Source organism: Cupriavidus sp. 8B, assembly GCF_054589115.1.
In genome coordinates, this window is record NZ_BAAILO010000259.1 from 1 (window position 1) to 46,916 (window position 46,916).

The 46,916-nt window shown below is 65.5% G+C and carries 44 protein-coding genes and 1 pseudogene; 32 read left to right on the forward strand and 13 right to left on the reverse strand.

The features are described from left to right. From dmpH to ACYP5B_RS25725, 5 genes are all read left to right on the forward strand, one after another. The coding region (gene dmpH / locus ACYP5B_RS25705) for a 2-oxo-3-hexenedioate decarboxylase (RefSeq protein ID WP_459571576.1) at positions 1-739 on the forward strand (739 nt) is incomplete at its 5' end. Positions 740-786: 47 nt separating this feature from the next. Beyond that, the gene (locus ACYP5B_RS25710; RefSeq protein WP_459571615.1) at positions 787-1,002 is read left to right on the forward strand and encodes a 2-hydroxymuconate tautomerase; all 216 of its coding nucleotides are present in this window, start codon (positions 787-789) and stop codon (positions 1,000-1,002) included. 28 nt (positions 1,003-1,030) lie between these two features. After that, positions 1,031-1,975: an acetaldehyde dehydrogenase (acetylating) gene (locus ACYP5B_RS25715; RefSeq protein WP_459571577.1), complete on the forward strand. Its 945-nt coding sequence runs from the start codon at positions 1,031-1,033 to the stop codon at positions 1,973-1,975. 20 nt (positions 1,976-1,995) lie between these two features. Continuing rightward, positions 1,996-3,033 (forward strand): 4-hydroxy-2-oxovalerate aldolase, encoded by a 1,038-nt coding sequence (dmpG, locus tag ACYP5B_RS25720; protein WP_459571578.1) that lies wholly within the window; start codon positions 1,996-1,998, stop codon positions 3,031-3,033. A 156-nt stretch (positions 3,034-3,189) separates the two neighbouring features. Next, a complete protein-coding gene (locus tag ACYP5B_RS25725; protein ID WP_459571616.1) occupies positions 3,190-4,281 on the forward strand; it encodes a porin in 1,092 nt (363 codons plus the stop codon). 174 nt (positions 4,282-4,455) lie between these two features. On the opposite strand, the gene ACYP5B_RS25730 is transcribed toward ACYP5B_RS25725, so the two are convergent. The 5 genes from ACYP5B_RS25730 to ACYP5B_RS25750 all read right to left on the reverse strand — a co-directional run bounded on the left by ACYP5B_RS25730 (position 4,456) and on the right by ACYP5B_RS25750 (position 9,275). Next, the gene (locus ACYP5B_RS25730; RefSeq protein WP_459571579.1) at positions 4,456-5,322 is read right to left on the reverse strand and encodes a fumarylacetoacetate hydrolase family protein; all 867 of its coding nucleotides are present in this window, start codon (positions 5,320-5,322) and stop codon (positions 4,456-4,458) included. A gap of 36 nt (positions 5,323-5,358) precedes the next feature. Next, complete coding sequence (locus ACYP5B_RS25735) at positions 5,359-5,910, reverse strand: VOC family protein (RefSeq protein WP_459571580.1); 552 nt, start codon at positions 5,908-5,910, stop codon at positions 5,359-5,361. Positions 5,911-5,954: 44 nt separating this feature from the next. Further along, positions 5,955-6,998 carry a CDP-6-deoxy-delta-3,4-glucoseen reductase gene (locus tag ACYP5B_RS25740; RefSeq protein ID WP_400094121.1) on the reverse strand — a complete coding sequence of 348 codons (1,044 nt, stop codon included), beginning with the start codon at positions 6,996-6,998 and terminating at the stop codon, positions 5,955-5,957. Between the two features lie 313 nt (positions 6,999-7,311). Then, on the reverse strand, positions 7,312-8,232 hold the full coding sequence (locus ACYP5B_RS25745) for a LysR family transcriptional regulator (RefSeq protein WP_459571581.1): 921 nt from the start codon (positions 8,230-8,232) through the stop codon (positions 7,312-7,314). Between the two features lie 164 nt (positions 8,233-8,396). Continuing rightward, complete coding sequence (locus ACYP5B_RS25750) at positions 8,397-9,275, reverse strand: LysR family transcriptional regulator (RefSeq protein ID WP_459571582.1); 879 nt, start codon at positions 9,273-9,275, stop codon at positions 8,397-8,399. Positions 9,276-9,381: 106 nt separating this feature from the next. Here ACYP5B_RS25750 and ACYP5B_RS25755 point away from each other — a divergent pair, with 106 nt between their 5' ends. The 4 genes from ACYP5B_RS25755 (at position 9,382) to ACYP5B_RS25770 (ending at position 13,424) form a co-directional block, all read left to right on the forward strand. Next, positions 9,382-10,452, forward strand: coding sequence for an alkene reductase (locus ACYP5B_RS25755; protein ID WP_400094116.1), 1,071 nt, complete (start codon positions 9,382-9,384; stop codon positions 10,450-10,452). A 106-nt stretch (positions 10,453-10,558) separates the two neighbouring features. Further along, complete coding sequence (locus ACYP5B_RS25760) at positions 10,559-11,143, forward strand: isochorismatase family protein (RefSeq protein ID WP_459571617.1); 585 nt, start codon at positions 10,559-10,561, stop codon at positions 11,141-11,143. 151 nt (positions 11,144-11,294) lie between these two features. Next, positions 11,295-12,890: an MFS transporter gene (locus ACYP5B_RS25765; RefSeq protein ID WP_459571584.1), complete on the forward strand. Its 1,596-nt coding sequence runs from the start codon at positions 11,295-11,297 to the stop codon at positions 12,888-12,890. 69 nt (positions 12,891-12,959) lie between these two features. Continuing rightward, entirely contained in the window at positions 12,960-13,424 is a 465-nt protein-coding gene (locus ACYP5B_RS25770; protein ID WP_400094114.1) for a MarR family winged helix-turn-helix transcriptional regulator, read from the forward strand. 47 nt (positions 13,425-13,471) lie between these two features. Here ACYP5B_RS25770 and ACYP5B_RS25775 read toward each other — a convergent pair whose 3' ends face one another. Beyond that, complete coding sequence (locus tag ACYP5B_RS25775) at positions 13,472-14,371, reverse strand: DMT family transporter (protein WP_318231636.1); 900 nt, start codon at positions 14,369-14,371, stop codon at positions 13,472-13,474. A 125-nt stretch (positions 14,372-14,496) separates the two neighbouring features. On the opposite strand from ACYP5B_RS25775, the gene ACYP5B_RS25780 reads away from it, so the two are divergent. Next, positions 14,497-15,291: an AraC family transcriptional regulator gene (locus tag ACYP5B_RS25780; protein ID WP_459571585.1), complete on the forward strand. Its 795-nt coding sequence runs from the start codon at positions 14,497-14,499 to the stop codon at positions 15,289-15,291. Between the two features lie 9 nt (positions 15,292-15,300). Here ACYP5B_RS25780 and ACYP5B_RS25785 read toward each other — a convergent pair whose 3' ends face one another. The 3 genes from ACYP5B_RS25785 to ACYP5B_RS25795 form a co-directional block, all read right to left on the reverse strand. Further along, positions 15,301-16,659 carry a cobyrinate a,c-diamide synthase gene (locus tag ACYP5B_RS25785; protein WP_400094109.1) on the reverse strand — a complete coding sequence of 453 codons (1,359 nt, stop codon included), beginning with the start codon at positions 16,657-16,659 and terminating at the stop codon, positions 15,301-15,303. A 64-nt stretch (positions 16,660-16,723) separates the two neighbouring features. Further along, on the reverse strand, positions 16,724-17,425 hold the full coding sequence (locus ACYP5B_RS25790; protein ID WP_318231639.1) for a response regulator: 702 nt from the start codon (positions 17,423-17,425) through the stop codon (positions 16,724-16,726). 405 nt (positions 17,426-17,830) lie between these two features. Continuing rightward, on the reverse strand, positions 17,831-18,784 hold the full coding sequence (locus ACYP5B_RS25795) for a LysR substrate-binding domain-containing protein (protein ID WP_459571586.1): 954 nt from the start codon (positions 18,782-18,784) through the stop codon (positions 17,831-17,833). 844 nt (positions 18,785-19,628) lie between these two features. Here ACYP5B_RS25795 and ACYP5B_RS25800 point away from each other — a divergent pair. Both ACYP5B_RS25800 and ACYP5B_RS25805 read left to right on the forward strand, forming a co-directional pair. Beyond that, a pseudogene (locus ACYP5B_RS25800) lies at positions 19,629-19,814 on the forward strand (hypothetical protein); the annotation flags it as partial. A gap of 146 nt (positions 19,815-19,960) precedes the next feature. Continuing rightward, positions 19,961-20,329, forward strand: coding sequence for a hypothetical protein (locus ACYP5B_RS25805; protein ID WP_318231642.1), 369 nt, complete (start codon positions 19,961-19,963; stop codon positions 20,327-20,329). 3 nt (positions 20,330-20,332) lie between these two features. Here the strand turns inward: ACYP5B_RS25805 and ACYP5B_RS25810 are convergent, their stop codons facing one another. After that, entirely contained in the window at positions 20,333-20,863 is a 531-nt protein-coding gene (locus tag ACYP5B_RS25810; protein ID WP_459571587.1) for a hypothetical protein, read from the reverse strand. 459 nt (positions 20,864-21,322) lie between these two features. On the opposite strand from ACYP5B_RS25810, the gene ACYP5B_RS25815 reads away from it, so the two are divergent. After that, on the forward strand, positions 21,323-22,495 hold the full coding sequence (locus ACYP5B_RS25815) for an extracellular catalytic domain type 1 short-chain-length polyhydroxyalkanoate depolymerase (protein ID WP_459571588.1): 1,173 nt from the start codon (positions 21,323-21,325) through the stop codon (positions 22,493-22,495). A gap of 107 nt (positions 22,496-22,602) precedes the next feature. On the opposite strand, the gene ACYP5B_RS25820 is transcribed toward ACYP5B_RS25815, so the two are convergent. Beyond that, complete coding sequence (locus ACYP5B_RS25820) at positions 22,603-23,913, reverse strand: MFS transporter (protein ID WP_318231645.1); 1,311 nt, start codon at positions 23,911-23,913, stop codon at positions 22,603-22,605. A gap of 410 nt (positions 23,914-24,323) precedes the next feature. On the opposite strand from ACYP5B_RS25820, the gene ACYP5B_RS25825 reads away from it, so the two are divergent. After that, the gene (locus tag ACYP5B_RS25825) at positions 24,324-28,310 is read left to right on the forward strand and encodes a DUF748 domain-containing protein (protein ID WP_459571589.1); all 3,987 of its coding nucleotides are present in this window, start codon (positions 24,324-24,326) and stop codon (positions 28,308-28,310) included. A 130-nt stretch (positions 28,311-28,440) separates the two neighbouring features. Then, positions 28,441-28,626, forward strand: a complete 186-nt coding sequence (locus ACYP5B_RS25830; RefSeq protein WP_400094099.1) for a rubredoxin — start codon at positions 28,441-28,443, stop codon at positions 28,624-28,626. Between the two features lie 73 nt (positions 28,627-28,699). On the opposite strand, the gene ACYP5B_RS25835 is transcribed toward ACYP5B_RS25830, so the two are convergent. Further along, positions 28,700-28,858, reverse strand: coding sequence for a hypothetical protein (locus tag ACYP5B_RS25835; RefSeq protein ID WP_318231648.1), 159 nt, complete (start codon positions 28,856-28,858; stop codon positions 28,700-28,702). A 43-nt stretch (positions 28,859-28,901) separates the two neighbouring features. Beyond that, the gene (locus ACYP5B_RS25840) at positions 28,902-29,084 is read right to left on the reverse strand and encodes a hypothetical protein (protein WP_043356764.1); all 183 of its coding nucleotides are present in this window, start codon (positions 29,082-29,084) and stop codon (positions 28,902-28,904) included. Between the two features lie 312 nt (positions 29,085-29,396). Here ACYP5B_RS25840 and ACYP5B_RS25845 point away from each other — a divergent pair, with 312 nt between their 5' ends. From ACYP5B_RS25845 to ACYP5B_RS25925, 17 genes are all read left to right on the forward strand, one after another. Beyond that, entirely contained in the window at positions 29,397-30,191 is a 795-nt protein-coding gene (locus tag ACYP5B_RS25845) for a FadR/GntR family transcriptional regulator (protein WP_459571591.1), read from the forward strand. Further along, the gene (locus tag ACYP5B_RS25850) at positions 30,191-31,219 is read left to right on the forward strand and encodes an L-idonate 5-dehydrogenase (RefSeq protein ID WP_459571618.1); all 1,029 of its coding nucleotides are present in this window, start codon (positions 30,191-30,193) and stop codon (positions 31,217-31,219) included. The genes ACYP5B_RS25845 and ACYP5B_RS25850 overlap by 1 nt, the downstream gene beginning before the upstream one ends. A 79-nt stretch (positions 31,220-31,298) precedes the next feature. After that, complete coding sequence (locus tag ACYP5B_RS25855) at positions 31,299-32,300, forward strand: sialic acid TRAP transporter substrate-binding protein SiaP (protein WP_400094094.1); 1,002 nt, start codon at positions 31,299-31,301, stop codon at positions 32,298-32,300. A gap of 82 nt (positions 32,301-32,382) precedes the next feature. Further along, positions 32,383-33,015 carry a TRAP transporter small permease gene (locus ACYP5B_RS25860; protein ID WP_459571592.1) on the forward strand — a complete coding sequence of 211 codons (633 nt, stop codon included), beginning with the start codon at positions 32,383-32,385 and terminating at the stop codon, positions 33,013-33,015. Positions 33,016-33,048: 33 nt separating this feature from the next. After that, positions 33,049-34,452, forward strand: a complete 1,404-nt coding sequence (locus ACYP5B_RS25865; RefSeq protein ID WP_459571593.1) for a TRAP transporter large permease — start codon at positions 33,049-33,051, stop codon at positions 34,450-34,452. Then, entirely contained in the window at positions 34,449-35,555 is a 1,107-nt protein-coding gene (locus ACYP5B_RS25870; RefSeq protein WP_459571594.1) for a mandelate racemase/muconate lactonizing enzyme family protein, read from the forward strand. Before ACYP5B_RS25865 ends, ACYP5B_RS25870 begins: the two co-directional genes overlap by 4 nt. Before the next feature lie 52 nt (positions 35,556-35,607). Then, positions 35,608-36,363 (forward strand): SDR family oxidoreductase, encoded by a 756-nt coding sequence (locus ACYP5B_RS25875; protein ID WP_459571596.1) that lies wholly within the window; start codon positions 35,608-35,610, stop codon positions 36,361-36,363. Positions 36,364-36,411: 48 nt separating this feature from the next. Next, positions 36,412-37,959, forward strand: coding sequence for a UxaA family hydrolase (locus ACYP5B_RS25880; protein ID WP_318231655.1), 1,548 nt, complete (start codon positions 36,412-36,414; stop codon positions 37,957-37,959). A 48-nt stretch (positions 37,960-38,007) separates the two neighbouring features. Further along, positions 38,008-39,219, forward strand: a complete 1,212-nt coding sequence (gene manD, locus ACYP5B_RS25885; RefSeq protein ID WP_400094086.1) for a D-mannonate dehydratase ManD — start codon at positions 38,008-38,010, stop codon at positions 39,217-39,219. A 19-nt stretch (positions 39,220-39,238) separates the two neighbouring features. Then, positions 39,239-40,771: a mannitol dehydrogenase family protein gene (locus ACYP5B_RS25890; protein ID WP_459571597.1), complete on the forward strand. Its 1,533-nt coding sequence runs from the start codon at positions 39,239-39,241 to the stop codon at positions 40,769-40,771. A gap of 244 nt (positions 40,772-41,015) precedes the next feature. Further along, positions 41,016-41,519: a hypothetical protein gene (locus ACYP5B_RS25895; RefSeq protein ID WP_318231658.1), complete on the forward strand. Its 504-nt coding sequence runs from the start codon at positions 41,016-41,018 to the stop codon at positions 41,517-41,519. 348 nt (positions 41,520-41,867) lie between these two features. Then, entirely contained in the window at positions 41,868-43,058 is a 1,191-nt protein-coding gene (locus ACYP5B_RS25900; protein WP_459571598.1) for a c-type cytochrome, read from the forward strand. A 51-nt stretch (positions 43,059-43,109) separates the two neighbouring features. Beyond that, a complete protein-coding gene (ctaD, locus tag ACYP5B_RS25905) occupies positions 43,110-44,867 on the forward strand; it encodes a cytochrome c oxidase subunit I (RefSeq protein ID WP_400094081.1) in 1,758 nt (585 codons plus the stop codon). Next, positions 44,864-45,502, forward strand: coding sequence for a cytochrome c oxidase subunit 3 family protein (locus ACYP5B_RS25910; protein ID WP_400094080.1), 639 nt, complete (start codon positions 44,864-44,866; stop codon positions 45,500-45,502). The genes ctaD and ACYP5B_RS25910 overlap by 4 nt, the downstream gene beginning before the upstream one ends. Before the next feature lie 33 nt (positions 45,503-45,535). Next, on the forward strand, positions 45,536-46,219 hold the full coding sequence (locus ACYP5B_RS25915) for a heme-copper oxidase subunit III family protein (protein WP_318231662.1): 684 nt from the start codon (positions 45,536-45,538) through the stop codon (positions 46,217-46,219). Positions 46,220-46,227: 8 nt separating this feature from the next. Then, positions 46,228-46,629, forward strand: coding sequence for a cytochrome C oxidase subunit IV family protein (locus ACYP5B_RS25920; RefSeq protein ID WP_459571600.1), 402 nt, complete (start codon positions 46,228-46,230; stop codon positions 46,627-46,629). An 80-nt stretch (positions 46,630-46,709) separates the two neighbouring features. Next, positions 46,710-46,916 (forward strand): DUF2252 family protein (locus ACYP5B_RS25925; RefSeq protein ID WP_459571601.1); only part of this gene is annotated, 207 nt, incomplete at its 3' end.

The following is a 46,916-nucleotide window of genomic DNA, read 5'->3' on the forward strand; positions in this document are numbered from 1 at the left end:
CGCCGAGCGCAACCGCGAGCCGGTGCGCAAGATCACCGACAGCCATCCCGACATGGACTGGGACGACGCCTACGCCATCCAGGACGCGATCCGGGCACGCAAGGAAGCACGCGGCACCCGCATCGCCGGCCTCAAGATGGGGCTGACCTCCTTCGCCAAGATGCGCCAGATGGGCGTGACCGATCCAGTCTACGGTTTCCTGACCGACTACGGCGCCTGCATGGACGGCGGCGCCATCGACACCGCGTCGCTGATCCACCCCAAGGTGGAGGCCGAGATCGCCTTCGTGCTCAAGCATCCGCTCAAGGGGCCGGGTTGCCATATCGGCGACGTGCTGGCCGCCACCGACTTCGTGCTGCCGGCGGTGGAGGTGATCGACTCGCGCTACGAGAACTTCCGCTTCGACCTCAAGAGCGTGATCGCGGACAACACTTCGTCGGCCCGCTTCGTGGTGGGCGGCACGCATCGCAGCGCCGAGGGGATCGATCTGAAGAACCTCGGCGTGGTGATGGAAAGGAACGGCGAGGTGGTCGCCACCGCCGCCGGTGCGGCTGTGCTGGGCCATCCGGCCAGCAGCGTGGCCATGCTGGCCAACATGCTCGGGGCGCGCGGGCGCGAGCTGCCGGCCGGCACCTTCATCATGACCGGCGGCGTGACGGAGGCCATCGCGGTGGCGGCTGGCGACAACATTACCGTGCGCTACCAGCACCTGGGCACGGTATCGATGCGGTTCGTCTGATGGCAGCGCAGGTCAGAGGGAGCAAGACTGCGTGTTCCCAATGACATCTGAAATATGACAGGAGCAACACCATGCCCATCATGCAAGTTTTTTTGATCGAAGGCAGGACCGATGAACAGAAAGCCCGCCTGATCGGCGCGCTGACCAACGCCGCCGTGGAGTCGATCGGCGCCCCGCGCGAAACCGTGCGCGTGCTGATCACCGAAATGCCCAAGGCGCATTTCGGCATCGGCGGCAAATCGGCCAGGGAATTGGGCCGCTAATGGACTGCGGCGGCAAGGGAGAGTCAGCATGGATATGAAAGCAGGCAAGCACAAGGTAGCCATCATCGGCTCGGGCAATATCGGCACCGACCTGATGATCAAGGTAATGCGGCATGGCCGCCATCTGGAGATGGGCGCGATGGTCGGCATCGATCCCACCTCCGACGGTCTGGCGCGCGCCGCGCGGCTAGGCGTGCCGACGACCGCCGGGGGCATCGAAGGCCTGCTGGCGATGGAGAGCTTTGGCGATATCCGCATCGCCTTCGACGCCACCTCGGCCGGTGCGCACGCGCACCATAACCAGTTGCTGCAGCAGCACGGGGTGCGGGTGATCGACCTGACGCCGGCGGCGATCGGCCCCTATGTGGTGCCGGTGGTCAACCTGGATCAGCACCTGGAGGCCAGCAATATCAACATGGTGACCTGCGGCGGCCAGGCCACCATCCCGATGGTGGCGGCGGTATCTCGCGTGGCCAAGGTGCATTACGCGGAGATCGTGGCCTCGATCTCCAGCAAGTCTGCCGGGCCGGGCACGCGCGCCAATATTGACGAGTTCACCGAGACCACCAGCCAGGCGATCTGCTCGGTAGGCGGTGCAGCGCGTGGCAAGGCCATTATCGTGCTGAACCCCGCCGAGCCGCCGCTGATCATGCGCGATACGGTGTTCACGCTGTCCGATCCAGCCGACGAGGCGGCTATCGAGGCGAGCATTGCGGAGATGGCGCAGGCCGTGCAGGCCTACGTGCCGGGCTACCGGCTCAAGCAGCGCGTGCAGTTTGAACGCATTCCCGCTTCTGCGCCGCTGAACGTACCGGGCATCGGGCCCGCCAGCGGATTGAAGACCACAGTGTTCCTGGAAGTGGAGGGCGCCGCTCACTACCTGCCGGCCTATGCCGGCAACCTCGACATCATGACTAGCGCCGCGCTGACCTGCGCCGAGCGCCTGGCCGAGACCAGCCTGGCAGCCATCTGACCGTGCACGAGGAGATAGACATGGATCTGAACAAGAAGCTTTATATCTCGGACGTCACCCTGCGTGACGGCAGCCACGCCATCCGGCACCAGTACAGCCTGGACCACGTGCGCCGCATTGCCGCCGCGCTGGACGCAGCGGGGGTGGACTCGATCGAGGTCGCGCACGGCGACGGCCTCTCTGGCTCGAGCTTCAACTATGGCTTCGGCGCGCATACCGATGTCGAATGGATCGCCGCGGTAGCCGATACCGTGCGCCACGCCAAGGTGGCGACGCTGCTGCTGCCCGGCGTGGGCACGTTGCACGACCTGCGCGCCGCCTACGATGCCGGCGCGCGCGTGGTTCGCGTGGCCACGCACTGCACCGAGGCGGATGTATCGCGCCAGCATATCGAGTACGCGCGCGAGCTTGGCATGGACACGGTGGGCTTCCTGATGATGAGCCACATGACCACGCCCGCCGCGCTGGCGCAGCAGGCCAGGCTGATGGAAAGCTACGGCGCGCAGTGCGTCTACGTGGTCGATTCCGGTGGGGCCCTAAACATGAGCGATGTGCGCGACCGCTTCCGCGCATTCAAGGACGTGCTCAAGTCCGAGACCCAGACCGGCATTCACGCACACCACAACCTGAGCCTGGGCGTGGCCAACTCCATCGTCGCGGTGGAAGAGGGCTGCGACCGTGTGGACGCGAGCCTGGCCGGCATGGGTGCGGGCGCAGGGAACGCGCCGCTGGAGGTGTTCATCGCAGCCGCCAGCCGGCTGGGTTGGAAGCACGGCTGCGACCTCTACACCCTGATGGATGCCGCTGACGACATCGTACGCCCGTTGCAGGACAGGCCAGTACGTGTGGACCGAGAAACCCTGGCCCTGGGCTACGCCGGTGTTTACTCGAGTTTCCTGCGCCATGCCGAAGCCGCAGCAGCACGCTACAAGCTGAAGACCGTCGACATCCTGGTGGAGCTGGGGAAGCGTCGCATGGTCGGTGGCCAGGAGGACATGATCGTCGATGTGGCGCTCGACCTGGTTACGCAGCGAGGCGGAGAACACGCCGAAGCTTAGCGACAGCCTTCGCCGTGGATTGACAGACCTGGCGAATCTCGGACGTGCCGGGTCATGCCGGCACGTACGGCTGGGCATTTGCCACCTTGACGGAGGCCTGGTGGCGCTCTCGCAACGTCAGCCAATAACTATATGACAGCGAATGGAGGAGGAAACATGAGGATTCGTAAGATGGCCGCTGCGCTCCTGATGGCAGCTCCCGGATTGGCCGCCGCGCAGAACGCGACGTTATATGGCGTCGTCGACACCGGCATCGCCTTCGTCAATGGCGTCGGCCAGGCACGCGACACCCAAACCTTCATGCCTAGCCTGACCGGTACCGTTCCGTCCCGTTGGGGCTTGCGCGGGAGCGAAGACATCGGCGGCGGCAACAAGGCGATCTTCTGGCTGGAGTCTGGCTTCCTGCCAGACAGCGGTGCGTCGGGCCAGGGAGGGCGCCTGTTCGGCCGCCAGGCGCTGGTAGGCCTCTCCGGGCGCTGGGGGCAGGTGGCACTCGGGCGCCAGTACACGATGCTCTTCTGGGCCATGGCCGAGCCCGACATGCTTGGCCCAAATCTCTTTGGTTCCGGATCGCTCGACAGTTACATACCGAATGCGCGCGCGGACAATGCCGTGTCCTACAAAGGCACCTTTGGTGGCCTGACGGTTGGCGCCACCTACAGCTTCGGTCGCGACACGGTCAACGCCGGCCCGAGTCCGGCCGGCACCAATTGCGCGGGGGAGAACCCGGCAGACATGCGATCGTGTCGTGAGTGGTCGGCGCTCCTGAAATATGATGCGGCGCGCTGGAGCGTAGCGGCGGCCTACGATTCGTTGCGAGGCGGGCCTGGTGCCTTTGCTGGCCTGACAAGCAGCGCCCTCACGGACGACCGGCTTTCCCTCAACGGGTATTTCATGGTGGGAGAGGCGAAGATCGGAGGCGGATGGCTGCGCCGCGACAACCGGGCCAGCGCGACGCCGCGCAGCGACCTCTATTACCTTGGGACATCCTACCCGATCACGCCGACGATCAGCGTCGATGCAGAGGCCTATCACCTTCGCTTTCACAACAGCCCGAACAAGGCATGGATGTTCGCGGGCCGCGGCACCTATGCGTTCTCAAAACGGACATCCGTGTATGCGACGGCAGGCTTTATCGACAATCTCGGAAACCTCGCTTTGTCCGTCAACAGTGGCCAGGCCGGTACCAACCCGGTGCCAGGTGGAAACCAGCTTGGCGCAATGGTCGGCTTGAAGCACATATTCTAGGCGAGCGGCTTTTGCACGGCGCCGGGGAGCGCGCATGGAGCCGCGTGAAGCGGGACGGCCGGAAATGTTGCTTAGAACAATTCCGGCCGATTTTGTTGTCAAAGCTCATGCACGCAAGCCGTTTCCACTTTCCACCCTGGGTCTGTCACGTGCGCCGGCGCGGCCCGCCAATCTCTACGCTGCTTGCGCGATCGTGAACTCGAACTCGCCAATGTTTTCGATCCACTGCTTGACGACATCGCCCGGCTTCAGGAAGTCCATGTTCGGCATGCCGACCCCGGCCGGCGTACCCGTCAGGACAACGTCGCCCGGCAGGAGCGTGACGCGCGAGGACAGATGGGAGATCTGGTCGGCGATGTCGAACAGCATCTGATTGGTGTTGGAATCCTGCTTGAGCTTGCCGTTGACCCACAGTTTCATGCTCAGGTTCATCGGGTCGCCGATGCATTGCGCAGGCGTGATGGCCGGACCCATCGGGCAGGAACCGTCGAATGACTTCTGGCCGATCCAGTCATAGCGGAAGGGCGAGCTCTCTGCCACTTCGGGGCGGAAGATGTGGTCGCGAGCGGACAGGTCGTTGGCGACGGTATAGCCAGCTACATGGTCAAGTGCTTTGTCCCGCGGCACATCCTTCGCAGGCTTGCCGATGACGACCGCCAGTTCCACCTCCCAGTCGAGCATCTTCGACCCGCCGGGCAGCGCCACCTTGCTGCCGGGGCCCACCACGCTCGAGCCGGTCGCCTTGAGTGAGTGCCAGGGCTTCTCGCCGCTTCCCTTCGGATCGGCGTTGATGTTGAGATTTAGACGCGCTTTCATTTCCTCTACATGGTCCTTGTAGTTCGCTCCCGCGAAATAGATGTTCCGCGGCGCCGGAAGCGGGGCAACCAGTTGGGCATGCTTCACGTCCTCTCGCTCGGCCAGATTGGGGCCAAGCGTCGCGAGTCTTGCGCAAGCGTTGGACCAGTCCGCGAGCACTTCGAGCATGTCGTTGTAGGCGCGGGATTGGTAGATTTTTCCGTTGGTCATCATGCCGGTGCGCACGCCATCGGGCACCTTGAAAGTAACGAGCTGAATCATTTAGTCTGCCTTTCCGAAGATATTGAGTTCAGGAAGCGCGTTGAGGTCGACTTTTTCGTCGTCTGAGAATCGGTCCCCGAAATCGAAGAAGTCGTCATGTTGGAATCCGTTAGCGTAGTACTGGATCTCCCACCAGTTGTGGTCCAGGTCTTCCAGGTAGAACGAGTACACGCTGTGCTGCTCTTGCGGTTCCAGCACCTGGCGGATCTTGTATTGGTCTTTGTACTTGAGCGCCGCCTGGTAGGCAGCGTCCACGCTGTCGCGCGACTTGACGTCCAGCCCCCAATGGTTAAGCACGTTGCAGGGATGGACCGCCTCGCCGACTTCCACGCACACAATGTGAAAGCGCATACCCAGGCGAACCGACATCGACGGTTTGGCGTGGCGGCGGCACTCCAGGCCGAGGAACTCATCGTAGAACTTGCGGGACGCCTTCAGGCTGTAGCATTCCAGGGTGCCATGTCCCAGGCAGAAGGGCTTTACGAGCGAATCGCGCTCCGGGACGGGCACGGTGAAGTCCGCGGGAATGGCGTCTTCGATGTTGATTTCCATTGTGTTATCTCCTCCATATTGGCGGTCAGATCAAGCCGGTCAGCTCAAGCTGCGGCTTTCTGCCTGTCTGCTTCGTTGATGAAAGAATCGGCGTAGAACTCGCCTTCCGGAAGGCCGCACCGCACCGTAAAATCGCGGCGGGCGGAATCGACGACGACCGGCGCGCCGCAGGCATACACCTGACAGGCGGACATGTCGGGGAAATCTTCCATGACCGCCTCGTGCACGAATCCGCTGCGACCAGTCCAGTTGCATCCCGGGGTGGCGTCACTCACGACAGGAATGAACTTGATGTGGTCGTGGTCGGCGACCCATTTCTCGACAAGCGCAGCCATGTAGAGGCATGCGCGTGTGCGGCCGCCCCAGTAGAGGGTGATGGGACGCGTGTTTGCGCACACGATGCTGTAGTCGATGATGGACTTGATCGGTGCGAAGCCGGTGCCCGAAGCAAGCATGATCATCGGTTTGTCGCTCCGCGCGCGCCAGTAGAAGGACCCGAGCGGCATTTCCAGCATCATGGTTTCGCGCAGCCTCATCGTGCTGAACACGTGTTCCGTGAAGCGGCCACCGGGAACGAGGCGGACGTGCAGGTCGAACTGCCTCACACCTTCGCTGACGGGGGCGGTCGCGATCGAGTAGCTGCGCCGCGTGCCGTCCTTGAGCAGGAAGTCAACGTACTGGCCGGCCTTGAAGACGGCCGGCTCGTTGGGCGGCAGGCCGATGGTGACCAGCATGACGTCTGGCGCTACCCTTTCGAGATGCAGTACGCGGCACGGCAGACGGCGCACCGGGAAAGCTTCCCCGGGGTCCAGTTCGCGGACTTCGATGCTGCAGTCGCCGATGGCTTTGGCCGAGCACAGCAGCGCCTTGCCGGCGCGCTTGTCGTCGTCGCTGAGGTAGGTCGGGTGGACATTGCCGAAATCAACCTTGCCTTGCTTGACGGTGCCGCGGCAGGTGTTGCAGGCACCTGAGCGGCAGCTGTAAGGCATGAGGAGGCCGGCAGCCAGGCCGGCCTTCAGGATAGTCTCGCCGTCGTCGCACTGGAACTGGTTGCCACTGGGCAGCAGGGTGATCGTGTGCCTGGTCATGACAAAAACTCCCAAGCCACTGCAATCGGGGAATTGGGCGATGCCGTGGCACGCGCAGACATAAGCGCTGACGGCTGCAGGTCCGATGTCTTCATTGCGTCTCCTCCTTCTTCGGGAATGTGATGGGAGGTTAGGGCGCGACCCGCGGTGCGTCTATGCAGTAGCGTCAATGTAAGTTATTGGCGCAGTGAATACCGGGGGAAAGAAGTCGTAAGGTGCGAGGCAGAAATCACCGGGATCAGGCCGGCTAGCGGATGAAATGTGCTCTGCAAGCATTAACAGAGCATTGATCCTGGCAATGTCGTCCGGAGTGTCAGGCAGCAGAAAACAGGCTCTTGAACTGGGCGCGCAGCCACTGATTGGCAGGGTCGTGGTGATAGCGTGCGTGCCAGTACTGGAATATCTCGATATGCGGAATCTCGAACGGCAGGTCGAAGACCTGCACGGCGGCCGTTTCGCAGAACGCCTGCGCCAGCACGGACGGTACGGTCATGATCAGGTCGGTGCTGGAGATGATCTTCGGGATGCCGAGCGAATTCGCTACGCGCAACGCGACGCGGCGCCGCACGCCGTGTTTCATGAACTCCTGCGCGAGGAGCGCTTCCAGCGCGGCGTGATTGCCGAGTGTGGGCACGTAGGAGATGTGCGAGGCGCTCAGGTAGGCGGGGAGGGTAAGGGTCCCGTCTATATGGGGATGCCCCATGCGCGCAACGGCGACGTAATGACCTGTCGCCACGCGCTGGCGAAAAAAGTTCGGCCCGAAATCCGAGAAATAGCCAATCACAAGGTCGACGTCGCCATTGGGCATCGCCGCCTGCGCCTGCTGCGATGTCATTTCGATAGCCTCAAGGTCTACCCGGGGCGCAATCTCGGCGAAGCGGGTGACGATCTTCGGCAGGAAGACGCGTTGTCCCATCTCGTTCATGCAGATGGAAAAACGCCGGCAGGAAGTCATCGGGTCGAAGTGCCGCTTGTCCTCGATCGCCCGGCGGAGTTGTCCCAGCGCTTCCTGGACCTGTTCCGCCATTTGCAAGGCCAGCGGCGTCGGCCTCATGGCGCCGTCAGAACGCACGAACAGCGGATCGCCGAAGAAATTCCGCAGGCGCGCGAGCGCGTTGCTCGTGGAAGGCTGGGTCAGCCCCATTTCCTCCGCGGCCCTGGACACGCTGCCAACGCGGATCATCGCATCAAAAACGAGCAGGAGATTCAGGTCCAGGGAGTAGAGCTTGTTCATCGTCGCATCGGGGGGCGAATTGATGGTATCAATATTAGCTCGCGGCACGCGGCACGCGGGAGGAGGGAGGAGGGAGGAGGGAGGAGGGAGGAGGGCTGAGCCACGGGCGCGTCAATCAAACTCCGGACGCGTTACGATCGATTGCGCCTCCGGGGAGAGGGGCGTTACTGCCCCAAGCGCTCCCGCAGGAACTCGATGAAACGCAGCGTCTTTGCGGGCAGCAGGCGCGTCTCGGTGATGGCATAGACGGGGAGTGGCGTTGCCTGCCACTGTGGCAGCACGCGACGCAGTAGCCCATTGGCCACGTCGTCGCCGATGATGGCTTCCGCCAATACGGCGATGCCGAGGTCGAGCGCGGCCAGGCGCCGGATCATGCCAACGCTGTTGAGCAAGAACCGGCCGCCGACCGCGACCTCAACCGTTTTCGTCGCGTCATGCAATGTCCATGCGCTGGCCTCCGTCGTGCGCAGGCGCAGACACTCGTGCCGCACGAGGTCGGCCGGCTGGCTTGGCTCGCCGAAACGTTCAATATATTGCGGCGAAGCGTAAAGATAGCGTGGCACAAGGGCGAGCCGGCGCGCGATCAGGTTCGAACTTGGCGGCTCCCCAATGCGGATCGCGACATCGACCGGCTCGGCCACCAGATCGACGCGCCGCGACGTGAGGTCGAACTCGAAGCTGATGCCGGGATAGCGGCTGGCGAATTCCGCGATCAGGGGTGCCAGGAAGACATTGGCGAAATCCACCGGCAGCGACGCGTGCAACACGCCGCTCGGCTGCGCCAGGAGCTCGCCGAGCTGCTCGTGCGCAAGCCGCGCCTCGTCGACGATGCGCTTGCAACGGTCGAAATAGATCTGGCCGGCCTCGGTTGGCTCGATCTTGCGCGTCGTGCGGTGCAGGAGCCGTAGCCCGATGGCCTTTTCCAGGCTGGTGATGCGGCGCGACAACGTCGAGTTCGGCATGCCGATTGCCTCCGCCGCACGGCGAAAGCTCTTGGCTTTGACGACCTCGACGAACAGGGCCATGTCGTTCAGCAGTTCCATCTTGATTGCTCCATTGGTGGATCAATCAATTCAATCTTGCCATATTTATCCCGTGGATGGTTTGCTGGATCATGCTCTACATCAACCAATCACTTCGGAGCACAGCATGAACCAGCTATTCACCCCCATTCGCATCGGCCGCCATTCCCTGCCCAACCGCCTGGTCATGGCCCCGATGACCCGTTCGCGCGCCGATGACGCGGGCGTGCCAGGCGACGTTGTCGCCACCTACTACGCGCAGCGCAGCGGCGCCGGCCTGATCGTCAGCGAAGGCGTCTATCCCTCCGAGACAGGCAAGGGCTATGTACGGACCCCCGGCATCCACAATGACACCCAGGTGGCGGCCTGGAAGCGCGTGACCGAGGCTGTGCACGCCAACGGCGGACGTATCTTCATGCAACTGATGCACAGCGGGCGCATCTCCCACCCGTCGCTGCTGCCGGGCGGTGCGCTGCCGGTGGGGCCGTCGCCGATCAAGCCGGCCGGCCAGACCTGGACCGCCGACGGCCTGCAGGATTTCATCACCCCGCGAGCCCTGAGCGTGGCCGAGATCGCCGACGTTGTTGCGGACTACCGCCTGGCGACGCGCCGCGCCCTGGCAGCCGGCTTTGACGGTGTCGAACTGCATGCCGCATCGGGCTATCTGCCCGAACAATTCCTCTCGTCCGGCAGCAATCAGCGCCAGGACGAGTATGGCGGTTCCGTCGCCAACCGCGCCCGCTTTGTGCTGGAAGTGCTGGAGGCGATGGTGGCTGAGGCCGGCGGCGACCGCGTCGGCATCAAGATTTCGCCGGAAATGGGCTTCAATGACGTCATCGACGCCACGCCGCAGGAGACTTACACGTACCTGGTCGAGCAAATGCGCCGGCTCGATCTCGCATACCTGCACGTCGCCCTGTTCGGCGCCAGCGTTGACTACCACGCGCTGCTGCGGCCGCGCTTCGATGGCGCTTACCTGGTCGGCGGCGGACTCGATCAAACTGCCGCCGAGGCCCTCCTGGCTTTGGGGCGCGCCGACGCCACTGTTTTCGGTAGTGCCTTCCTGGCCAACCCGGACCTGCCCGAGCGCTTGCGCCAGGGCGCGGCGCTCAACGCTCCCGACAAGGCGACGTTCTACACGCCCGGCGCGCAGGGTTACACCGACTACCCCGCCTTGAGTGCGGAAGAAACTGCCTGAGGACTGCCGCCATGCCAGCCATAGCCCGCCTGCAGCGCGTGAACCATGGCAGCCGAGACCGGCAAGACCGTGCACATGCTGCAGTTAAAACCCTAGGAGAATCATGATGACTTACGAGAAATTCAGTGCCGACAATGCCGCCTTGCTGCTGATCGATCACCAGGTCGGCACCATGGGCTGGGTGAAATCCATTTCGTTCGAAGAGATGAAACGCAATGCGCTGATGCTGGCGCAGGCAGCTCGCATCCTGAAGCTGCCGGTTGTGCTGACCTCCAGCATGGAAGAGCACGCGCAAGGGCCGCTGCTGAGCGAACTGGAATCAATCCTGCCGTCCGAATTCGCTGCCCGCATCCAGCGGCTTGGCATCGTCAATGCCATGGATGACGACAATTTTGCCGCGGCTGTCAAGGCAACCGGGCGCAGGAAGCTGATCATTGCCGGTGTCACCAATGACGTGTGCACGGTCTATCCCGCGCTGAGCCTGGTGCGCGATGGTTTCGAGGTACAGGTAGTCGCCGACGCGGGCGGCTCGCCGAGCAAGATGGCCGACGACATCGCCCTGCGCCGGATGGAGCGCGGCGGCGTAACCCTGACCAGTACCAACCAACTGATCGCGGAACTTGCCGGTAGCTGGGCCACGCCAGAAGGTGGCCAGTTGGTACAGGTGCTGATGGGGGCGCTGCAAGCTTGAGAAAAAGCAGGTACCGAATGAAATCGTCCTGGCGGACCGGTTGATGGGAGCATCTTAATTCTCCATGTACTGCCGTGGCGTGGAAGCCACTCCCATTCCCGCAACCCTGTCCTATAATGATTGACTCCACAATCATTGATGGAACAACAAAATGATTTCGCAGCCTCGCGAGGCGCATAGCAGCGGGCAGGTGCTGCCATTCCGCGAATCCCTGCTGGCCATGCTGGGTATCGCATTCGTGGTGATGTTGGTAGCACTTGACCAGACCGTGGTCGGCACCGCGCTGCCTACCGTGGTGGCGGAACTGCAGGGGTTCGAGTACTACGCCTGGGTGGCGACGGCCTATCTGCTGATGTCGGTGATCACGGTGCCGATTTTCGGGCGGCTGGGCGATTACTACGGGCGAAAGCCCTTCGTGATGGCGTCCATCGTCGTGTTCACGCTGGCTTCCGCGCTGTGCGGCATGGCGACTAGCATGCCGTTCCTGGTGCTGGCCCGTGGGCTGCAGGGCATTGGCGGCGGCATGTTGGTGGGCACTGCCTTTGCCTGTATCCCTGACCTGTTCCCCGATTCGCATGTGCGCTTGCGCTGGCAGGTGATGATGAGCGCGGCGTTCGGCATTGCCAATGCGGTGGGGCCGTCGCTTGGCGGCGTGCTGACCGAGGCCTACGGCTGGCGCTCGGTGTTCTACGTGAACTTGCCGGTGGGCTTGCTGGGGTTGTGGTTTGCCTGGCGATACCTGCCGCACTTGCGCCAGCAGACCAATACCGGCGCGATCAAGGTGGATTGGCTCGGCGCGGCGTTGATCGGCGTGGGGCTGGGCGGCTTGCAGTTGTGCGTGGAGCTGATGCCCGAGCGTGGGTTTGGGCTGGTCACCGGCGGATTGCTGTTGATGTCGGTGTGCGCACTGGTTGGCCTATGGCAATGGGAGCGCCGCACGCCGAACCCGATCCTGCCGCTGGAGATGTTCCGCAATCCAGGGCTGGCGCCGTTATTCCTGCTGGCCGTGTTCGTCGGCTTCGCGATGTTCTCGCTGCTGCTGTACGCGCCGCTGCTGTTCCAGGGTGGCTTTGGCTATTCGCCGAAGGAGGCAGGCGTGCTGGTGACCCCGCTGGTAGTGTGCATCACGGTGGGCAGTATCATCAACGGGCGCATCATCACGCGCATCCGGCAGCCTAACAATATGCTGTATGCGGGATTCGCCATGCTTGCGCTGGCCTGCCTGGGCCTGTCCCAGGCGACGCGCGGGATGTCGCATCATCTGTTGCTGGGCATGATGTTGCTGTGTGGCTTCGGGCTGGGCTTCATCATGCCCAACCTGACGGTGTTCGCGCAGCAGACCGCGGGCCGCGAGCATCTGGGCATTGCCACGGCGATGCTGCAGTCGCTGCGCATGGTCGGCGGCATGATCGGTACCGCCGTGGTGGGCACGCTGGTCACGCGCAGTTACCTGAGTGGCGTGCACGATGCGCTGCAGAGCGCCGGTGCCGGCCAGTGGCAGGCGCGCATGGCGGACCCGCAGATCCTGATCGACCGCGCGGCGCAGGCCAGCCTGCTGTCGCAGCTGGAGGCGGCCGGACATAATGGCGCCCTGTTGCTGGAGCAGGCGCGGCTGTCGCTGGTCGGGGCCATCCACATGGGGCTGGCGCTGGCCGCGGTGATCGCGGTGCTGGGCCTGTGGCGTTCGCGGCGGGTGCCGCCGATCAAGCTGGAGCGTGCCGTCAAGCCGGTCATGGCAACGGAGTAGGGCGCCGGACTAGCCGATAATGTCGTGAGGTTGCCCGTCGCGTGACGGTGACCCAAGCAGGAGACTGGAGTGGAATTGGAGCGTCAAAGCCTGGCTGTGCTACAGCAGTTCGGGCGAACTTACCGGGCCTATGCGGCGGCTTTCGAGCAGCGCATCGGCCATCCTTTGCCGCGTTGGCGCATTCTTTCCGCGTTGTACGCCCACGCCGGGCCCATCGCGCAGAAGCCCCTTGCCGACCGCGTCGGCATGGACCCGGGCGCGCTCACGCGCCAGCTCAAGGCGCTGCAGGAGCTCGGCTGGGTGGAGCGCAACACCAGCGAGCGCGACAACCGCGTGACCAACGTCACCCTGTCGGCGCTCGGCCATGGCATCGTGGAGCAGGCAATGCCGCTGCGCTCGGCGTTTCTGCAGGACGTGCTGGAAAACGTCTCCGAGACCACCATGCGTAATCTGTCCAAGGGGTTGGAGGAGCTTGAGGGCGGCATTGCCGAAGCGGTGCTGCGCACGCAGCAGGACAAGGCTGATGCCGTGTGAGCGCGGCATCAGCGATGAACCTGCCTTAACGACCCTAACTGCCGTAACTACCCTTGGGGCCGAGCCAGTTGCAGCCGCAGCGGCGCCGTCCACACCTCGGCCAGCAGCACGCCCAACACCGTGAGCACCCCGCCGACCGCGTGATATGGCGCGAGCGATTCGCCAAGCAAGCCCGCTGCAATCAGCGCGGTGAGCAGGGGAATCAGGTTGAAGAACATGCTCGCGCGGCTCGGCCCGATGCGGGCGACGGCGTGCATCCATACCAGCGGCGCGACCATCGACGCCATGAGCCCGGCGAACCCTACCAGCGGGAGATTGGCAGCCGAGAGGCCCATCCTTGGCGTGAGCAGGTATAGCGGAAGCAGAGCGATGACCGCGACGACGATCTGCAGGTAGAGCAACTGCAATGCAGGCACGTCTTTCATGTTCCAGCGCTTGAGCAAGATCACGTAGACCGCGTAGGCCAGCATGGCCAGCAGCATCAGCGCGTCCCCCAGGTTGGCGCCGCTTGTCAGCAGGCTGCCCAGGTTGCCGGACGACACGACCACCAGCACGCCGGTAATCGACAGCACGGACCCCGCCACGGCGCCAGCGGTCAGGCCCTGTCCCAGCAGCAAGATCGACAAGGCCAGCACCATCATCGGCGTGAGCGAGCCGATGATGCCCATGTGCGTGGCCGTGGTCATGTAGGCGGCGTAGTAGGCCAGGCACTGATAGGCCACCATGCCGAGCAGGCCCAGCACCGCGATCCGCCCCAATCTGGGCCGGATCGCTGGCCAGTTGCGCAGCACCGGGCGTAGCGCCAGCGGCGTAAAGAGCAGGGCCGCCAGCAGCCAGCGGTAGAAACTGATCTCAGCCGGCGCGATGGTGCCGGCGGCCATCTTGCTGACGACGGTGTTGCCCGACCAGATCACGACGGCCAGGAGCGGGAAGGCGTATTGCCACATGAGCGCTTTCTCTGATGTGTATGGAACGCTATCATGAGCGCGTCTGTGTTGATCTATATAGCTCGATTAGGACATATCGACCGGAATTCCGGACTCTGTGTAGCGACGACCCGATGAGCATGGCTATGGCTGACAAGCGGCGTTTTCTGCCGATCCTGGATGTCGAAGGGATGGAAGGCCCCTTCTACTTGCGTTACGACGAGTTCGGCGCCGATACGCAGGCACAGGCGCACAGCCATAGCTGGGGCCATCTGAACTACGCCGCGCACGGCGCGATGCAGATGGAAACCGAAGGCTTGCGGCTGCTTTCCCCGCCGCAGTACGCCATATGGATACCACCAAAGGTCGTGCACAGCTGCACGTTGCGGCACGCGATCGTTTACCGCTCGATCTACATCGAGCCGGGCCTTTGCGCCCAGTTGCCAAGCGCGCCCTGCACGGTACGCATCAGCCCGATCATCAAGAGCGTGCTGGCCGACTTTGCCGCGCGCGATGTGCATGTGCCACGCACGCCGGCCGATCTCCGGCTGGCGCATGTGGTGGTCGACCAGCTTGCCGTGGCGCCGGTGCAGCGCTGCTACCTCCCGGCGGCAACCACGCCCGCTTTGGCCACCGTGCTGGAGGCACTGCAGGCCGATCCTGGCGACCATCGCTTGTTGGCCGAATGGGCAGCCAGCGTGCACATGACCGAACGCACCCTTGCGCGCCGTTGCCAGGTTGAGCTCGCCATGTCGTTTGGCGACTGGCGCCAGCGCCTGCGCTTCCTGCGCGCTATCGATGCCTTGGAGGCGGGCCGCAGCGTGCAGGAGATCGCGTTCGAGCTCGGCTACAGCACGGCATCCGCGTTTATTGCGATGTTCCAGCGCGAGGCTGGCGCCACGCCGGAGCAGTATCGGCGCGAATTTTGCGGCATTGCGTGAGGTTTTTGCTCACCGCGTGCCGCTGAACAGCGCCGCAATGGCCAACGGGTTGGACGGGAAATACAGATGCGTGTAGGACGCCGTCAGCGTGCCCTGCCGGAACACCGCTTCGCCCCGCGACCCGTCGCGCGGCACGGTGGCGTGGCAGTACGGCGCCAGCGGGGTTTGCGCGCTGGAGTAATGGAAGGTGTGGCCGCGCAAGGTGCCTTCGGGCAGCGCCAGCTGTTGATGGCCGAGCGCGGCAAGGCGGCGTTGCATCGTGACCGTGCCGGGCAGCAGGCCGGCCACGGCATGGCTTTGCCCGTCCTTGTCGACCAGCGTCTCGAACAACGCCATCATGCCGCCGCATTCGGCGAGGATCGGCAGGCCACCGGCATGGGCGTGGCGCAGGGCGGCCAGCATGCCTGTATTGGCCGACAGGCGCGCGGCGTGCAGCTCGGGATAGCCGCCGGGCAGCCAGAGGGCGTCGCAGGCAGGCAAGGCAGCGTCGTCGAGCGGGGAGAAGAAGGCCAGCCGGGCGCCGAGCGCCTGGAGCGTATCCAGGTTGGCAGGGTAGAGAAAGCGGAACGCCGCGTCGCGGGCGATGGCGATGGTCTTGCCGGCCAGCAGCGGCGGCAGCACGGGCAGCGGGGGCGCCGCGGCGATCTCCACGGCCGCGGGCAGGGCGCCGATGGGTTGCCCGGCGAGTGCATCCGCGAGGCGATCCAGCCGCATGTTGAGGTCGGGCAGTTCATCGGCCGCCAGCAGGCCCAGGTGCCGTTCGGGCAGCGATGCCGCGTTGTCGCGCGCCAGCGCGCCGGCCCAGGCGATATGCGCCGGCAGGCTCTCTCGCAGCATCTCGGCATGCCGCGGGGAGGCAACCCCATTGGCGAGCACTTGCATGGATGCCAGCGGCTGGCCGTAGCCAGCGAGGCCGAAGGCCAGCGCGCCGAACGTCTGCGCCATCGCGCCGGCCTGGATCACGCTAAGCACCGGCAGGCCGAAATGGCGTGCCAGGTCAGCGCTGCTGGGCGTGCCGTCGTGCAGGCCCATGACGCCTTCCACCAGGATCAGGTCGGCTTCGGCCGCTGCCTGGGCAAGGCGTGCGGCGGCGTCTTCGGCGCCGGTCATCCACAAGTCGAGCGAGTGGACCGGCGCGCCGCTGGCGGCGGCGAGAATGGAGGGATCGAGGTAGTCGGGACCGCTCTTGAAGACCCGGACGGTGCGGCCCTGGCGGCGGTGCAGCCATGCCAGCGCGGCCGTCACCGTGGTCTTGCCCTGGCCCGAGGCCGGCGCCGCCACCAGCATGGCGGGCACGCGCAGGGGCCTTGCCGCATCGGATGAGGTGCCTGGAGCTGCGGGTGCGACGGCTGCGGCAAGGTTGGTCATGGCGACGACGGTGGCTGGCTAAGTGGCTGGGTTGGCAGAAGCGGCCGCCTGCGCGGCGCTGCGATTATAGCCAGTCGGAGTGGCCGGGCGGCGGGCTCTCCTGCGCGCTATCCAGGCTCGGCAGCACCAGCCCCTGCTGCGCGGCGAAGTCGAACAGCTCGCGTTCATTGCTGGCGCCCAGCTTGCGCATGGCGCTGTTTTTCTGGCGGCTGATGGTCTTGACGCTGCGGCTTAGCTGCCCGGCAATCCCGGTAACCGAGTTGCCACTGAGGTAGAGCCGCATGACTTCGGACTCGCGTACCGACAAGCACAGGGCGCCGGCGCGGCCGGGCGCGTAGTGGGCGCCGGACTGCTCCAGCACGCGCGCGGCGGATTCACCGATAAAGCGCAGCCCGCGCTCGACGCGGATGATGGCGGTGACCAGTTCGTCCAGCTGCGAGTCCTTGAGCAGGAGGCCATGTGCGCCCGCGTTCAGGATGGCGCGCAGGACCAGCGGGTTGGTGATCATGGTGAGCACCACCACGCCTAGCGCCGGAAAGTGTCGCCGCAGGTTGGCTAGCAAGCGGATGCCATCGCTCGCATTGCAGCACGGCATGTGGTAGTCGGTGACGACGATATCGGGCCGGAATACGCGTGCGGCCTGCAGCAGCTCGGCAGCGCTGTGGACATCCGCGCAGATCTCCCAGCCGGTCTGGCCCCGCAACTGGCTCCTGACTGCGAGCGTAATGGCGGGATGGTCATCGGCAATCAGGATTCTCAAAGGCATGGCAATGCTCCTGCGCAAGCGCAGGCATGCACGGTGTCCGGGGCGCACATGCCTGGCACAAGCTGGAAGGGCTTACGGCACGGATGCCGTGAACATGAAAAGTGAGTGCTTTCAATTCGAGCTGGGCGGCGCTTGCCGCAAGTGGATCGCGCTTTTGAAAAAGCGCGCCGCACGGTTTTTCGCCGGCGGCGCGAACAGCACAGGAACAAAGCACCTCCAGGCGCATGCTTTGCTCGGACGAACAGGAAGCAGTAGGTGCTGATGAAGCATAAGCGTCGGCTTCGGCGTCCGGCCTGAGACGATTCTCAATTCTTGGAGGAGGGAGCGGAAACCCTTATGGGCTGGCGCGCATGGCCAGCCACAAGCGCACACGCCGCGGCGCGGCGTGCTTGAGGGTCAGCAGGGTCAGGCTGCGTAGGCGGCGCTGCGCGACTCGTGCGGCTGATGACGGCGGTCGATGGCGCTGACCGGATCGTGCAGGACGGCGCTGCCGATCTCCATGATGGCGCGCAGCGCATTGCCGGCGCGGACCGGCGCCCAGAAATGCAGGGCGGCCCACTCCGGGAAGCCGCTGGGCGGCGCCAGCAGGCGCGTCTTGTGATTGCGTGTCACCAGCGGCACGTTGAAGTCCAGCAGCGGGCAGGTGCCGCCTGCGGCAAGCAGCAACGCAACTTGCGTGTGCCAGGACGGCACCACGGTTTCCCGGTAGGCGGGATCGTGCGCGAGCCGGTTCAGGAAACCCTGCAGCGGACTGCCGGGCTCGGTGTCTTCCTGCAGCAGTATCCACTCGTGCCGGCCTTGCGCATCGTCGTGGCCGCCCGGCCGCACCACGCTGACCAGGCGGCGCGGCGTGGCCATGATGTTGTGCAGTGCAACGTCCTCGGGCACAAAGTGACTATCGACCACGAAGGCGCAGTCCAGATCGCCGCTGGCAAGCTGGGTGGCCAGCGCGGCGTCGGCAAAGACCGGCCGCGTCATGAAGCGGTCATCCGGGAACTGCTCGCACAAGGCCGTGAGGATCTCGGTGATCACCGGATCGCCGATCGATGGCGAAAACCCGATCGAGATACGGCGGTGCGGGCTTGCCTCCTCGGTGGCGGGGGGAAGCGGGCGTACCAGTTGCGCCCATGTTGACAAGATCTGGCGGGCGGTCTGCTCCAGCCGCAAGGCATGCGCGGTAGGCTCCAGCGTGCCATTGCGCTTGATGAACAGCGGGTCGCCGGTGATTTCGCGCAGACGCGCGAGGCTGTAGGCAATGGTCGGAACCCGACCTTGCGTGCAGGCGGCGACGGCGCCGAGGTCACGATATTCCATCAACAAAACGAAAACGTGCAAAAGCTTGGTGCTGACATGCCGCATGGTGACGTCTCCCGATTCGAAGCTTGTTCTTTTGTTCTCTTTCTGTCTTGCCGCCAAAGCCATAACGCATCTGCTGTGCTGGGTAGCTGGGTGGCTGGCTGGCGTATCTGGCCTATTACCGTGCTGGGTCTGCCATGCCTGGCCGTGAGCACCGGGGCCCGCACAACGTCGGTACATCCGCAAATCGTGGCGGTCTTCAAGATCTCCCGGCCAAACTGGGGAAACTACGACGCAGTGCTGCTTGCATGTGGCCCGATATATAGGCAGCAACGCTGAAAAAACGACTAGCCGACCGACTTCGCGTTGCGCTTATCGTCGCCAGTCTGCACCGGGGCGCGAGGCCCGGTTGCTGGAGATCGGAATTTGGTTAATTCTAGAGAAGATTAATGCAGAACTTTGAAACTTGCCAGTGGCATTATCAAAGTTATTCCATAAATCCAGCTCAAAAAATGCTCATTGTTCGGACCTGGGGACATTGAAAATATTTGTGTCCTGCGCTTCATAACCTCATGTAACTAGGTGCGTTATGCACTGAAAAACGGTCTTTTTTCGCTTGCATGATTTTTTTGCGGTTGTGTGACAGTGGAAAGGCGAGTCAGAGAATCAGGAAATGGGATATAAAATTTTGGCAATTCGTTCCGTTTTCTTGATCGTGGTTTTCCAGATTGGTATGCGTTAACGCTGGATTTAAAGAATGTTTATATCGAGAGTTTAAAATGTTGAATTGCTTTTCCGGCCATGGGTGATATGCTCACAGATTGGATTGCGCCGCCGTAAGTTGCGGGTCAGGCGGGGTTTGCCTCGCGGCGGGTTGCCTCTCCAATTTGCTTGACTTAGCGACGCTTCCTTCTATGGCTGGCGCATCAAATACGGCCAGGGCGCTGGCAGCGCAGCGCGCGACAGCCGCAAGATGCGCGACCTGCAGGACGAAAACACCCGCCTCAAGAGTATGCTTGCAGATGCGCTGCTCAAGCTGGAGTTGCTGGGCAATCGCACGGGTCGGGCCGGCAACGGCAAGGAACGAAGCTAAGCTGGGTTCGTGCCTGCATTGCCGGCGGCTGCCGCCACCTTAGGAGGGACATCGGAAACATGCGGTTTTTCGGTATCAGCCGGCAGGGCGACCCCTGGAACATCGTCATGGAAGGCGCAATGCGCCCCCGCTGTGGAGAACTGAAAATGAAACGGGCTTCGATCGTCTTGGCTACCGCACTGGGCCTGGGGCTGCTTGCGGGCCAGGCTGCCACTGCCGCCGCGCTGGAAGTGCCCGCGCCGATGGTCGCGCCGCCGCCGCCGCGGCTCTTGCTGGATCCCGCCACCGACAATGCCGGGCCGGCAGCGGACGGCACCCTCACGCCATCCCAGCGCACCCGCTGCCAGGGTTTGCTCGACAAGATCAATGCCCTGCCCGCGGGAGCGCAATGGACCACCGGCAAAGCCACGGTGACCAGAGCGGATGGCAGCACCCATCCCAATATCGAGCGGCAAGCGGAGCGCAAGAAGCTCGACGAGGCGTATCGGCAGGAATGCGCCCAGGAAAGAAAATAGTCTCTATTTGGGGCCGCAGCGGTCCGGCGTAATCGTGACCTCTCCCAGCGGCTGGTTGCCGATTCCGGCGTAGCGATAGTTCAGCGTGACGCCCAGCCGGCCCAGCACCGGCACGTCCGGGTTGCGGCAGATGCCGCGCTCGAGCACGGGGCGGGCACTTGCCATGAACGCCACGGTACCCTCGCGGCTCGCATCCACGCCAACCAGGCTGAGACGGAACTGCACGCGCTTGCCGGGCGCGACGCTGCATCCCTCCAGCCGCGTTGCGGCGTCCAGCGTGAATGGCCCGGCGCGAGTCAGCTCCTGGCAAGCCGTGTTGAGTTCCGCTTCGGAACTGGCCACGCCGCCAGTGAGGCGCGTCACGCCGCTCATGCCGGTGCTCCTGCCATCTACCGTGCCTAGCAGCAGTCTCGCCAGCGTCGACAGCGAAGCCGGAGCGTTGGCCTGCGCGGCCACCGCTGGCGCCAGTCCGGTCACCATCAGGAAGCCAAGCGGCGCCAGGCCCGCGCGCACCGCGAAAGGAAAGTCCCGCATAGAGATACAGATACCGGAAGCGATGTCGACCGCCAGTGGCATAGCCGCCGCAGGGTGATCTCCCTGAGGGCTACCCCGCATACGGCGGCATAGCCTGAACATAGCCGCGTTTGCGCGGCCTTGCTGTCAGTGTCTGTCCTACGCAACCGAGGCGCGGATGCCTCTGGTGGTGTCTGCCGGGCCTGGCCCGGAGTAGAGGCAGACGGGCTATCCGTCGCCGGTTGAGGCGGGCCGCGTGCCTTCTGCTGCTATCTCTTGGTGATCTGCATTCTTTCGTCGGCCGAATTCAGTGTTTTGGTGTCTATGGACGTTTTGCCAAAGTGCATATGTGTGCGCATGGCGGATTAGATGGAAGATTCTAATGTCTGCGTTGCATAACATGTGATGAAAAAGCGACAACTATCCCGGGTTGCTCGTGTGCTATGCTGCATCGCAACAATATCGATAGCAGGAGTCTTCATGACCAAGAGCCTTTCGGCGGACTGGCATGCGCAGCTCCGGCAGATCAGCCGGGCGCAACCCCAGTCCGCGCACCATCTCAGAACGTGGTTCAACCGTATCGCTACGCTTAACCCCGCAGCGCCCCGTCTTCGGGCGCGCTCGCCGGCGCCGCTGCCTTTGCCGCCGCGCCACCCCTTGCCCGGAGAATGGGCTTCACACCACCACCGCCTCGCGCCGCTGCCGGGCGAACTGGTCCCTCGCTTGCCCTACTGGCTTTACGTGCCTTCCGGCGCGCCCAAGCGGCCCATGCCGCTGGTGGTGATGCTGCATGGCTGCCGGCAGAAGCCGGAAGACCTCGCGGCGGGCACGCGGATGAACGCCCTCGCCGAGCGCGAAGGCTTCATGGTGGCCTATCCCCAGCAGCCCCTGCGGCGCCAGATGCAGCGCTGCTGGCAGTGGTTCGACCTGGGTGCCAAGGAGGGCGGCCGCGAGGCGCAGGCGCTGGCGGTATTGATCGATGCGCTGGCGGCCAGGCGGGACGTCCGTGCCGACCAGGTGTACCTGGCGGGCTTGTCCGCGGGCGCCAGCATGGCGGCGGTGGTGGCCTTGCGCTATCCCGAGAGGATCGCTGCCGTGGGCCTGCATTCCGGTGTCGTGATCGGCGCGGGCCACACGGCCGGCGACGGCCTGCGTGCCATGCAGCATGGCACGGAAGCCGACCCGGCGATGCTGCTGGATGCCGCTGGCGTGACCCCGGGCGGACCGAAGATGCCGGCCATCGTGCTGCACGGCATGGACGATGAGGCGGTACATCCCATCAACGCCCGCTTGCTCGCGCGCCAGTTCCTGGCCTACAACGGCATGAGCGACCGGGTCGAGGAGCGGATGAACGGCGCCGCGGTGCGGCACCTCACCGGCGCGGAGCAAGAAGCCGCCGCCATGGCGGATGCGGGTGCGGGTGCGGCGCAGGTCGACGGCACCAGCGGCCATCCCGCCAGCGCGCTGCTGCCGGCCGGGGACTACCTGGAGGCCAGCTTTGGCACCTGGAACCGCGAACTGGTCGAACTGTGCGAGGTAGCCGGCCTCGATCACGCCTGGAGCGGCGGCGATGGCGACTACCCTTACCATGCGCCGATCGGCCCCGATGCGAGCGCGTTGATGTGGGAGTTTTTCAAGCAGCATCGCCGCTAGTGCTGGCTAGCGCATGGGCGTAAAAAAAGGAGGGCGCGGATGCGACCCTCCTTTTTTTCATGGCCGGCGCCTGGCTCAACACGGGCGCGCAGTAGCAGCCATCAGGCTCAGGCGAGCGAGCGGTCCTTGACGAACAGTGCCGTCACCATGCCCAGCAGGCACAGCGCCACCACGTAGTAGGCGGGGGCCAGCGGATCGTTCTTGAGCATCAGCGTCACGATCATCGGGGTCAGCCCGCCGAAGATCGCGTACGACAGGTTGTACGAGAACGACAGCCCGGAAAACCGCACCTGGGCCGGGAACGCCTTGACCAGCACATAAGGTACTGCGCCGATGGTGCCCACGAAGAAGCCGGCCACCGCGTACAGCGGGAGCAGCAGGTCCGGGCGCGTGTGGAGGGTGCTATAGAACACATACGAGCTGATGGCCAGCAGCAGCCCGCCACCGAACAGGGTGACCCGGGGGCCAACCTTGTCGGCCATCAGGCCGGCTACCACGCAGCCGATCGTCAGGCACAGCGTGGCCACGCTATTGGCGACCAGCGCGGTGCGCGCATCGAAGCCATAGATCTTCTGCAGGAAGGTGGGCGTCATCAGGATCACCACCACGATGCCCGCGGACAGCATCCACGTCAGCAGCATCGACACCGCCACCGCGCCGCGGTGATCGCGCACCACCGTCTTGAGCGGCATTTCCGCGGCCAGCGCCTTGCGCTTCTGCAGCTCGGCAAACACCGGGGTTTCGTGCAGCCAGCGGCGCAGGTACATGGAGCCGATGCCGAACACGCCGCCCAGCAGGAAGGGCATGCGCCAGCCCCAGTCGATCAGTTCCGCCGGGGTGAAGATGGTGTTGACGCCGGTGGCCACCAGGGAGCCCAGCAGGATGCCGGCGGTCAGGCCCGCGGTCAGCGTGCCGCAGGCATAGCCGGTGCGGCGCGCGGGCACGTGCTCGGAGACGAACACCCAGGCGCCGGGCACTTCGCCGCCAACCGCCGCGCCCTGCATCACGCGCAGCAGCAGCAGCGCCACGGGCGCCAGCAGGCCGATCGCGTGGTAAGTCGGCAGCAGGCCCATCAGCAGCGTCGGCACCGACATCAGCAGGATCGACAGCGTGAACATCTTCTTGCGGCCAAGCAGGTCGCCGAAGTGGGCCATGATGATGCCGCCCAGCGGGCGCGCCAGGTAGCCTGCGGCAAAGATGCCGAAGGTCTGCAGCTGGCGCAGCCAGTCCGGCACCGACGGCGGGAAGAACAGCTGCCCGATGACGGTGGCGAAGAAGACAAAAATGATGAAATCGTAGAACTCGAGCGCGCCCCCGAGGGCGGCCAGGGCAAGCGTCTTGTAATCCTGTCCGGTCAGCGGGCGCGCTTGCAGGCTGCGCGCGCTATCTGCTCCGACAGTACTGCTGGTGGTAGACATGAGGGGACTCGCATGGAAATTGATCGCATGCGAAGCGCGCAACACGGTTGACGTGGAGGGTTCTGGCCGGAGGGTACAGCGCGGGAGAAGCAGGCACTAAGTGGCGGATAAGCCGCTGGCATGCGACGAGACGCTTCGCAAAGGCGTGACGATACCAGATCGGCGTTGAACCGGCTTCGGCCAGCGCGCTTGCATTCCTTTTTGGACCGTCCTGAAATCCTCTTTAAATCCATTTGAATGCCTTTGCTTTGCCCCCAAGCGTTGCGATAATGTCGTTAAAAAGTGAAAGCCGGGCCACAAAGTGGCCGATCCGTGTAGCGACGCACTGTGGAATGGCTTCATCCAGGTAGCTCGCCAACGGGTCCGCAAGGCGGCACGCGGGAAGTTGGGGTCGAATCTTCTGGGATCACATGGCAATCAAGTTCTCCATGCAGGCGGCAACGGCAACGCCACGTCGCCGGGCCGGCCTGCGGGTGGCCGGCGGCATCGTGGCCGCGCTGGCGGTGTTCGGCCTGGCCGGGTATTTTGGCGGGCCACCGCTGATCAAGTCGCTGGCGGCCAAGCAGGCCAGCGAGGCGCTGGGACGCAAGGTCACGATCGGGGGCGCACAGGTGCAGCCGTTCTCGCTGGCCGTCGACGTTTCCGACATCACGATTTACGAGCCCGATGGCACCACGCCCATGCTGACCGTAGGCGAAGCCAAGATCGATGGCGCCATCGCCTCGCTGTGGCACTTCGCGCCGGTGGTGGATGCCGTGCATATCGACCGGCCAGCGCTGCATCTTGCGCGCGACGCCAGCGGCCGCATGAACTACGCCGATATCCAGGAGCGCTTCGCGGCCAGGCCGCCCGCGCCAAAATCCGAGCCGGCGCGCTTCTCGGTCAACAATATCGCGCTGACCGGCGGCAGCATGGTGTTCAACGACAAGCTGCTCAACCAGACGCAGCGCGTGGACAACCTGACCATCACGCTACCGTTCCTGTCCAACCTGCCGCACGACGTGGAGATCGTCACCCGGCCCACGCTGAGCGCGAACATCAACGGTTCCGCGCTGGCGCTCGACGGCACCATGCTGCCGTTCGCCGCCTCGCGCGAGACCCACCTCAATATCAACCTCGATGCCCTGGAACTGGCGCGCTACATGCCGTTCGCGCCGAAGCTCAAGGATGCGGATATCAAGGGCGGCCTGCTGGATTCACGGCTGACGCTGGGCTTTATCCAGGACAAGGACAAGCAGGACATCTTCCTGGCAGGCACCGCGGCGCTGCGCGACGCCGATATCCGCAAGCATGATGGCTCGCCGCTGGTGAAGGCCGGGCGGATAGCGGTGGACATCGCGCGCATCGAGCCGCTGGGGCGGCTGGCTCACCTGCGCAGCCTCTCGGTGGATGGCCTGGCCGTGCACGCCGTGCGGCGCGCCGATGGCTCGCTCGACCTGGCCGAGGCGTTCCTGCCGGAAGCCGCCAAGGTGGAAAAGCCGGCCCGGCCGGCTGCAGCCGCCTCTGCAACAGCAGCGGCACCCGCATCCGCTCCGGCCGCAGCCAAGGCTGGCCCGGCTTCCGCACCTGTCGCAGCCAAGGCCGGCCCGGCATCGGCGCCCGCCGCCGCCGGCATTGCGCCGGTGCCGGAAAAGCCCTGGCGCTATGCGATCGACCAGATCACCGTCAAAGAAGCCAGCCTGGGCCTGCGCGACGACTCGGCCCCCTCCGGGCCCGGCACGCTCGCGCTCGGGCCGCTTGACGCCGACGTGGCCGGCTTCGCCGGCGACAGCGACAAGCCCGCCAAGGTGAAGGCCAAGCTGACGATAGGCGAAGGCCAGACGCTCAGCCATGAGGGCGAGCTGTCCCTGCATGGCGGCACCATGGCTGGCACGCTGCAAGCCAGCGGCGTGAAGCCCCAAGGGTTTGCCGCATGGTGGCCATCGGAGCTCCAGACCCGGCTTGGCGATACCGCCATCAATGCCGAACTGCACTACAAGATGGCTTGGGGCCGCCCCGCCTTTGCATTCTCGCTGGAAAAGTCCCGCGTCGAACTGGCGCCGCTCTACCTGGCTACCCGGGAGCCGGTGTCGGTGGCGCAAGTGGCAGCCGCCACTACGGGCGCAAACAAACCTGCCACCGCCGAAAGCGACCGCCGGCGAGACACCCGCCGGGCGCGTGCTAGTGACGACAGCGAAGCCGCCAACCTGCCGGTGATGCGCGCCGAGCGCGTGGCGCTGGAGGACATCGCCTTCGATCTTGGCGCGCATTCATTCCAGGCAAGCCAGCTGGTGGTCGCCAAGCCGCAGATCGCCATCACTCGTGACTTCAAGGGCGAGTTGCTCGAAAGCGCGCGCCTGTGGGCAGTGCAATCCAAGCAGAAGTCCGCCCAACGTGCAACCGGTGTCCAGGCCAAGGCCGTCCAGCCCGAGAGCGCTGCCGCCGCCAAGCCCTTGCCCTGGAAGGCACAGCTCGGCAAGTTCGCGCTCGATGGCGGCAGCCTGCGCGTGACCGACTATGCGCCCGCGGCCGCCAACCGCGACCGCCCGGTGGTCCATCAATTCCGCAATATCAGCCTGGGCACCGGCGCACTCAACTGGCCGATGGCGGCAGGCGCCATCCCGATGACGCTCAAGGCCGATGTGGGCCGGCGCGGCGCGATGGCGCTCGACGGCACCGTACTGCCCACCGCGCCCGCGGCGCAACTGCAGGTGGACTTGCGCGAGCTGGACCTCGCGCCGCTGCAGCCCTACCTCGCCGACCGCTTTAACGCGGCGTTGCGTGGCGGCACCGCTACCGTCAAGGGCCGCCTCGGCGTGCAGGCCCCCGCCGGCAAGCCGATCGCCGCGCGCTTTAGCGGTAATGCACTGCTGGGCAATGTGCGCAGCGTCGACCGGGTGACCGGTGACGATTTCCTGCGCTGGCGCTCGCTGGCGGTAAACGGCATCGATTTCGCCATGGATGAGGCCAAGGGGCCGATGAAGGTCGGCGTGGCTGGTGTCGCGCTGTCGGACTTCTATGCGCGGGTGATCCTTAATGCCAACGGCCGGCTCAACCTGCAGGATGTCATGGCCGGCGGCGCCGCCAAGGGCGAGGCCGCGCCAACCACCAGCCTGACGCAGGCCAGTCCCGCATCGGCACCCGCCGCCAGCGCACCGGCCCCGGCACCCGCGCCTGTGGCCGCCGCGGCAAAGCCGCAGATCCGCATCGGTGGCGTGACGGTGGAGAAGGGCAACATCAACTTCTCGGACTTCTTCGTCAAGCCGAACTACTCCGCCAACCTGACCGACATGAAGGGTTCGGTCTCAAAGCTGTCCTCGACGGAACCGGCGCCTGCCGACCTCACCCTGGCCGGCCGCATCGACGACGACGCGCCGGTCACGATCGACGGCAAGCTCAACCCGTTGGCCGAGCAGCTCTACCTCGACATTGCCGCCAAGGCCGCCGGCGTGGAGCTGACCCGGCTGACGCCGTACGCGGCCAAGTACGCCGGCTACCCGATCACCAAGGGCAAGCTCACGGTCGACGTGGCTTACAAGATCGAGAACGGCAAGCTGGACGCGCACAACCACCTCTACCTGGACCAGCTCACCTTTGGCGACAAGGTCGACAGCCCGAGCGCGACCAAGCTGCCGGTGCTGCTGGCAGTCTCGCTCTTGAAGGACCGTCATGGCGTGATCGACATCAACCTGCCGGTGTCGGGCTCGCTGTCGGACCCGGAGTTCAGCATCGGCGGCGTGATCGCGCGGGTGATCGTCAACCTGCTGGCCAAGGCCATCACCTCGCCGTTCTCGCTGATCGCCTCTGCCTTTGGCGGCGGCGACGAACTGGGCTACGTGGAGTTCGCGCCCGGCACGTCCACGCTCACGCCGGCGGCCACGCAGAAGATCGCGACACTGGGCAAGGCCCTGGCCGACCGCCCGGCACTGCGCCTGGAGATCAGCGGCCGCATCGATCCCGCCACCGATACCGCCGGCGCCAAGCGCGCCTGGCTGGACGCGCGCGTGGCCGAGCAAAAGTCGCGCGAGATGCGCGCCAGCGCAAAGGCGGGCGCCGTGGCTGAAGAGAACGAGGAAGGCGAGCAAGGCGCCAAGGTGACGGTGTCGCCGCAGGAGTACCCGAAGTACCTCGAAGCGGTCTACAAGCGCGCCTCCTTCAAGAAGCCGCGCAATGTGATCGGGCTGTCGAAATCCCTGCCCCCCAAGGAGATGGAGACGCTGCTGCTGGAGAACGCGCCGGTTACCGATGTGGAGCTCAGGCAACTGGCCGAGCAGCGGGCGCTGGCGGTCAAGCAGGCGCTGGAGCGCGATGCCAAGGTGCCGGAAAGCCGCCTGTTCATGACCGCCTCGAAGCTCAACGCCGATGGCATCAAGGACAAGGGCGCACCCAACCGGGTCGACTTCACCATCCGGCAGTGAATTGCCGGGAAACCTGCCCGCGCAGGGGGTGGCGTTGCCGCCCCCTGCGCTTTGGCCCGTGGCCCTAACGCCGGGGCACAGGCAAAAAAACACTGTATCATTTCGCCCGGAATCGATACAGGAGTGCGTTTTGCAGCAGGAAGCCGTTGTTTACAAGACTTGGGTTTGCTTGATTTGCGGATGGGTCTACGACGAAGAGCAGGGCTGGCCGGACGATGGCATCGCTCCCGGCACGCGCTGGGAGGACATTCCGGAAGACTGGCGTTGCCCCGAATGTGACGTGGGCAAGGGTGAATTCGCGATGATCGAAATCTGATCGGCCAGGCAGGGCACACAATCTACCGGGCACATCCGGCCCGGATGACGATGCAACTCCGCAGGCGGCGCGCTCAGTGCCGCTGCATTTGCCGGCAGATGCCGGCGCGCTTGCGCTGCTCGGCGCAGCGCCGATAGCGTATGCGGTAGGGGTGGCTACAGCGCCAGATCGCCGTGGCGACGGTGACCAGCAGAAACGCCGCCATCAAGACAGCCAGCAGGCTCAGTGTCATAGCGGCCCCCTTTTTACAAGCAAGCCGGGAACGCTCGAAGCGTTCAGATAAGCAACGGAAGCGCCTCCAGCAAGGCCACCGCCAGCAGAGCCCCGAAGATCGCACCTGCCGCGCGGCAACTGATGCGCAAGGCCCGGGCCGTGAAGGGGATCCCGCCGAAGGCAATCATGCCAACCAGCGCCATCGGAATCAAGAACACAAGATCATGTGACGTGAGGTGCAGCATTGCCGTCTCCTGTCTTTCTGCTTGTGCCTCCAGTATAGAAAGTGTCGCAGGGAGGCCAAGGACGGTGACATTGGGGTTGTCCCGTAAGCTGCATTTTGTCGGGGCGCCTGCGCAAGCCTCCTCGCCGCATTCTTTGCTGCACCCGCCGTGCAAGCCGCTGTCGCCCCTGGCGCGGGCAGGCGGGCAGGCACCGGCGCCCGCGTGCTGCAGTGCCGTATAAATTCCCCTTGTAGAGCGTGTAAAAACTTCCTAAAAATTGGTCAGGCCACTTTACCTCCTGGCCCAAATCATTTTCGAAGATCGCGCGCCGACATGCCCCTGCAGCAGATCGAACCTCGCCGCCTGTACCGCCAGATTGCCGACCAGTTGCGCCGGCTGATCGAGAACGGTGAGTTTCCCGTGGGCGCGCGCCTGCCGCCCGAGAGAGACCTTGCGGTACAGCTCGGCGTGTCTCGGCCATCGGTGCGCGAAGCGCTGATCGCGCTGGAGGTGGAAGGGTTGGTGGAGGTGCGGATGGGCTCGGGCATCTATGCCTGTCCGCCGGAGCGGGCGCGCGCTGCCAGCGTGATGGCCGAGCCGCCGCTGGATGTGATCCGCGCGCGCCAGACCATCGAGGGCGAGATGGCGGCCAATGCCGCGCGGCATGCCACACCGGCATTGCTGGCCGCGCTGGAAGATTCGATTGCCATCATGCAGGAAGAGGCTGGCGCGGGACAGATCCCCGTCAAGGGCGACCGCCTGTTCCACTTGCGGATTACCGAAGTGTCCGGCAATGCCGTACTACAGCGCCTGGTGGCCGAGCTGTTCGACGAGCGCCATAACCCGCTCTTTGCCCGCTTCGGCAGCTACTTCGAGAACGAGTCCAGCTGGCACGCGGCCATTGCCGAGCACCGCGCCGTGGTGGCAGCCATTGCCTCGGGATCGCCGGATGCCGCGCGCGATGCCATGTGCCTGCACCTGGAAGCCTCGCACGGCCGCTTCTACGCGGCGTGGCCCGCAGGCGCGCCATCCGAGCCAGGCAAGCCAGTCGAGCCAACCGAGATAACCGAGCCAACCGAGCCAACCGCAATGCGCCGCAAGCCGCGCAAGCTTACCGAGGAGTCATGATGTCCCTGGTCTGCCATATCCATGCGAGCGAAGACCTGCGTTTCACGCAGGTGGAACCCGCCGCTCCCGGGCCGTTTGAGGTCGAGGTGCGCCTCGGCGCGGCCGGCATCTGCGGCTCCGACCTGCACTACTACTTCCATGGCAAGGTCGGCGCCTTCGTGATCCGCGAGCCGCTGACGCCGGGCCACGAAGCGGCAGGCATCGTCTCCCGCGTGGGCAGCGCGGTCACGCGCGTCGTGCCGGGCAACAAGGTGGCGATCAATCCCTCGCATGCTTGCGGGCAGTGCGACTACTGCCGGGCCGGGCGCGACAACCTTTGCCGGAACATGCGCTTTCTCGGCAGCGCCAGCATCTATCCGCATGTGCAAGGCATGTTCCGCGAGCACTTCCTGATGCACGAGCGCCAGTTGACGCCGGTGGACAGCGATATCTCGCTGGGCGAGCTGGCGTTTGCCGAGCCGCTCTCCGTGGCGCTGCACGGCGTGAACCGCGCCGGCGAGCTGCTGGGCAAGACGGTGCTGGTCACCGGCGGCGGCACCATCGGCAGCCTGGCGGTGATGGCCGCGCGCCTGGCCGGCGCCGCGCACATCATCGCCTGCGATATCGCGGACCGCCCGCTCGAAGTGGCATTGCGGGTCGGCGCCGACCAGGTGATCCGCACCGACCGGGAACCACCGCAGGCGCTGCAGGACCTCGCCGACGTCTGCCTGGAAGCCGCCGGCAGCGGGGCGGCGCTGGACACCTGCCTGCTGGCCGCGCGGCGTGGCGCCCGCATCGTGCAGATCGGCACGTTGCCGGCCGAGGGGCTGCATTTCCCGGCCAACAGCATCATGGCGCGCGAGCTGGAGTATGTCGGCGCGTTCCGCTTCGGGCGCGAGTTCGACTGGGCGGTGCGCTATCTCACGCAAGGCCGCCTCGACGTGCGCCCGCTGCTGTCCGCGCAGCTGCCGCTGGCGCAGGCCGTGGAGGCTTTCACGCTGGCCGCCGACAAGACGCGCAGCACCAAGGTACAACTCACAGCCGCATAGATCCATCCACGCAGCACCTGACTGCCGCAAGCGCGTCCGCGAGAGAGCGCAAGGCCAACCACATCGAAGGAGACGAAGCATGAAGCCATTTTCCCTGCGCCTGCCGTCAACGCTGCTGCCGGCCGCCCTCGTGCTGGCAGCCTGCGTGGCCAGCCTGGCCTGCGGCAGCGCGCTGGCCCAGACCAAGCTCAAATGGGCGCACGTGTACGAGACCTCGGAGCCGTTCCACAAGTGGTCGGTGTGGGCCGCCGAGGAGATCAAGAAACGCAGCAACGGCAGGTACCAGATCGATGTGTTCCCCGCCTCCCAGCTCGGCAAGGAGAACGACATCAACCAGGGCCTGGCGATGGGCTCGGTCGATATCATCATCTCGGGCTCCAGCTTTGCCGCCAAGTCGTTCCCGCGCATCGGCGTGACCTACTACCCCTACACCTTCCGCGACGCCAACCACCTGCTGGCCTATACCAGGAGCGATATCTACAAGGAGCTCACGCGCGGCTACGAGGAAAAATCGGGCAACCATATCGTCGCCACGACTTACTACGGCACGCGCCAGTCCACCTCCAACAAGCCCTTCTCGCACTGCGCCGAGATGAAGGGGCTGAAGATGCGCGTGCCCGATGTGCCGGCCTATCTTGCCATGCCGCGCGCTTGCGGCGTGAATACCTCGCCGATCGCATTCGCCGAGGTGTACCTGGCACTGCAGAACGGCACCGTGGAGGCGCAGGAGAACCCGCTGCCCACCATCGAAGCCAAGAAGTTCTATGAGGTGCAGAAGTACATCGTGCTCACGGGCCATATCGTCGACCACCTCAACACGGTGATCTCGGGCGGCCTGTGGAAGAAGCTCTCCGAGGCCGACCGCAAGATGTTCTCCGACGTGGCGCAGGAAGCCGCCACCCGCGCCACCGCCGACGTTGTGGCGCGCGAGAAGGAGCTGGTGGCGGTCTTCAAGCAGAAGGGCCTGGCGGTCACCGACATCAATGTGCCGGAGTACCGCGACGCGGTGCTGAAGAACGTGAGCTTCGAATCGCAGGGCTATCGCAAGGCCGACTGGGACAAGATCCAGGCGGTGCAGTGACCCAGGCGGCGGGCGTGGCCGGCTAGCAGGCGCCGGATGGCAGATGACAGATGACAGATCACAGTCTTTGCGGAGCAACAACATGGAAATGCGTTCCCGACTCGCCGACGACCTGCCCGCGCAGGCCGTCGGCGGCGAGACCCCAGGCGGTGTGCCGCAACTGGCCACCGTCGCGGAGCTGGCGCACAGCTTCGAGGAGGCGGACGACAAGCCAGTGGACCTCAAAGGCTACGCCGCCGAGGACTGGTTCACGCTGGGGCTGTTCTGGTTCATGACCGTGCTGGTCTTCCTGCAGTTCTTCACCCGCTACGTGATGAACGACTCGCTGGCCTGGACGGAGGAGCTGGCCACCTACTGCCTGATCGGCGTGGTGTTCATCGGTGCGGCGATGTGCGTGCGCAAGAGCCGGCATATCCAGGTGGACCTGATCTACCGCTACCTGCCGCACGCGCCGGCACGCGTGCTGTCCACGCTGGTGGACATCGGCCGCACCGCCTTTCTTGGCTATGCCGGCTGGCTGGTCTGGCACTACATCGTGGTGGTGGGCGACGAGCCAATGACCACCATCGAGTGGAACAAGAGCTGGATCTACTACCTCGTGCTGGCCGGATTTGCCCTGATGTGCCTGCGCTCGTGCCAGGTGACCTGGCAGAACTGGACGCAGGGCTTTTCCATCCTGGAGCGCCCCGAGGCGTTCGAGGCCAGCGACGACTGACGACGACTGACGACCAACCCGGAGCGCGCCGCCATGTGGATCCTGATTGTTTCCTTCCTGCTGCTGATGCTGGTGGGCCTGCCGGTCGCCATTGCGATGGCGGTGGCTTCGCTGCTGTATATCTGGGCCTCCGGCACGGTGCCGGACATGATCCTGGCGCAGCGCATGATTGCTGGCGTGGAGAGCTTCCCGCTGCTGGCCGTGCCCTTCTTCATCCTCGCCGGCAACCTGATGAACGTGGCCGGCATCACCGGGCGCATCTATAACTTCGCCGTCGCGCTGGTGGGCTGGATGCGCGGCGGGCTGGGCCACGTCAACATCATCGGCTCGGTGATCTTCTCCGGCATGTCGGGCACCGCCATTGCCGATGCGGCGGGCCTGGGCACGATCGAGATCAAGGCCATGCAGGACCACGGCTACGAGACCGAGTTCGCGGTCGGCGTGACGGCGGCCTCGGCCACGCTGGGGCCGATCATCCCGCCGTCGCTGCCGTTCGTGATCTACGGCATGATGGCCAATGTGTCGATCGGCTCGCTGTTCCTGGCCGGCATCGTGCCGGGCCTGGTGCTGACCTTGTTCATGATGGGCACGGTGGCGTGGTTCGCCCACCGGCGCGGTTGGGGCAGCGACACGGCGTTTTCCTGGAAGCTGCTGGGCAACGCCAGCATCGAGGTTGCCGTGGTGCTCGCCTTTCCGCTGGCGATCTGGCTGATGACGCGTTTCGGCGTTTCCACCAACGTGTCCGCGCTGATCGCGCTGGCGGTGCTGCTGGCGCTGGACTGGTACTTCGATTTTTCCGCGGTGATGGCGCTGATGGCGCCGGTGATCCTGATTGGCGGCATGACGCTGGGCTGGTTCACGCCCACCGAGGCCGCCGTGGCGGCGGTGATCTGGGCGCTGTTCCTCGGGCTGGTGCGCTACCGCTCCATGACGCTGCGCTCGCTGGCCAAGGCCACGCTCGATACCATCGAGACCACCGCATCGGTGCTGTTCATCGTCACCGCGGCATCGATCTTCGCCTGGCTGCTCACCACCAGCCAGGCCGCGCAGATGCTGACCGACGCCATCCTTGGCTTCACCCATAACAAATGGGTGTTCCTGCTGCTGGCCAATGTGCTGATCCTGATCGTGGGCTGCTTTATCGATACCACGGCGGCGATCACCATCCTGGTCCCGATCCTGCTGCCCATCGTGCTCAAGCTCGGCATCGACCCGATCCACTTCGGGCTGGTGATGACGCTCAACCTGATGATCGGCCTGCTGCATCCGCCGCTGGGCATGGTGCTGTTCGTGCTGGCGCGCGTGGCCAAGCTGTCGGTGGAGCGCACCACCGTGGCCATCCTGCCGTGGCTGGTGCCGCTGTTCCTGACGCTGATCGCCATCACGTATATCCCGGCGATCACGCTGTGGCTGCCCAACCTGGTGGGCAGCAAATGAGCGCCACCATCGTCCAGGTTGAGCTGCTGCAGGTGGACCTGCCGCCGCGCGTGCCGCGCTCCGATGCGATCCAGTCCTTCGTCACGCAGGAAACGCCCATGGTGCGCATCCGCTGCGACGATGGCTCGGAGGGCACGGGCTACGCCTATACCATCGGCACCGGCGGCTCGTCGGTGATGGCGCTGCTGCGCGATCACCTGGCGCCGCGCCTGATCGGGCGCGATCCCGCCCAGATCGAGGCGATCTGGCGGGAGCTGCTGTTCGCCACCCACGCCACCTCGGTCGGTGCCATCACCAGCCTGGCGCTGGCTGCCATCGATACCGCGCTGTGGGACTGGCGCTGCCGCCGCGACGGCCAGCCCCTGTGGCTTGCCGCCGGGGGCGCGCAGCCGCGGGTACCGGTGTACACCACCGAAGGCGGCTGGCTCCACCTGGACGCCGACACGCTGGTGAGCGAGGCCGTGGCCGCGCGCGAGGCCGGCTTTCGCGGCGCCAAGCTGAAGGTGGGCCACACGCGGGCAAGCGAGGACCTGGCGCGGCTGGCAGCGGTGCGCGACGCGGTTGGCGACGGCTTCGAGCTGATGGTGGATGCCAACCAGTGCTTCACCGCCGCCGAGGCTATCCGGCGCGCGCCGCACTATGCCCAGCTGGGTATCGCGTGGTTCGAGGAGCCACTGCCGGCCGACGATATCGGCGGGCACGTGCGGCTGGCGGCGTCCACCTCCGTGCCCATCGCGGTGGGTGAGTCGTTGTACTCGCCCGGCCAGTTTGCCGAGTATGTGCGCCAGGGCGCCTGCGGCATCGTGCAGGCCGATGTGGCGCGCATTGGCGGCATCACACCCTGGCTCAAGGTGGCGCACCTGGCAGAAGCCCACAACCTGTCGATCTGCCCGCATTTCCTGATGGAGCTGCATGTGTCGCTGTGCGCGGCGGTGCCCAACGCGGCATGGGTGGAGTACATCCCACAGCTCGACGAGATTGCCGCCAGCCACGTGCACATCGAGGCCGGCCATGCCATCGCCCCGGACGCGCCGGGCCTTGGCATCGAATGGGACTGGGCTGCGATCGGGCGCCGCACGGTGGCGCGCGCGCTGGTTTCCTGATGATTTCGCCGGCCCCGGGCACGTGGCCGGAACCGCTCATGGAGAATGACCGATGACACAACGACTCGCCGGCAAGCTGGCTCTCGTCACCGCGGCCGGGCAGGGCATTGGCCGCGCCACCGCCGAAGCCTATCTGCGTGAAGGCGCGCGCGTGATCGCCGCCGATATCAACGAGCGCTTGCTCGATGCGCTGGCCGGCCAGCCCGGCTGCACCACGCTGCGGCTGGACGTGACGGACGCCGCCGCGGTGCAGGCCGCGGCGAAGCAGGCAGGCGCGCTCGATATCCTGTTCAACGGGGCGGGCTTCGTGCACCACGGCTCCATCCTGGAGTGCGACGAGGCCGCTTTCGATTTCTCGATGAACCTGAACGTGCGCGCCATGTACAGCATGATGCGCGCCTTCCTGCCCGCCATGGTGGCGCAGCGCAGCGGCTCGATCGTCAACATGGCATCGGTGGCCAGCAGCATCAAGGGCGCGCCCAACCGCTTTATCTACGGCGCCACCAAGGCGGCGGTGATCGGCATGACCAAGTCGGTGGCGGCGGACTACATCGGCCAGGGCATCCGCTGCAATGCGATCTGCCCCGGCACGGTGGAGTCGCCCTCGCTGCGCCAGCGCATCGCGGACCAGGCGCGCGACAGCGGCAAGAGCCTGGCCGAAGTGGAAGCCGCCTTCGTCGCCCGCCAGCCGATGGGGCGCATCGGCAGCGCTGCCGAGATCGCCGCGCTGGCGGTGTACCTCGGCTCGGACGAATCGGCATTCACCACCGGCACGGCGCAGGTGATCGACGGCGGCTGGTCCAACTGAGGCGGCACATCCTGCACGTCCCCTCTCAGCCACCCGCCCGGAGCCAGCATGCCAGCCGCTAACGCCCCCGCCGTCATCCGCATCCATCCTGCCGACGACATCGTCATCGCCTGCCGCCAACTGGTGCCGGGCACCGTCATCGCCGCCGAGGGGGTGACCGTGGCCAGCCTGGTGCCGCCCGGGCACAAGCTGGCGGTGCGCGCCATCGCGGCGGGCGCGCCGGTGCGGCGCTACAACCAGGTCATCGGCTTTGCGCGCCAGCCCATCGCGCCGGGCCAGCACGTGCATACGCATAACCTGGCCATGGGCGAGTTCGCGCGCGAGTACGCCGCCGGCGCCGATGCGCGGGCGACCGATTACGTCGGCGCGCCCGCCAGCTTCGATGGCATCAAACGCGCCGACGGCAGCGTGGCCACCCGCAACTACATCGGCATCCTCACCTCGGTGAACTGCTCCGCCACGGTGGCACGCGCCATTGCCGATCATTTCCGGCGCGAGCTTCGCCCCGAGGCGCTGGCAGCGTTTCCCAACGTGGACGGCGTGGTGGCGCTTACGCATGGCGCGGGCTGCGCCACGGACAGCGAAGGCGAGAACCTGCGCGTACTGCGGCGCACGCTGGGGGGCTACGCGCGCCATCCCAACTTTGCCGCGGTGCTGGTGGTGGGGCTGGGCTGCGAGGCCAACCAGATCGATGGCCTGCTGGCCGAGGCGCATCTCACCGGCATGGCCGGTGGCCCGCGCCTGCACGCGTTCAACATCCAGGACAGCGGCGGCACCGCCGGCGCGGTGGCGCGCGGCGTGGCCATCGTGCAGGAACTGCTTGCCGATGCCAACCGCGTGCACCGGCAAGCCGTGCCGGCGAGCCACATCACGGTGGGCCTGCAATGCGGCGGCTCGGATGGCTACTCCGGGCTGACGGCCAACCCGGCGCTGGGCGCGGCCGTGGATTTGCTGGTGCGCCATGGCGGCGGCGCCATCTTGTCCGAGACGCCCGAGATCTACGGCGCCGAGCATCTGCTGACGCGCCGCGCGGCGTCGCCGGCAGTGGCCGAGCGCCTGCTGGCGCGGATCCGCTGGTGGGAAGACTATTGCACGCGCAACCACGGCAGCATGGACAACAACCCCTCGGCCGGCAACAAGGCCGGCGGGCTCACCACCATCCTGGAGAAATCGCTTGGCGCGGTGGCCAAGAGCGGCACCACCAACCTGGTCGAGGTCTATGAGTTCGCCCAGCCGGTGCGCGCGCGCGGCCTGGTCTTCATGGACACGCCTGGCTACGACCCGGTCTCGGCCACCGGCCAGGTGGCGGGCGGCGCCAACCTGATCTGCTTCACCACCGGGCGCGGCTCGGCCTACGGCTGCGCGCCATCGCCCTCGCTCAAGCTGGCGACCAACAACGCGCTGTGGCAACGGCAGGCCGACGACATCGACATCAACTGCGGCGACATTGTCGATGGTGGGGCCAGCATTGCGCAGAAGGGCGAGCAGATTTTCCGGCTGATGCTGGAGACCGCATCCGGGCGCAAGACCAGGAGCGAGCTGCATGGCTACGGGCAGAACGAATTCGTGCCGTGGTCGTTGGGCGCGGTCATGTAAGCGCATTCAGGCGCTGGGCAAGTCGACAAGAACCACACAGGAGAGAGCATGAAGATCACCGCCGCGCGCGTCATCGTGTGTTCCCCGGGACGCAACTTCGTGACGCTGAAGATCGAGACCGACGAGGGCCTGACCGGCATCGGCGACGCCACGCTCAACGGGCGCGAGCTGGCCGTGGCGAGCTACCTGGAGGACCACGTGGCGCCCTGCCTGATCGGGCGCGACCCGCACCAGGTGGAGGACATCTGGCAGTACCTGTATCGCGGCGCGTACTGGCGGCGCGGGCCGGTGACCATGAGCGCGATCGCCGCGGTGGATACCGCGCTGTGGGACATCAAGGCCAAGGCCGCGGGCTTGCCGCTCTACCAGTTGCTGGGCGGCAAGAGCCGCACCGGCGTGATGGTGTACGGCCACGCCAATGGCAGGGATATCGAGGCCACGGTGGACGAGGTGCTGCGCTACAAGGAGATGGGCTACCGCGCGGTGCGCGCGCAAGCGGGCGTGCCGGGGCTCAACAAGGTGTATGGCGTGTCGTCCGACCGCCTGTTCTACGAGCCGGCCGATGCGTCGCTGCCGTCCGAGCACGACTGGAGCACGGAGCGCTACCTGGACCACACGCCGCGCCTGTTCGAGAAGGTGCGCGATGCGGCCGGCTGGGATCTGCACCTGCTGCACGACGTGCACCACCGGCTCACGCCGATCGAGGCGGCTCGCCTGGGCAAGTCGCTGGAGCCGTTCCGCCTGTTCTGGATGGAGGACGCCACGCCCGCCGAGCACCAGGAGAGCTTCCGGCTGATCCGCCAGCACACCACCACGCCGCTGGCGGTGGGCGAGGTCTTCAACACCATCTGGGATTGCAAGACGCTGATCCAGGAGCAGTTGATCGACTACATCCGCGCCACGGTGGTCCATGCGGGGGGCATCACGCACCTGCGCCGCATCGCGGATTTCGCCGCGATGCACCAGGTACGCACCGGCTCGCATGGCGCGACCGACCTCTCGCCGGTGTGCATGGGTGCCGCGCTGCATTTCGACCTGTGGGTGCCCAACTTCGGCATCCAGGAATACATGCGCCACAGCGAGCAGACCGATGCAGTGTTCCCGCATGCCTACACCTTCGCCAACGGCATGCTGCATCCGGGCGATGCGCCGGGGCATGGCGTGGATATCGATGAGACGCTGGCGGCCAGGTATCCCTATCAACGTGCTTACCTGCCGGTGAATCGCCTCGCCCACGATGGCACGCTCTGGCACTGGTAGGCCAACACCAGGACGCACCATGACCATGCCAAGACTGCATCCCGACACGTTCGCGCAATTGCCGCATGACGTACTGCGCCCCCGCTATCCGCGTGAGCGCCTGCGCGGCGGCATCGTCCACCTGGGCATCGGCGCCTTTCACCGGGCGCACCAGGCGGCGGCGACGCAAGCCGCGCTGCACGCCGACGCAACCGATGCGCGCTCGCTCGATTGGGGCATCGTCGGCGTCTCGCTGCGCCGGCCAGATACGCGCGATGCGCTGGCGCCCCAGCAAGGCCTGTACACGCTGGCGCTGCGCGGGGTGCGGGACGACGGCAGCCGCTTCGAGCAGTTGCAGGTGATCGGCGCGGTGATCGCTGTGCTGGTGGCCGCCGACGATCCCGATGCCGTGCTGGAGCGGATCGCGCATGCGGATGCGCGCATCGTCAGCCTGACGGTGACGGAGAAGGGTTACTGTCATGACCCTGCCACCGGCACATTGAACTTCGGCGACCCGGGCATCGCGCATGACCTGCTGCATGCCGCTGCACCGGTCACCGCCATGGGCTACCTCGCACGCGGGCTGCAACGGCGCATGGCGCGTGGCCTGCCGCCGCTGACCTTGCTCTCTTGCGACAACATCGCCGCCAACGGCGACACGTTGCGCGGTTTGCTGCTGGCCTTCTGCGCACGCGTGGATGGTGCGCTGCACGATTGGGTGGCCGAACGCTGCAGCTTTCCCAACGCCATGGTCGACCGCATCGTGCCCAAGACCACCGTGGAGGATGCCGCGCACGTCGGCGCCGCGCTTGGCGTGGAGGATGCGTGGCCCGTGGTGGGCGAGCCTTTCCTGCAGTGGGTGATGGAAGACCGCTTCGTGGCCGGCCGGCCACGCTGGGAGGCGGGCGGCGCGCAGTTCGTCGAGCACGCGCACCCGTTCGAGACGCTCAAGCATCGCCTCGTCAACGGCAGCCATTCGACCATGGCCTATCTGGGCGTGGTGGCCGGGTGGGCCACCACCGACCGCGCCATCGCCGTGCCGGCAGTGCGCGCGCTGGTGGCGGGCATGATGGAGCAGGAAATGCTGCCGACCCTGCCGCCGTTGCCGGGGCTGGACACCGCGGCGTATCGGCGCGACCTGTTGGCACGCTTTGCCAATCCCGCGCTGCAGCATCAGACCAGCCAGATCGCCATGGATGGCTCGCAGAAGATCCCGCAGCGCCTGCTGGCGCCGATCCGTGAGCGCTTGCGGGCCGGCGCGCCGTTTCCGCGCCTGGCGCTGGGCGTTGCCGCCTGGCTGCATTTCCTGCGCGGCACGGATGAGCACGGCGCCAGGTACCGTATCGAAGACCCGCTCGCCTCGTCGCTGCGAGCCTTGCTGAGCAAGGCCGATGCTGCGCACGTGCACGAAGAGGATCGCGTTGCGGCCATCGCGTCGTTCGCGCCGGTGTTCGGGGATCTCGGTGCGTCGCGTGTCTTCGTCGCAGCACTGGCCGCGCACACGCGCATGCTGCGCGAGCGTGGCGTCCTGGCAACGGTGGAGGCGGCAGCGGGCATGCAGATCGAGGCCTGAGCGCATCGCAAGATCGCCGAAGTACCGAACCCGCCATACACACTGCGCCTTGTCGCCGCCGCACCGTTGCCCGGCGCACACCCGCTGCACTTATTTGCGGGTGTGCAGTCAAACGATCAGGCCGGCGTGTCCTATGCTGTGCAGATACGCGGGCCCAATCAGTGATCAGCGATCAGCTGACTGCAAGCGTAGTTGTACAACCGCTGCGAAATGCCGCAGCGCACCAGCATATCCGGAGGTGGCTATGGAACTTCACATGCAATCGCACCACTATGTGCGCCGAACGCCAGACTGGACCGCGGCGGCGGTGTCCGGCCTGGCAGCAGGGGCGCTATTGATGGTGATCGAGCTGTTCTGGTCCACGATGGTGGCGGGCGTCAATCCCTGGGGCACAACGCGGATGATCGCGGCCATCCTCATGGGGCAGGGCGTGTTGCAGACCTCGTTGTTCAGCGTGAGTACCGTAGCCGCGGCACTGGCGATCCACTTTGTGCTCGGCGCGGTGCTGGGCATGATCCTGGGGGCCATCATCGCGCCATTCCACCTGGATTCGAGCACGGGCCTCGCATTGCTCACGGGCGCGGTATTCGGCATTGCCGTCTACGTGCTCAACTTCTACGGCATGACACGCTTTTTCACCTGGTTCGCCGATGCGCGCGGCTGGCATACGCTGGTTGGCCACATGATCTTCGGCATGACCGCGGCCATTGCCTACTGGAAGCTCGAAAGCAAGGATGTATCTCACTGAGCACGCAAACAGGAGAAGAAACCAGCCTATCCATCAGCGCGTGCCGCAGCGCATCCCTGTTTCTGTTGCCCTGCGGACACGCGGCTTAGCGGTTTAGACCCGCGCATTGCCACTACACGGGCCGTGCGGGCCGGCAGCGGCGGATGAAAGCTTCGGCTTTCTCCGCCGCTTTTTGTTTTGCCGCTGGCGGCGCGGGGCCCGGCCAGCTTCGTGTGGCATGACACTCAAAGCGCTGTCAAGGTCGCCTTGCCGGTGGCGGACCAGATGCACTAGTCTTATCTCAGCCTTGCGTGTAGTTCACGGCCTTTCTGTACGCACTTTCTGTACGCAAGGGGGAGGAGGGTCTGTATGGCGATAGCCATTGCAATCGTGATCATCGTCGTTGCTTCGGTGCTCTTCCATTTCGTGAGCCCGTGGTGGGCGACGCCGCTTGCCTCCAACTGGAAGCAGATGGACGACACGCTGACGATCACACTGGTCATCACCGGCATCTTCTTCGTCATCATCAACCTGTTCATCGCCTACATCGTCTGGCGCTACCGCCATCGCGACGGCGCGCGCGCGGCCTATCAGCCGGAGAACAGCAAGCTGGAGCTGTGGCTGGTCGCGGGCACCACGCTTGGGGTGATTGCGCTGCTTGCGCCTGGCCTGTTCGTCTATGCCGAGTACGTGCGCCCGCCCGCCGACGCCATGGTCCTGGAGGTGGTGGGCCAGCAGTGGCAGTGGGGCTTTCGCTTTCCCGGCCGGGGCGGCCAGCTTGGCACCTCGGACCCGCGCTTTGTCACGCCGGCCAACCCCCTTGGCGTGAACCCGGACGACCCGCGCGGGCAGGACGACATCATCGTCGCCGGCCAGGAAGTCCATCTGCCGCTGAATCGCCCGGTCACGGTGCTGCTGCGCTCCAAGGACGTGCTGCACGACTTCTACGTGCCGCCGTTTCGCGCCCGCATGAACATGGTGCCGGGCACCGTCACGTCGTTCTGGTTCACGCCGACCAAGGCGGGCACGTACGAGATCCTGTGCGCGCAGTTGTGCGGGGTCGGCCACTACAACATGCGTGGCCGCGTGGTGGTGGAGGACGAGGCCGCGTTCCAGGCGTGGCTCGCGCGCCAGCCGACATTTGCGCTGACCATGGTGAAGACGCCCCCTGCGGCGACAGCGGCTGCTGGCGCGCCCGCCGCAGCCGCAGCCGATACGCTCGCCGAGCAGGGCCGCGCGCTGGCCCAGAGCAAAGGCTGCGTGGGTTGCCACAGCATCGATGGCAGCGTTGGCGTCGGGCCAAGCTGGAAAGGCTTGTATGGCAGTACAGGGACCTTTGCCGACGGCAGCAGCGCGAAGGTCGACGACGCCTACCTGAGGACGGAGATCATCGATCCGCAGGCGCGCCTGGTCAAGGGCTTCGGCCCGCTCATGCCGAAGATGGCCCTGAGCGACGAGGAGGTGAGCGCGCTGATTGCGTATATCCGCGCCATTGGTGCGACTGGCGCGCCTGGCGCGGCCACTCAGGCGGGCGCGGCGTCCGGCGCGGCCGCCAGGTAGGTTGCAGGCAGGCTGCAAGCAGGGTGCAGGAAGGCTACAGGAGGGAGTGCAATGGCATACGCCGACGACGACGCCCACGACGGACCGCAGAGTTTCTTTACCCGCTACATCTGGAGCCAGGATCACAAGGTGATCGCGGTGCAGTACACGCTGGTTGCCATCTTCGTGGGGCTGATAGGCGTGGTGCTCTCCAACCTGATGCGCCTGCAACTGGGTTTCCCAGGGCACTTCACGTTCATCGACGCCAACCGCTACTACCAGTTCGTGACCATGCACGGGATGATCATGGTGATCTACCTGCTCACGGCGCTCTTTCTCGGCGGCTTCGGCAATTACCTGATCCCGCTGATGGTGGGTGCGCGCGACATGGTGTTCCCATACCTGAACATGCTGAGCTTCTGGGTCTACTTCCTCTCGGTGCTGGTGCTGCTGTCGAGCTTCTTCGTGCCGGGCGGGCCCACCGGCGCCGGCTGGACGCTCTATCCGCCGCAGGCCATCCTGCCAGGCACGCCCGGCTATGAGTGGGGCATCATCCTGATGCTGGTGTCGCTGCTGATCTTTATCATGGCGGCCACCATGGGCGGGCTCAACTACGTCACCACCGTGCTGCAGGCCCGCACCGAGGGCATGACGCTGATGCGCATGCCGCTGTCGGTGTGGGGCATCTTCATGGCCACCATCCTGGCGCTGCTGGCCTTCCCGGCGCTGTTCGTGTCGGGCGTGATGATGCTGCTGGACCGCACGCTGGGCACGAGCTTCTTCATGCCGGCGATCGTGTCGCTGGGCCAGCAGCTCAACTACAAGGGCGGCAGCCCGTTGCTGTTCCAGCACCTGTTCTGGTTCTTCGGCCACCCGGAGGTGTATATCGTCGCGCTGCCGGCGTTCGGCATCGTCTCCGACCTCGTCAGCGTGCATTCGCGCAAGAGCATCTTCGGCTATCGCACCATGGTGTGGGCCATCCTGGCCATCGGCGTGCTGTCGGTGGTGGTGTGGGCGCACCATATGTTCGTGAGCGGGATGAACCCGTACTTCGGCTTCTTCTTTGCTACCACCACGCTGATCATCGCGATTCCCACCGCCATCAAGGTCTATAACTGGGTCATCACGCTGTGGCGGGGCGACATCCATTTCTCGGTGCCGATGCTGTTCGCCATCGCCTTTGTCAGCACCTTCGTGATCGGCGGGCTGACCGGGCTGTTCCTGGGCAATGTCAGCGTGGATATCCCGCTGTCCAACACGTATTTCGTGGTCGCGCACTTCCATATGGTGATGGGCGTGTCGCCGATCCTGGTGGTGTTTGGCGGGATCTATCACTGGTACCCCAAGGTCACCGGCCGCATGCTCAACGATAAGCTGGGGCACATCCATTTCTGGGTGACGTTCGTCGGCACCTATGCCATCTTCTTCCCGATGCATTACCTGGGCATCCTTGGCATGCCGCGGCGCTATTACGCCTACGACAACTACGCCTTCATCCCCGAGTCGGCGCACGCCATGAACGCCTATATCTCCGTGGCGGCGTTTATCGTGGCGGCGGCGCAGTTGCTGTTCATCTTCAACCTGGCCTGGAGCCTCAGGCAAGGCAGGCTGGCGGGGTCCAATCCCTGGCGCGCGGCCTCGCTGGAGTGGCAGACGCCGGATACGCCGCCCGTGCACGGCAACTGGGGCGCGGAGCAGCCGGTGGTGCATCGCTGGGCCTATGCGTATAGCGTGCCTGGCGCGAGCGAGGATTTCATTGCGCAGAACGCGCCACCCGAGGCCGGCGGCGCCGAGCCCGAGCCGCATACCAGCCACGGAGCCGTGGCATGAACCCGAACCTGGTGTATCGCGCCGGTGCCGACGGCGAGCGGCGCCCGGGCCCCGGGCCGGGCGATGTGGGCAGGCAGCGTGCGGGGCCCGCGCCGGCCAGCATCGGGCTGTGGGTGTTCATGGGCGTGGCGAGCTCGCTGTTCACGTTGTTCATCGCCGCGTACGCCATGCGCATGGATTCGCCCGATTGGCACGCCGTGGCATTGCCGTGGCAGGTATGGCTGTCCACGGCGCTGCTTGCCGCGGGTAGCGGTGTGATGCTGGTGGCTGCGCGCGCGGCCCGCGCCGGACGCGTCACGGTGGCGCACGGCGCGCTGCGCTTCGGCGGGCTGGCCGCGGCGGCGTTCGTCGCTTCGCAGTTGTGGGCATGGCAGGCCCTGCTCGCCATCCACGTGGTGCCTGCCAATAACCCGTCCGGCAGCTTCTTCTACCTGCTGACCGCGATGCATGGCCTGCATGTGCTGGGCGGCCTGGCTGGCTGGGCGATTGCCATGCGCGCCGGGCCGGGCAGCGCGCTGCGCATTCGCCTGTGCGCGCGCTACTGGCATTTCCTGCTGGCCGTGTGGCTGGTGCTGCTAGCTGCGCTCGGCTGGCTCACCCCGGAGTTCGTTCGCTATATCTGCGGCCGCGGCTAGGCGGCCAGGCACATCCTCGAAGGAGACGCGCCAATGTCTTCGCTACCCACTTCATCTGCGCCGGCGGTGACCGGTTTGCGCGGGCTGGTGGCCGACTGGTCCTCCGACCAGCAGGCCTTCAAGGTGTCGTGGGGCAAGGCGATGATGTGGATTTTCCTGCTGTCCGACACCTTCATCTTCAGTTGCTTCCTGACCGGGTACATGACGGTCAGGATCGCCAGCACGGCGCCCTGGCCGAACCCCAGCATCGTGTTCGGGCTCAAGGTGGGGGGCACCGAGGTGCCGTTGCTGCTGATTGCGATCATGACCTTCGTGCTGATCAGCAGCAGCGGGACGATGGCGATGGCTGTCAACTTTGCCTACCGTCGCGACCGCGTGAAATGCGCCTTGCTGATGTTTGCCACGGCGCTGTTCGGCGTGGCCTTCGTCAGCATGCAGGCCTTCGAGTGGACCAAGCTGATCGTGACCGAGGGCGTGCGCCCGTGGGGCAACCCGATGGGTGCGCCGCAGTTCGGCTCCGCCTTTTTCATGATCACCGGCTTCCATGGCTTGCATGTGAGCTGCGGCGTAATCTACCTGCTGATCGTCGCCACCAAGGCGCTGCGCGGACGCTACGACCGCACGGGCAACTACCAGATCGTGGAGATCGCCGGGCTCTACTGGCACTTCGTGGACCTGGTGTGGGTCTTTATCTTCGCGCTCTTCTATCTTTGGTGAGGCACCCCATGGCTGCGTCGACCCCATCTCCCGAAGTGCCCGCGGATGCGCCCGTCGTTGCCGGCTCGCACGACGAGTTGCCGCACGGGCAGCAGCACGGGCAACCGCACGGGCAGCAGCATCCCATTGGCCTGTACCTGAAGATCTGGGCGCTGTTGTTCGTGCTGTCCACGCTGTCTTACCTGGTGGACTACTTCCATTTCGAGGGCTATCTGCGCTGGACCCTGATCCTGCTCTTCATGCTGATGAAGGCCGGATTGATCGTGGCCGTGTTCATGCACATGGCCTGGGAGCGGCTGGCGCTGATCTGCGCCATCCTGATACCGCCGCTATGCCTGCTGGTGCTGGTGGGCCTGATGGCGGCCGAGGCGGACTACACATTCCTCTTGCGCGGGGTTTTCTTCCGCTGAGCGCGCATGCGCGTCTGGTGCGTGTTCCATGGGTGCCATCCGGGTACACTTGACCGGTTGCCCGCCACTATGAGGAACCCATGCACCCAGCTACGGAAGCCATCCTGATCTATAACCATGGCCGCGATCCCGAGCGGCTGACCCGCAAGCTCGCGGCCATCGCCGCCGATCCGTTCGCCTTCCTGCGCGGCACCAACCACCTCTACGCGGCCTCGGTGGGCACCGAGGCCGCGCTGATGGAGGCACCCACCACCTATGTCTGCGGCGACCTCCACCTGGAGAACATG

Bases quoted from the DNA above. Each gene is read 5' to 3' on its own strand.
- ACYP5B_RS25755 (WP_400094116.1), top strand. From the start codon at position 9,382: ATGAACCAGCTATTCACCCCCATTCGCATCGGCCGCCATTCCCTGCCC.
- ACYP5B_RS25860 (WP_459571592.1), top strand. From the start codon at position 32,383: ATGGAAATGCGTTCCCGACTCGCCGACGACCTGCCCGCGCAGGCCGTC.
- ACYP5B_RS25805 (WP_318231642.1), top strand. From the start codon at position 19,961: ATGAAACGGGCTTCGATCGTCTTGGCTACCGCACTGGGCCTGGGGCTG.
- ACYP5B_RS25920 (WP_459571600.1), top strand. From the start codon at position 46,228: ATGGCTGCGTCGACCCCATCTCCCGAAGTGCCCGCGGATGCGCCCGTC.
- ACYP5B_RS25750 (WP_459571582.1), bottom strand. From the start codon at position 9,275: ATGGAACTGCTGAACGACATGGCCCTGTTCGTCGAGGTCGTCAAAGCC.
- ACYP5B_RS25745 (WP_459571581.1), bottom strand. From the start codon at position 8,232: ATGAACAAGCTCTACTCCCTGGACCTGAATCTCCTGCTCGTTTTTGAT.
- dmpG (WP_459571578.1), top strand. From the start codon at position 1,996: ATGGATCTGAACAAGAAGCTTTATATCTCGGACGTCACCCTGCGTGAC.
- manD (WP_400094086.1), top strand. From the start codon at position 38,008: ATGAAGATCACCGCCGCGCGCGTCATCGTGTGTTCCCCGGGACGCAAC.
- ACYP5B_RS25795 (WP_459571586.1), bottom strand. From the start codon at position 18,784: ATGCGGCATGTCAGCACCAAGCTTTTGCACGTTTTCGTTTTGTTGATG.
- ACYP5B_RS25890 (WP_459571597.1), top strand. From the start codon at position 39,239: ATGACCATGCCAAGACTGCATCCCGACACGTTCGCGCAATTGCCGCAT.
- ACYP5B_RS25880 (WP_318231655.1), top strand. From the start codon at position 36,412: ATGCCAGCCGCTAACGCCCCCGCCGTCATCCGCATCCATCCTGCCGAC.
- ACYP5B_RS25825 (WP_459571589.1), top strand. From the start codon at position 24,324: ATGGCAATCAAGTTCTCCATGCAGGCGGCAACGGCAACGCCACGTCGC.
- ACYP5B_RS25870 (WP_459571594.1), top strand. From the start codon at position 34,449: ATGAGCGCCACCATCGTCCAGGTTGAGCTGCTGCAGGTGGACCTGCCG.
- ACYP5B_RS25790 (WP_318231639.1), bottom strand. From the start codon at position 17,425: ATGCCTTTGAGAATCCTGATTGCCGATGACCATCCCGCCATTACGCTC.
- ACYP5B_RS25915 (WP_318231662.1), top strand. From the start codon at position 45,536: ATGTCTTCGCTACCCACTTCATCTGCGCCGGCGGTGACCGGTTTGCGC.
- ACYP5B_RS25875 (WP_459571596.1), top strand. From the start codon at position 35,608: ATGACACAACGACTCGCCGGCAAGCTGGCTCTCGTCACCGCGGCCGGG.
- ACYP5B_RS25725 (WP_459571616.1), top strand. From the start codon at position 3,190: ATGAGGATTCGTAAGATGGCCGCTGCGCTCCTGATGGCAGCTCCCGGA.
- ACYP5B_RS25850 (WP_459571618.1), top strand. From the start codon at position 30,191: ATGTCCCTGGTCTGCCATATCCATGCGAGCGAAGACCTGCGTTTCACG.
- ACYP5B_RS25835 (WP_318231648.1), bottom strand. From the start codon at position 28,858: ATGACACTGAGCCTGCTGGCTGTCTTGATGGCGGCGTTTCTGCTGGTC.
- ACYP5B_RS25865 (WP_459571593.1), top strand. From the start codon at position 33,049: ATGTGGATCCTGATTGTTTCCTTCCTGCTGCTGATGCTGGTGGGCCTG.
- ACYP5B_RS25765 (WP_459571584.1), top strand. From the start codon at position 11,295: ATGATTTCGCAGCCTCGCGAGGCGCATAGCAGCGGGCAGGTGCTGCCA.
- ACYP5B_RS25855 (WP_400094094.1), top strand. From the start codon at position 31,299: ATGAAGCCATTTTCCCTGCGCCTGCCGTCAACGCTGCTGCCGGCCGCC.
- ACYP5B_RS25810 (WP_459571587.1), bottom strand. From the start codon at position 20,863: ATGCGGGACTTTCCTTTCGCGGTGCGCGCGGGCCTGGCGCCGCTTGGC.
- ACYP5B_RS25840 (WP_043356764.1), bottom strand. From the start codon at position 29,084: ATGCTGCACCTCACGTCACATGATCTTGTGTTCTTGATTCCGATGGCG.
- ACYP5B_RS25735 (WP_459571580.1), bottom strand. From the start codon at position 5,910: ATGGAAATCAACATCGAAGACGCCATTCCCGCGGACTTCACCGTGCCC.
- ACYP5B_RS25910 (WP_400094080.1), top strand. From the start codon at position 44,864: ATGAACCCGAACCTGGTGTATCGCGCCGGTGCCGACGGCGAGCGGCGC.
- ACYP5B_RS25715 (WP_459571577.1), top strand. From the start codon at position 1,031: ATGGATATGAAAGCAGGCAAGCACAAGGTAGCCATCATCGGCTCGGGC.
- ACYP5B_RS25780 (WP_459571585.1), top strand. From the start codon at position 14,497: ATGGCTGACAAGCGGCGTTTTCTGCCGATCCTGGATGTCGAAGGGATG.
- ctaD (WP_400094081.1), top strand. From the start codon at position 43,110: ATGGCATACGCCGACGACGACGCCCACGACGGACCGCAGAGTTTCTTT.
- ACYP5B_RS25775 (WP_318231636.1), bottom strand. From the start codon at position 14,371: ATGTGGCAATACGCCTTCCCGCTCCTGGCCGTCGTGATCTGGTCGGGC.
- ACYP5B_RS25845 (WP_459571591.1), top strand. From the start codon at position 29,397: ATGCCCCTGCAGCAGATCGAACCTCGCCGCCTGTACCGCCAGATTGCC.
- ACYP5B_RS25895 (WP_318231658.1), top strand. From the start codon at position 41,016: ATGGAACTTCACATGCAATCGCACCACTATGTGCGCCGAACGCCAGAC.
- ACYP5B_RS25760 (WP_459571617.1), top strand. From the start codon at position 10,559: ATGACTTACGAGAAATTCAGTGCCGACAATGCCGCCTTGCTGCTGATC.
- ACYP5B_RS25815 (WP_459571588.1), top strand. From the start codon at position 21,323: ATGACCAAGAGCCTTTCGGCGGACTGGCATGCGCAGCTCCGGCAGATC.
- ACYP5B_RS25785 (WP_400094109.1), bottom strand. From the start codon at position 16,659: ATGACCAACCTTGCCGCAGCCGTCGCACCCGCAGCTCCAGGCACCTCA.
- ACYP5B_RS25740 (WP_400094121.1), bottom strand. From the start codon at position 6,998: ATGACCAGGCACACGATCACCCTGCTGCCCAGTGGCAACCAGTTCCAG.
- ACYP5B_RS25820 (WP_318231645.1), bottom strand. From the start codon at position 23,913: ATGTCTACCACCAGCAGTACTGTCGGAGCAGATAGCGCGCGCAGCCTG.
- ACYP5B_RS25900 (WP_459571598.1), top strand. From the start codon at position 41,868: ATGGCGATAGCCATTGCAATCGTGATCATCGTCGTTGCTTCGGTGCTC.